Genomic DNA, 54,582 nt, shown 5'->3' with positions numbered 1-54,582 from the left:
CTGCTCCTCCTCACGCCCACGCCCGCCGAGACGGCGACCGCCGAACGCGCGCAGCAACGGGTCGACGACCTGGATGCGGCACGATCGGCCTTCCTCGCGTCCGCCCGGTTCCCGCTCGTGACCGACCTGCCGGGCTGGAGCACCGTCGAGGTGCGGGCCACCGGCTCGGACGCCGCGACGTGGATGCGCAGTGATAGCGGCGCCGTGGCACGCGTCATCGTGCAGTGGGACGTGCCCAATCCGGACCCGCACGCTCCGTGCAACCTGATCGGGGGTCCGGGACTCGACTGGGACCGCGGCTTCGAGGAGTTCCCCTCCTGGTGCGTACGCACGGGCGACCAGTGGGCCCGCGCGGACGGAACGGCCGTCTACGTCCTGGATGCCGGGACGGCGCTGTGGATCATCGGGCTCGATGGGTACGACGCGGAACGCGTCGGCGGGACGACCGCCGCAGACGCCGAGGACATCGCCCTGCTCATCCCCTCGCTCCATCCCATGGCCCGCACGGATGTGGAGACCCACATCCTGCCGACCTACGACGGCATCAACAGCCCGGAGGTCCGTCTGCCCGGCTTCTGAGACGGTCGGACGCGGCTGTCGCGCCGTCCTGCTGCACCGAGGTGACGTTCATTCCCGGTCGGCAGCGCCGAACTCACAGCGGTAGGGGCCGATCGTCGACGATCGTGCGCATGACGAGCGTGGTGTTGAGCCGCTGGACACCCGGGAGCGCACTGAGCTGCTCGTCATAGATCCGCTGGAAGTGATCGAGATCCGCTGCGACGACACGCAGGAGGTAGTCGGGCTCGCCGAACAGCCGCTGCGCATCGATGACATGGGGTATCGCCGCGGCCCCGGTCTCGAAGGCGGCGATCGCGTCTCGGGTCGCTTCCCTCATCGTCACGAACACGAGCGTCTGAAACCCGAACCCCGCGGCGGGGGGATCGATGACCGCCCGGTAGCCCGAGATGATGCCTGCGCGTTCCAGATCACGAAGTCGACGATGGCAGGGAGAAACGGTCAGCCGCACCCGAGCAGCGAGGTCGGTGAGCGACTGCCGGCCATCCCGTTGAAGCTCCGCAAGAATCTGTCGGTCTATGGCGTCCACAGCGTGGATCTTTCCACAGATCATCGCGAAGGAAACAGAAGTTGCAATCGCTTCGCTCGGAACTTTTCCTAACCTTGCGTCATGATCGATTGCCGAGCACCGCAGCGATGAGCGGCGCGGCGATCCTCGCCTTCTGGGGCGTGTCGATGCTGTTCGTGATCACACCGGGCGCGGACTGGGCCTTCTCCATCACCGCGGGGCTTCATCGTCGGGTGATCCCCGCCGTCGGGGGTCTGCTCGCCGGACACCTCGTCGCCACCGCCGTCGTCGCTGCTGGCGTCGGCACCCTGATAACGAGTACTCTGGGCGCGCTCACCGTGCTCACGGTCGCCGGCTCCGCCTACCTCGTGTGGCTGGGGATCGGAACGCTTCGCCGCCCGACGCGAGTCGACGCGAGCGCCGAAGCCGCCACGGGCTCGGCGTGCCGCTGGTGGTTCCGCGGACTCGGGGTGAGCGGGCTGAACCCGAAAGTGTTCCTGCTGTTCCTCGCGGTGCTGCCGCCCTTCACAGATCCTGACGCACCATGGCCGCTGACAGAACAGATCCTCCTGCTCGGGCTCGTCCACCTCGGCAGCTGCGCCGTCGTCTATCTCATCGTCGGGTTCGGCTCGCGGGCCCTGCTGGGTTCGCGGCCGGTGGCCGCGCGGGTCATCAGCCGATTCTCGGGCTCGGCGATGATTCTGATCGGTGCGTTCCTCCTCGGAGAACGGTTGCTGCACCCCTGACCGGGTTCAGGACGGCACCGCGGGATCATCCGAGTCGGCCGGTATGGGCGGCGGTGACCAGAACTGGCGTGGCGCCGACCGCACGGCCGTCGCCACGGTGTGGTGGAACCAGCGCAGCGCCGGACCTTCGTAGCTCGTGGCGCGCGCGTACAGCCGCACGTCGATGGGCGCCAGATCCACCGGCAGCCGCCGCGAGACCAGCGGCCAGAGCGGGATCCAGTTCTCCGCCAGGCTCGACGGCACGACCGTCACCCACGGCCCGCCGTGAAGAAGCCCCGGCAAGGCTGAGGTGTGCCCCACGGTCAGGTCCGGGGTGATCGTCAGCCCAGCACGCTCCAGGGCGGCCTCGACGCCCGGCGCGGCGGAGTCGCTGGTGGTCGTCAGGTGACGAGCGGCGGTGATGGCGCGGCGGGTGAGGGTCTTCCGCGCGGCGAGCGGGTGGCTCGACGACATGAGCAGGACGTAACGCTCGGTCTTCAGGATGACGCCGTCCTCGACACCGGGCGGCGGGGTCGAGGCGATCGCCAGATCGACCCGCCCCCGCGCGAGCCATTCCGGGAGCGCGCGGACGTCGAGCGGGACGACCTCGACCTCGACCTGCGGCGCGATCGAGGCGATCGAGCGCAGGATGGAGGGAAGGAAGCCCACCTCGCCGAGTTCGGACAACGCGAGACGGAATCGGTGTCGTGCCGTGGCGGGGTCGAAGTCCCGAAGCCCGGCGACGGCGGCGTCGACCCGGCTCAACGCTTCACGGAACTCCGAGTAGAGCGCATCTGCCGCCGGCGTGGCCCGGAGCGAGCGCCCGTCCCGCCCGAAGAGCTGGTCGCCGAGTTCACGCCTCATACGGGTCAGCGACTGACTCACGGCCGACTGCGTCACGAACAGGCGCTCGGCGGCCGCCGTCACCGTACCCGTCTCGTATACGGCGACGAAAACCTTCAGAAGGTTGAGGTCCATGCGGCACGCTCCCTCGCGAAGCCCGATCTGGATTCAGTCAGGCTAATGCACGGTATGACGAACTTTAAGTACGGATGTCGTGTCCAACGCGCAGACTGGCACGCATCACCCACAACGACGCGGGTGGTGACCACGTTCGATCACGGAGGCTCGAAATGGCGAATCGATCAGTTGTCGCGCGGTGGGCTGTCATCGCCGCCGCGGGAACCATGTGCACGGCGGCTCTCGCCGGCTGCTCACCGTCCGGCTCCGAGGCGGAATCTGCGGGATCCGACGAGACGCGCACCATCAACGTCGCCGTTCTCCCCACATCCAACATGGCTGCCGTCTACCTCGGCGTCCAAGAGGGCTTCTTCGCCGACGAGGGGCTCGAACTGAACATGACGACGGTCGGGGGCGGCGCCGAGATGATCGCCGGCCTGCAGGCGGAGTCCTTCGACTTCGTGGTCGCCGGCTACGTCCCGATCTTCGCCGCCGCGGCGAACGGTCTCCCGCTCGCCATCATCTCCGCCAACGACGTCGGTGGAGCGACTCCGGATGAGGAATGGCAAGCGCTCGTCGTCGGTGCCGACTCGTCCGCTCAGTCCGCCGAGGATCTCGAGGGCGCGAAGATCGGCGTCAACGCGCTGAAGGGCGTCGCCGAGGCGACGATCCGGGCGTCGCTGCAGGAGCAGGGGGTGGACGACACCACCGTGCAGTTCGTCGAGATCCCGTTCTCCGAAGTGCCGGCGGCGCTGTCGAACGGCACGGTGGACGCCGCCTTCGGCTCCGAACCCTTCATCACGACGACCCTCGGGGATGGAGGCCGGATCATCGACACCCCGTCTTTCAACCTGGGCGAGAACTTCCCGAACGGTGCCTGGGCGACCTCGGCGCAACTGGCCGAGCGCGACCCGGAGCTCGTCGACCGGTTCACGGCAGCGATCACCGAGTCGCTGGCCTACGCCGCCGACAACGACGACGCCGTGCGGGCGATCCTGCCGACCTACACCGCGCTCACCCCGGAACTCGCCGCCGAGATCCGCCTGCCCATCTTCCGGTCGGAGATCGATCGGGAGCAGCTGGACACCCTCACCGGGATCCTGACCGAGTTCGGTGTCGTGGACTCGGTACCGGACCTGGACGCTCTGATCCGGAACTGAGCATCATGACCGTCGCCACATCGGTCCGGTCGGGGCGCGACGTCCCGCCCGCCGACCGACCCTCCGGTATCGCCACGCGACTGTGGCGGCACCTGGGGTCGCTCGGCGGGGCGGTGACGATCATCGTGCTGCTCGAGATCGTCACCCGGTTCGAGATCCTGCCCTCGCGGTATCTGCCGCCGCCGAGCGTCGTCCTCGCGACCCTGGGCACTCTGCTGCTCGGGGCGGTCGCGTGGCAGGCCATCGGCCTCACCCTTCTGGGCTGGGGGCTGGGCCTCGGAATCGCCACGCTGGTCGCGGTGCCTCTCGGCGTGCTGCTGGGAACGAGCGAACTGGCCTATCGCGCCACCCGCCCGATCATCGAGTTCCTCCGCCCGGTTCCCTCGGTGGCTCTCATCCCGGTCGTCTTCCTGATCTTCCGGCCCGGATCGCTCGAGGGAACGGTCTTCCTCGCGGCGTTCGCCGCGACCTGGCCCCTGCTCGTCCAGGTCATCTACGGCGTGCGCGCCATCAACCCCATCCAGTTGGCCACCGCGCGCTCGTTCCAGATCGACCGGATCCGCACCTTCACACGCGTCGTGCTGCCCGGCGCCACGCCGTACCTGGCGACGGGTCTGCGCATCTCGTCCTCCGTGGCGCTGATCCTCGTCGTCACCGGTCAGATCATCATGGGAGCCCCGGGCATCGGTCTCGAGATCAATCGCGCGCGCGAGGGAGCGAACGTCGCCCAGATGTACGCCTACGTCATCCTCGCGGGCGTGCTCGGACTGCTCCTCAACCAGTTGTTCGCCGCGATCGAACGCCGGTCGCTCCATTGGCACGCCTCTCAGCGGGTGGGGACGCCATGACCGGCAAGAACCGCCTCTCCGTGGCAGCGGAGATCCTCACCCCGGTCCTCGTGGTGCTGGTCATCCTCTGGGCCACGAACGTGGGCACGAGCTTCTTCCTCCCGCCGCTCCAGGACGTCTTCGTCGCGTTCGCCCAGAACTGGGTCTTCGCCCTCGTTCCCACCGAACTCCTCCCGAGCCTCTTCCGCCTGTTCTCGGGCTACCTGATCGCCATCGTCCTGGGGGTGTCGCTGGGCATCCTCATCGGCAAGAGCCCCCGCGTTCGTCGCCAGGCGAGCCCGATCGTCGAGTTCCTCCGCGCCATTCCCCCGCCGGCACTGCTGCCGTTCACCCTGATCGCGTTCGGCACGGGCGATGAGGCGAAGATCATCCTGATCGTCCTGATCTGCGTGTGGCCGATCCTGCTCAACACCGTGGACGGCATCACGGGCGTGGACCTCACCCTGCGCGAGACCGGCGCGAGCTACCGCATCAACCGGTGGGACACCCTCATCCGTGTCGACCTGCGCGCGGCGAGCCCTCAGATCTTCGCCGGCATGCGTGCGGCACTCCCCCTGGCGCTGATCATCATGGTGATCAGCGAGATGGTAGGCGCGACCAATGGAGTCGGCTTCTTCATCGTCCAGGCGCAGCGCACGTTCGCCATCGCGGACATGTGGTCGGGCATCATCCTGCTCGGGCTGCTCGGCTACCTGCTCAATCTCATGTTCACGCTCATCGAGCGGCGGGTGCTGGCGTGGCACCGCGGCGCTCGGGCCGCGGCCCACTGATCGACGGAGGAATCCCATGCTCGTGTTGAACAACGTCGCCAAGCGCTACGGCGACTCCGAGACCGGCACTCTCGCCGTGCAGGATCTCACCTTCGAGATCGGGCGCAACGAGGTCGTCACGATCGTGGGTCCGTCCGGATGCGGGAAGACCACGGTGCTGAAGCTGATGGCCGGGCTCATCAGCCCGTCGAGCGGCACCATCGACGTCGACGGCACACCCGTGACGCGGCCGCCCCAGGAGATCGCCCTGGTGTTCCAGGACTACGTCAACTCGCTCTACCCCTGGATGACGGTGCAGCAGAACGTCGAGTTCCCCCTGGAACGCGCCGTCCGCGACCGGGCGCACCGCCGAGAACGCGTCATGTCGGCCATCGAGTCCGTGGGCCTGCGGGGATTCGAATCGCAGTATCCGTGGCAGCTGTCGGGCGGCATGCAGCAACGCGTCGCCATCGCCCGCGGGCTGGCCTACCAGCCGCAGATGCTGCTCATGGACGAGCCCTTCGGCGCGCTGGACGCGCAGACCCGTGCGGAGCTCGAGGATCTCGTGCTGCAGGTGCGTGCGCAGTTCGGCATCACGATCGTGTTCGTCACACACGACATCGACGAGAGCGTTTACCTGGCCGACCGCGTCCTGGTGATGGGGCCCCGGCCGACCTTCATCGAGGCCGATCTGGCGGTCGGGCTGCCCTCCCCGCGCGATCAGATCGAGACCAAGGAGCTGCCCGAGTTCGCCCGGGTGCGAAGCGACGTCTACCGGCGGATCCGGCGCTCCAGCGACATCATGCGTTCGCGGGCCGGCGCGGCGGTCACCTCATGACGATGACTTCTGCCGCCACCGCCGCGGAGACCGCCGCCGCCCGAGGAGAGGCCCCGATGCCAGAGACGATGACGGTCGGCGAGGCCATCGGACGAGCACTGGCGCACCGCGGCGTCGGGCACGTGTTCGGCGTGGTGGGCAGCGGCAACTTCATGGTCACGCACGGGATGGTCGCCGGCGGCGTCGCGTTCACCGCCGCGCGTCACGAGATGGGGGCGGCATCCATGGCGGATGCGTTCGCGCGCCTCACCGGCCGGGTCTCGGCCGTCAGCGTGCACCAGGGATGCGGTCTCACCAACGCCATGACGGGGATCGGCGAGGCGGCGAAATCGCACACGCCGATGCTGGTCGTCACGGGCGATACCGCCGTGGGACAGGAGGTCGGCAACTTCGTCATCGATCAGGACGCCCTCGTCGCCTCCGTCGGCGCAGTCCCGCGACGGATCCACTCCGCCGCGACCGCCGTCGCCGAGGCCGTCGCGGCGTACGACATCGCGGTGCGCGACCGCGCGACCGTCGTGCTCTCGCTGCCGGTCGACCTGCAGGCCGAACCCTGCCCGCATCCCGACCCGCCGGCCCCGCCGCTTCGCGTGCTGCCGTCCGGCGGCGCTGCGGCAGCCGTCCGAGAGCTCGCGGACCTGCTCGCGACCGCCCGGCGCCCCGTGATCGTCGGCGGCCGCGGTGCACGCGGCGCCTCGACCGAGCTCCGCGCGCTCGCCGCGCGCACCGGCGCGATCCTCGTGCCCTCCGCCGGCGCACGCGGTTTGTTCGCGGACGAGGAATGGGCGCTCGACGTCATGGGCGGCTTCGCCACTCCTGGCGCCCGGGAACTGATCCGAGAGGCGGATGTGCTCGTGGCCTTCGGCGCCGCACTCAACCCGTGGACGACGCACCACGGGACCCTCGCCGTGCAGCCCGTGGTGGTGCAGGTCGACGACCGCGCAGACGCGATCGGGAAGTACCGCGACGTGACGCTCGGGATCCTCGGCGACGTCGGCGCGGTGGCCGCGTCGGTCACAGAGCTCCTCGGGGCGCCGTCGTCGACCCCGGGCGGCTGGCGCACCGCCGCCACGGCGGAGCGGATCCGGCGCGCGCGCTACTGGACGCAGAACCTCCCGGACGAACCGTCGGCCGAGGGGCGCATCGGCGCGGCCGAGCTCACCGGAGCCCTCGACGCCATGATCCCGATCGAACGGGTCGTCGTGCCCGACGGCGGCAACGTCAACATGTACGCGGGAGCATTCTTGCGCGTGCCCGACGACCGCGGGTTCGTGATGCCCCTGTCGTTCCAGGCCATCGGCCTGGGGCTGGCCAACGGCATCGGCGCCGCGATCGCCCGCCCCGACCGGATGACGGTCGTCGGAACCGGCGACGGGTCGTTCATGATGGGCGCGAACGAACTCGACACCGCGGTGCGCGAAGGCCTGGGCATGCTGGTCGTCGTGTACAACGACGACGCGTACGGCGCCGAGGTGCACCTGTTCGCCGACCATCCGGACAAGCAGGACATCGTGCGGTTCCCCGAGACCGATCTGGCGGCCGTAGCTCGCGGGTTCGGTTGCGAGGGCGTCACCGTCCGCACCCTCGGCGATCTCGCTGCCGTCCAGGAATGGCTGGACGGACCGCGCAGGACACCGCTCGTGGTCGATGCGAAGGTCACCGGCAGCGCGTCGCCGCTCATGGCGGACTCCGCCGCGCACTGAGTCTTACTGCTCACCGCCGGCGCCGGAATGGCGCGGCGTGAGTAGCCTCGGGGACGGGGACGGCCGCTGTGGGAGCGCGCCGCCCTTTCACCGGGAGTGGGCAAGGGATGTTCGCACGTGTCACGGGGGCCGCGGCGTCCGTTCTGTCCGTTCGCGCCGCGCGGACCCGCCTGCTGGCGCTCGTCGCGGGCGGTGCGCTCATCGCCGGCTCCGGCCTCGTGTCCGGCATCTCGCCCTCAGCGCAGGCGGCGACTCCCCCGACCGACATCGTCACGCTCGAGCGCTCGCTCACGATCACCCCGTCGACACCGGCGAAGTCGTGGACGGTGCCAGCAGCGATCGCCGGCGCCATCGACGTCACCGTCGTGGGGGCACCCGGCACCGGTCTGCAGGGTGGGGGCGCCGCGGCAGCGTTCGACTTCAGCGCCACGCGCCCGGCCGGCGAGCAGTGGTCCTTCGTCTTCGGCGCGCAGAACGCCCAGTCCTTCGCGTCGCTCGCCGGCGGCGCGGGCATCGGGCTCCCGGCGCTGCGCCCCGGTGAGGCCGACATCTGGGCGTGGCCGTGGAAGGCGGCGCGACAGAGCGGGGCGAATGGCGGAGATGCCACCGCCATCATCGCGGGCGCCGGTGGAGCGCGCTGCGACAGCGATGCCGAGGTGCTGGCCGTCGCCGGCGGCGGAGGCGGCGGCAGCGGTGAATCCCGCGTGTGGAGCGTCGGCAGCGTCCTCGCGAACGCGGCCTACCGGGGCGGGGAACCGGGCCGCGATGCCCGCGCATGGGTGCGCGGCACGGCGCTCAGCGCGGGGGCGCTGTGCGCCACCGTCGGCACGAACAGCCGTGGCGCCGAGCCGCAAGGCGAAGACCTCTTCCGTCACGCCGGGGGCGGCGGAGGCGGCGGAGGCGTGACCGCGGGCGACGGCGGCGGCCCCGACCGCATCGACCACGGCTTCTTCCGCGACGACTTCACCTCGGCCGGCGGCGGGCAGGGCGGCAGCAACTACCTCTCCCCCAGCATCTGCGGCAACTGCGCCGACCGGGAGGCGCGCCCCTCGCGCAGCGGACAGTCGATCACGCTGCGGTGGCAGGAGAAGCACACCCCCGTGATCACGGCCGACCGCCCCAACAACCCGCTCATCGTGCGCGTCGTGAGCGCCGAGACCGGCCAGCCGCTGCCCGGCACGATCACGATCGGACGTGAGGACGGCACCCCCATCCTCACCACGCCGAACGGTGTCGGCCGATGGAGCATCGATGCGCTCGCGCACATCAGCGAGATCAACGTGATCGACCGCAGCGACGACGACGAGTACATGGGCTACGAGAACATCACGATCGCGTACACGCCCGACATCCCCACCGCCCGCGGCGGGCAGATCGTGCACCTGATCGAGAGCGTCGAGGCCACGACCACCGTGACGACGCAGGTGCGTCGTCAGGCGGACGGCACCTTCCTGCTCGTCGCTCGCTGGGATGCCCTCGTCGGGTCGAGCGCGGTCGACCTCGACGGGCACAGCATCGAGGTGCGCGCGAACCCGCCCCGTACCTTCGACGACACCGTCGCGACGCTTCCGCTGCTGCGCTCCGCCTCGCTTCCCGAGAACGCGCGGTGCGTCGCCATCCGCATGGATGCGCCGGACACCACAGACATCGGCCTCGTGTTCCACGAGACGAAGACCCTGTGGCGGTCGTCCTCCCAGACGCGTGTCGACGCGACGACGCCGCAGGGCGACATCGGCATCGACTGCGGCGCGCCCGTCGACCTCGTCGTCGATGCGCCCCCGCCGCCGCCGGAGACACCCGTCGACGAGGGGGAGTGGCCGACCGGGCCCGACTGGCACTGGACCGGCACCGAAGAGGTCGCCTACGACCGGCCCCCGAGCGGGTATGAGCCCGGCAAGGTCGTCATCCAGCGCACGTACTGGACGGGCGGCGGCGAAGAGAACCGCTACGTCGTCCACTACTACTACGACAACACGTACGCCGGCTACGCCACGTACGACCACTCCGGGTGGGGTCTCGCGCTGCCACCGCTCACCCCGGGCGAGCACACCGTGCAGGCCGTGTTCACCCCGATCGAGACCACCGGCGGCGAGGCTGTCGTCGACGGCGGCGTCGGCCCGGTGCACACGTTCACGGTGCCCGCGGACTCGACGTCCGTCACGCTCGCGGCGTCCGCCGACGACGCGGATGCGGCGGGGGTGCGGCGCGCGGCCGCGACGGATGACGAGGAGCTGACCGCGGGAGAGCCGTTGCAGCTGAAGGCCCAGGTACGCGGCGACGGGATCGAACGCGTCGACGGCGGGCTCGTCGCGTTCTACGACGATGAGCTTCTCATCGGGCACGCCCCGGTGGTCGAGGGCACCGCGACCCTCGGCGGTGTGCACCTCGACGGCATGAGCAACCGGGTGCGCGCCGCATATCTCGGCGTCGACGGCGTGACCCTGCCGAGCGAGTCCGACCGGCAGACCGTGGCCTACGGCGAGACCGGGGTCGAGCTCGATGTCCAGGGCGCCCTCGACACCCTGGTCGCCGACGCCGATGGCCAGATCGTCTTCACCGCCCGCGCGGTGAGCGGCGACCGCGCGCCGTCGGGCACGCTCTCGCTGCGGTCCGAGCAGGATCACGAACTCCTCCTCTTCTCCGACGCGGATGCGGTCCCCGGCGTCGACGGCCGCTCGCTGAGCTGGGCTCTCCCCCTGTCGGTCCTCAGCGCCGACGCGCACGTGCTGCAGGCGTCGTTCGAGGGAGACCCCGGCTTCGCCGACACCAGGTCGGCGACGTGGACGACCACGGTCGAGAAGCGACCTTCCACCGTCTCGGCCGTCCCATCGGCACCGCGGGGTGCCACGATCGGCCTCGACGTCGCCGCATCCATCGACGACGAGGGCAAGACGGCGCGGTTCGCCGGCGACCAGCCGAGCGGGGACGTCCGCGTCTGGGCGGGTGACGAGCTGATCGCACAGGGCTTCGTCCTCGACGGAACGGGCACGGTCGACGTCCCGGCGGATGCGGCAGGCCGAGCGGGCGGGCAGCTCCGTGTCGAGTTCCTTCCGGCGAGCTACGACACCGCGGCGTCCGAGACGTCCGTCCGCATCCAGGCGGCCGCCGCGGGCCTCGCGACCACCGGCGCCGAGGTTCCGGTTCCCGCCTCGCTCGGCATCGTCGGTGCGCTGCTCCTGTTGGGAGCCGGTCTCGTCTGGGCGGGAAGACGGCGAGCGCGGACGACGCTCGGCTGAGTCCGGGCGGGCACGCGTCCCAGGTTCCACGGTCGACGAGCCGTCGATTCGGCACCCTCGCTGGCTACCGCCCGCTGAGCGCACGAGCCGATAGCGTTGAGGGGCACCAGAGAGCGAAGGCCATTCGTCTGGTGCGCGTCATGGGAGGGGCAGCATGCGCAGATACCGCTTCTCGAGCCACGGACGGAACAGGGTGCTTGTCGCCGCCGTGTGCGTCGTCGCGCTCGGCCTGGCCGCCGGCAGTCTCACCTCCTGTGCGGCCGAGCAGGAGCCGCTGGAGTTCCCGGCGGTCTCGTGGGAGGACGGCACCCCAGCCGGTCCGCTGGAAGCCGACCCGTGGGTACAGGGCGTGCGTGCGGAGCTCGAGGCGGAGGCGGTAGCCCGCAATCGGCTCGACTTCAGCATCCCCGAGTTCGCACAGACGGCGACACAGACGTACATCAATCGCGTCGCTTCGGATGCCATCACCGACGTTTCCCAGCATGGGGCCACCGACCTGTACCCCGGGCCACTCCCCTTCGTTCCCGTCGAGGTCAGGGTCGGATACGACGGCAAGGACGACGACGCGGCAGAAGTACGAGGCTGTGTAGCGACCGACTGGACCACGGAATCCGGCAAACCCGCTGACGATCTCACCGCGAGGGGTATCGCATACAGACTGACACGGGATTCGGGGGGACTTGTGAAAGTCGATTCGACCCTCGCGCTTCATGACCTTGACTGCACGGCCCTCGATCCGCTGCCTGTCGCTCTGTTCACCCCCGCGCCCGAGCCATCCGGGATCACCGAGGTATACGACATCACCCGGCCCAGCGGCACCAAGGTCGGCGGCAGCAGCTAACCCGGGATCGAACTCGATCCGCTCACGTCAGCACGCTCCCCGCACGCCGCCGGGGCGCGCTCACTCGGTCCGGCTTCCGATGGGCCACGGTTCGTAGACCACGTCTGCGAAGGCCGCCACCTCGCGGCGCAGACGCGCGGCGATACCGGCGCCCTCGTCCCGCCACCGGTCCGCGTTGTCGGCGTTGTCCCACCCCTCGATCGGATCGAAGTGCGCCTCCCACAGCGCATTCCACGCGGCCATGTCTCGCGTCAGCTCGGCAGACAGCCCGTACATCTCAGGCGTCGTCGTGTAGCCGACGTCCCAGGTCGGAGTGGAGTTCTCCCACAACGGCCAGTCGCGTGAGTAGTCGGGGAACAGCCGGATGGTGCGGCGCTGCGGGACCTCCTGCGTCATATCCACACCCGCTCAGCTGGGCAGCGGTTCGGGGCGTGTGAGCCCCGCGTAGGGCTCGAGGCGGCGTTCGAACTCCGCGCGATCCGCCTCCGGGAGCAGCGCGTTGGCGCCGTAGAGGAACGAGATCGCGTTCGGCTGCCAGCCGTATTCCTCCGAGCCTTCGGCCTGCTCGGTGAACCGACCGTCCCGGTCGAGCGACAGATCGGTGATCGTGAACCACAGCCACTGGCCGCTCTCTCCGTCGAGTGAGCCCGCCACCGTCACCGACTCCGCCGGGATCGCGGACCCGAAGGCCTCGGCGAGCTCGGCATCCGTCATGTCGCCTCGGTCGTGATCGAGCGTCAGCTCGCCGTAGCCGTGGCGCGCGGCCACCTCAGCGATGATCGCCAGCACCCGCTCCTTCTCACCCCAGGTCGCCGGCACCGTCGTGGACTGTCGACTGTTGATGTTGAGCGTCGAGAGCATCGAGGTGCCGCCGTAGTAGTTCTGTGCGGGGAAGGCGATGTCGTCGCCGTTAGGCGTCGGCGGCGGCGCCCATTCCAGGCCGAACTCGGCCGAGAGCGCGTCCTCGATCTCCTGCATGAGCGCGCGCCCCGAGGCCTCGCCCTCTTCGAGCGACGGGCCCGCCAGAACCTCGGACGGCTCCAACTCGGGGACACCGGGATAGTCCCGCCAGAACACCTCGCGCGTGCCCTCGGTGGTCTCGACCGTCGTGACGACCCCTCGCGCGCTCTCGGTGATCATCACCGCGATCGCCGCCGCCGGCGCCCCCACGACGACCGCCCCGACGGCGATCGACGCGACGACGACGATGCGACGCGGTGACACCGCGCGCGCTCCTTCGGATGTGGCCGACACGAGCGCGCCCCATGCCACCTGGCGCCGGGAGATACCGAGCTCCTCCGCGCCGGCGAGGTCGGCGAGCCACTCCTCGCGGCGGGTCTGGCGCCGCGCTCGCGGCAGAAGACACACCGCGACGGCCACGAGGAACCGCGCGCCGTTCATCGCCCGAGTCCGAACGCCAGGCGCGGCGTCGCTGACGCGACCGCTCGGGGCTGGCGTGCCGCCACGACGGCGGCGGCTTCTACACGCCCCACGTCGGTCAGGCGGTAGTACCGCCGACGCGGACCCGTATGCGCCGAGTCGCCCTCCCACTCCCCCGTGATCCATCCCAGATCTTCCAGGCGCGACAGGATCGGATAGACGGTGCCCGGCGCCCGCTCGACAGCCTTCGCAAGGGCCAGCCCCCAGACCGGCTCTCGCGCATCCAGAAGCACGCGCACGACGTCGAGGGTGGGAACGGTGACCCGGGTGAGACCTGGCATGGCGCTTATTCTATATATCTAGAACAGTCTGCGCGCGCTTCTCCGGGGTGACGCTCAGCATCCGTCGCTCCACGGCCGCCGCGCGATACCCTCGTTCGCGAGCGATCTGCTCGGCGAGGGGATGAGGAACCATGACGCGCGTGTGGCTATCGACCTGGGAGTGGGCGTGCTGCGGCGAGCCGTTCGCGGTCGGCGACCACGTCGACTTCGGGATCTCATCCCGCGAGCTCGAGGACTGGTTCACGCAGACACTGGGCGCCGCTCTGTCGAGCACCGTCGACGCGGTCGAGTCGCATCACGAAGTCGAGTTCACCGATCGCGTCTCGGGCATCGTCACGGCCGTGCACGCGGTGTCGCAGGGGTTCGTCGAGCGGCGCGAGCTCCGTCGTCCCGGACACGGCGCACCGCGCGACGCCGTCGCGCCCGCGGCAGGCGAGGAATGGCCGATCGTCTCGACCGTCGGCAACGGCTTCATGGCCGTCAGCCGACCGAGCCGATACGTGACGGTGTCCGAACCCGTGCCCGACTCCGCTGAGCTTCACGAGATGCAGGGTGTGCGGCGAGCAGGAGAGAAGGCGGTCGACGAGTCGGATGACGCACCGCCGGCCGACGCGGAGCCACCGGCGGAAGCGCGAACACGGAGCATCGCGGGGTGGCTCGTCGACGTCGATGAGGGCGCTGCGGCGACCTAGTCGTGAACGCGGACCGTCCCTGACGCGGCGATCGACTGCGGGGCGATCGACTACGGGGCGTGCGGGCGGGTCAGCGCATCGACGATGACCCGGGGGTCGACGTCGATGTTGTCAGCGGCGATCGAGCGCCGGCGCCGACGGCCGCCGTCCTCCCGGATGAACTCCACGCGCGCCGCCTGCAGGCCCGATGCGGGGATGATCTCGGCGCTGGTTCCCTCCCGGCTCCACTCCTCGGCACGGATCCGGGGTGCCAGTGCCGACGGCCGGTCGAGAGCCGGGAAGAGCACGGCGTCGGGGGTGATCGTCACCGCGACCTCGGGCACGTGCGGCTGCCGCCGAAGCTGACGCACTCCCAGCGCTCCGAGCGCGGTGGGGACCAGGAGCAGCGCGACCGCGGCGAAGATGAGGGGCGCGTTGATGCCGTCGGCGGCGGTCGCCGCAGCGATGAGGGGCACGAGCACGAGGAGCCCGAACAGCATCCCGAGGATCACCAGCAGGATGCCCTGCCGGCGCACGAGGCGCCGAAGCGTCTGCTCGACGGCAGCTCGGCCGGACTCGTCGTAGCGCACCACCAGCGTCAGGTCAGAGGTCATCGATCCCCCGCGGCGGGTTCCCCGGTCCCGTCGCCGGTGTCGTGCACATATGTCCACCCGTTGAGCTCATCTTCGCGGATGGTTTCGTCGACCAGACGCGCACGGCGCATGACATCGGCAGCATCGGAGACCACTTGATCTTCCGTAGGGCGCACCATATGCCGACGCGCCTCGGCGACGGCGTCGTCGAGCGCTCGACGACGCTCCTCGTCGAGCGGCTCGGGCGGGTCCGCGAGAAGTTGCATCTGGGAACCGAAGGACGCACGCCACTGCGGGTCCGCCAGCAGGGTGCGCAGCGGTCGCTTCCCGCTCGCGACCAGACGCAGTCGGCTGGCGTACGCCGCGTCGTCCGTCGCGTCGGCGAGCTCGATGAGCCGCGCCTGGAGCTGCCGCGCAAAGTCGTCGCCTGTGTTGCGCAGTAGTGCAGGGGAAACGTCGGGTCGGTCCACGTCAGGCCTCCGGAAGCGGAACGAACTCAATGGCCGTGGTCGCGGAGCCGAGGGTCGCACCGGCCGCGATGGCCGTCGAGGTAGCGGTCATCATCACGCCCCACGCGGCGGAGAATGCCTCCACGGCCGCGATCACCGCCGAGACGATGGCGGCGGGAGCCATCCCACCGAGGGTGAAGAGTGCGGCGATGGCCTCGGCGACCGACGACACCCCCATAGCTGCGGCGATCACCGCATCGACGAGGGCGTCGATCGCCGAGAGCATGGCCTGGCACGCCCCGAACGCGGCCCACGCAGCGTTGGTGTACTTCGCCTCAAGATCGCCGTAGACCTCAGGCTGAGCTGCGAACGCCGCCACCAGCTCCGCGAAGTACTCTCCCGCACGGTCTGCGCCGTCGCCGCTCGTCCAGGCGGCGAAGACGTCGACGGCGAGGTTCTGAACAGCCGCGGAGAGCTCTGCGAAGAACTCACCCATATGGCCGAAGGCGCTACCTGCCAGCGCGACTTTGTCCCAGTCGCCGCTGATTTTCTGGGCGAGGAACTCGAAAACGTCCTGACCGCCGGTCCATCCCGGTTGGACCAGCTGGATCACGCCGTTGATGATCTGGCGAGCCCAGAAGGACAACGAAAGGTAGTCGGGCCAGTTGATGACGCCCCAGACAACCTGGAAGGCCGGATCTGCCAGTGAGGACTCCGGCGCCACGAGTGCACCGACGGGTGAGGTGAAGGCGAGGCTCTGACGGGACGAGCTGGCGTCCAGCGGAACGGTCGCCGCCGAGGGGTCGAGGTCGGCGAAGAGGTCGCGAACATCGACCTGGGCGTCGTGCTCGGTGTCATCGAAGCGCTGCGCGACATCATCCAACGCGCTCTGCGTTGCGACCATCAACGCCTTGGAGCGCAGGAGCCCGGACTCGACCTGCACCGCAAAAGAACTGTGCTCGGCAAGGAGCCAGTCCATCAACGCGCCGGCGACCCACGACTGCGACGTGTCGATGTTGGCATCGAAGTACTCCAGCGCCCGATTCCCATCGGCCGCAAGCTGCCCGGATGCCTCGCCCCCACCGCGAACGACGGATGTGTCGACCTCGATGGTCATGCGCGTCTCCCCCCGGTTTCGTGGTCAGCCTACACAGCGGCCTCCACGGCTTCGCAGACGTTTCCACAGGGCGCTCGGCACGCACGCACGTCGGGATCGTCGTGCGATCCTTCGGGGGTCTCGGCGGACGGGATCGTCGACGCCCGCGTAAATCCGGGGCGAAACGGCCCGGCAGCCCTGCTCAAGACCCTTTCATCACGCGGCGGACCAGCCACTCGGCGTTCGGCGAGTGGTACCATTTTCGGTACAACTCCGGGAGGACTCATGGCCATCACCGCAAGCGAGGCACGCCGCGACCTTTTCGGCCTCATCGAGCGCGTCAACCTCGACCACACGGAGATCGAGATCACCTCGAAGCGAGGCTCCGCCGTGCTCATGTCGAAAGACGAGTACGACTCCCTCGTCGAGACGAGCTATCTGCTCCGCTCCCCCGAGAACGCCCGTCGCCTCCTGAGCGCCCTGGCAAGCGCTCGCGACGGCGAGATCGAAGAACGCGACCTTCTCGAGCCGTGAGCGACCGCAAGCTGGCCTGGACAGCCGAGGGGTGGCAGGACTACCTCTATTGGCAGACGCAGGACCGCAAGACACTGCGCCGCATCAACCAGCTCATCGCCGACATACTCCGCGGCGATCCATTCGAGGGAATCGGCAAACCCGAAGCCCTCAAGCACGCCCTCGCCGGCGCCTGGTCACGTCGCATCGACGAGGCGAATCGCCTCGTCTACATCGCGAGTGACACCCACATCACGATCCTGCAGGCGCGCTACCACTACTGAATCGACTACTTGTTAGCCAACGCCCGCGTCGTTCCGGGGCAAAACAGCCCGTTCAGTTGTTGAAGCGGAACTCCACCACGTCGCCGTCCTGCATGACGTAGTCCTTGCCCTCGAGCCGGGCCTTGCCCTTGGCGCGGGCTTCGACGACCGAGCCGGTCGCGACGAGGTCGTCGAACGAGATGACCTCGGCCTTGATGAAGCCCTTCTCGAAGTCGGTGTGGATCACACCGGCCGCCTGCGGGGCTTTCGATCCCTTGGGGATCGTCCACGCGCGCGACTCCTTCGGCCCCGCGGTGAGGTAGGTCTGCAGACCCAGCGTGTCGAAGCCGATGCGCGCCAGCTGGTCGAGACCCGACTCGTCCTGTCCGGTCGAGGCCAGCAGCTCAGCGGCCTCCTCGGGGTCGAGATCGATCAGCTCCGACTCGATCTTCGCGTCGAGGAACACGGCCTGTGCCGGCGCGACGAGGGCCGACAGCTCCGCCTTGCGTGCGTCATCCGTCAGCACCGCCTCATCCACGTTGAAGACGTAGATGAACGGCTTGGCGGTCAGCAGACCGAGCTCGCGGATGGGGGTGAGGTCGATCGAGGAGCCCGACAGCAGGTTGCCGCGCTCGAGCGCGTCCTTCGCGGCGGTCGCGGCCTCGAGCACCGAGGGGTCGAGCTTCTTGCCGCGCACCTCCTTCTCGTAACGCGCGATCGCCTTCTCGAGCGTCTGCAGATCGGCGAGCGCGAGCTCGGCGTTGATCGTCTCGAGGTCGTTCTTGGGATTCACCGCGCCATCGACGTGCACCACGTCGTCGTCGGCGAAGCCGCGTACTACCTGGGCGATCGCGTCGGCCTCGCGGATGTTAGCGAGGAACTGGTTGCCCAAACCCTCACCCTCGCTCGCGCCGCGCACGATGCCCGCGATGTCGACGAACGACACCGTCGCCGGCAGGATGCGCTCGCTGCCGAAGACCTCGGCGAGCTTCACCAGCCGCGGGTCGGGCAGATTCACGACCCCGATATTCGGCTCGATCGTGGCGAACGGGTAGTTCGCCGCGAGAACCTGATTCTTGGTCAGTGCGTTGAAGAGCGTGGACTTGCCCACGTTAGGGAGACCGACGATTCCGATGGTAAGTGCCACGGGACCCCAGTCTACGTGGCGCCGGCCCCGCGCCCGTCGCCCTGCTCCCCTCCCCCGTTCCTCTAGGCGTCGCGCCCTCGCCAGCCCATCCACATCCCATCGCCCCGCCATTCGCGCCACATCACGTCGCCCCGCCACCCATCGCCCCGCCACCCACGGGAGGAGATCGAGCGAGCGGAGGACCGGATGCCGCACATCGATCCTCCGCTCAGCGAATCTCCTCCGCTCGGCGCCCCCGCGACGCACGCTGCCGCTCGGCGGACTCTTCGGCTCCCACCCACGCCTCCCGCCCACCGCCCGCTCCCCCGAACTCCTCGCGCTCCGCCATCCCCTCCACATCCGATCGCCCCGCTGTGCTCGCCACATCCGATCGCCCCGCCATCCGCGGGAGGAGATCGAGCGAGCGGAGGACGGGATGCGGCAGATCGATCCTCCGCTCGGTGGATCTCCTCCGCTCAGCGCGCACGAAAGCCGCGAAAGCCGCAACGCCCCACAACCACAACCACCCGCGCCGCCCACGCGACACGCCCACACCCCGGCGCGCCTCGCCCGACCCGTGGATGCGGCGGGTCAGGCTGGCAGCGTGGCCCTGGACTTCACCGCGATCGACTTCGAAACGGCGAACTCCTCGAATGCGTCCGCGTGCGCGGTGGGTCTGGCCCGGGTGCGCGACGGCCGGGTCGTCGCGACCGCGGGCTGGTTGATCCAGCCGCCCGCCGGGCACGACCGGTTCTTCGAGCTGAACATCGGCATCCACGGCATCCGTCCCGAGGATGTTCTGACGGCCAAGACCTGGAGCGAGCAGCTCGACGACATCGCCGCCTTCGCGGGCGCCGACACCCTGCTCGCCCACAACGCGGGCTTCGACATGGCTGTGCTCCGCCGCGCCTGCGAGGCCACCGGCGACATCTGCCCGCCGTATCGCTATGCCTGCAGCCTGCAACTCGCCCGCCGCACCTACGACCTGCCCTCGTACCGCCTCCCCGCCGTCGCCGCCGAGGCGGGCTTCGTCGGCTTCGCCCACCACGACGCGACCGCCGACGCCCTGGCCTGCGCCCACATCGTCATCGACGCCGCCACCCGCTGGCAGTGCGATGACCTCGACGCCCTCGCGGATGCGGCCGGGATCCGCGTCGGAGCGATCGAATCCGCGGTGGCTGCGGCCGCGTGAGCCGTCGATGTCGGGGGCTCCCGGCATCCTGAGGTCATGGACTTCGTGACCGTCATCGTCGCCGTGCTGTGCCTGGCCGCCGGCGTGGCCCTGGGGTGGTTCGCCGCGCAGTCCCGGACGGCCGCCGTCTCGGCCCGCGCGGCGGCGGCCGAGGCCAACGCCGCGAGTGCGCGCGCCGAGCTCGACCGCCAGGGTGCCGTCTACCGGGAGATCGTGGAGCGCACCCGCTCCGATCAGCGTGAACGCGATGACCGTGACCGCCGCGACCAGTCCGTCGTCGCGGCGCTCGCGCCCGTGCGCGACACGCTCGTGCAGGTGCGACAGAAGGTCGACGACCTCGAACGCGAGCGGCACGCCCAGTACGGGGCGCTCACCGAACAACTGCGCCGCGCGCACGAGTCCGACGAACTGCTGCGCGAGACGACCGCATCGCTCTCGAGCGCCCTGCGCTCCACCAGCACGCGCGGCGTCTGGGGCGAGACCCAGTTGCGGCGCGTCGTCGAAGCGGCGGGGCTGACGCGGCACGTCGACTTCGACATCCAGTCGTCGATCTCGACGGATGCGGGTGCCGGCCGCCCCGACATGGTCATCCGACTTCCCGGTGGCAAGGCGATCGCGGTCGACGCCAAGGTGCCGCTGGACGCCTACCTCGAAGCGAATGCGATCCCCGACACGGCCTCGGGCGACGACGCCGTCCGACGCCGCGCGCTGCGCGACCGTCATGTCAAGGCGCTGCGCGCGCACATCGACGCGCTCGCCAAGAAGCAGTACTGGGCCGGCCTCGATGCGAGCCCCGAGTTCGTCGTGTGCTTCGTGCCGAACGAGTCGCTACTGTCGACGGCCCTCGAGGACGACCCGGCGCTGCTCGACTACGCGTTCCGCCAGCGGGTGGCACTCGCCTCCCCCGTGAACCTCTGGGCTGTGCTCAAGACCGTCGCCTACACGTGGACCCAGCAGGCGGTCTCCGACGACGCGCGCGAGTTGTTCACGCTCGGCACCCAGCTCTACGAGCGCCTCGGCGCCATGACCGGCCACGTCGAGGACCTGCGACGCGGCCTAGAGCGCACCGTCGACAGCTACAACCGCTTCGTCGGATCGCTCGAGACGCGCGTGCTGGTCAGCGCCCGACGCTTCCCCGGCATCGACGAGACGAAGCTCGACGCGGTCACTCCCCCGGCGGTCGTCGAGACCGTGCCGCGGCGTCTGAGCGCCCCGGAGTTCACGGCCGCGCTCGACGCCGTGCGCGAGGCCACCGGCGCGGGCGCCGAGGTGACCGACGAGGAACCGGAATCACGCGGACACGACGCCCCGCAGCCTTCCGCCGCCGACGGGCGACGCGAGGCCTGACGCGGTCCTCGGGCGTCGCCCGTGGCCCTCAGTCGATGCGGGCGTCCTCGGCCGTCTGCTCGGCCGCGGCGCCCTCTTCGGGAGATTCCGATCCGGTCGAGGCATCGTCCTTCGTCGGCTGATCGCCCTGTTGCTTGCCGCCCGCCGTCTTGGGCGGGCCGGGGACGGGTCGGTCGTCGCTCATGCTCTGGCCACCTTCTTCTCGATCTTGCGCCGCAGCTTCTTCACCTTGGGGTCACGCCACACCGTGCGGGCGACGACGACCGCCGCACCCGCGCGGCGCAGCCAGGTACGCGATGCCCAGTAGATGACGAGCCCTGCGCCGCCGATCAGCAGTACGCGCTTCAGTTGCGCCATGTGGTGTCCCTCCGTCGTTCGTGAGCCCCAGTCCACGCCCGCAGCGGCCCGTTCGTACAGGGCTTGCACGCGACGCCGAGGTGTGCGGGCTCCGTTCGCCCGTCGCGGAACACCCTCGCCAAGGCGCGTCCCCGCACCCACGATGGGGGCATGAGACTCCTCGTCCTCGGTGGCACGGCCTGGCTCGGTCGCACCACAGCGCAGGCAGCCCTCGACGCCGGACACGCGGTCGCCTGCGCGACACGCGGCGACGGGATCCCCGCCGGCGCGCAGCGCATCCGCATCGACCGCGACGATCCGGACGGCCTCGCGCCGCTGCACGGTCAGACCTGGGATGCGGTGATCGACGTCGCCCGGGAACCCGGGCACGTCCGACGGGCCACGCGTGCGCTCGCTGATGCCGCCGGGCGCTACGTGTTCGTCTCCACCTGCAACGTCTACGCCGACCAGTCGACGATCGGCGCCGACGAGACGGCGCCACTGCTTCCACCGCTGGATGCGGATGAGATGGCGTCCCTCGAGGACTACGGCTCGGCGAAGGTCGCCGGCGAGCAGGCCGTCGTCGCGGCATTCGGTGCGGACCGGTCGGCCCTCGTCCGGCCCGGTCTCATCGGCGGGCCCGGCGATCCCACCGGACGGTCGACCTACTGGCCACGGCGCTTCGCACGGCCCTCGTCATCCGACGGCGCCGTCCTGTCGCCGGACGCGCCGCAGCTTCCCACAGCCCTGCTCGATGTCCGCGACCTCGCCGCCTGGCTCGTGCACCTGGCGAGCGGCCACGGCGCCGGTGCCTACGACGCCGCCGGTGCGTCCCTGCTGCTTCCCGCCCACCTCGCGACGGCGCAACGCGCCGCCGGTCACCGAGGGTCGATCGTCGCCGCCGGTGAGGACCGGCTGATCGCCGAGGGTGTCGCGCAATGGGCGGGCCCCCGGTCACTGCCGCTGTGGCTCGCCGACCGCGATTGGTACGGGATGAACGCGCGTTCCGTAGAACGGGCCGTTGCCGACGGCCTCGTCCGGCGACCGCTCGAGGAGACGCTCCGCGACACCATCGACGGCGGGCCGGTGGTGACGGGCGCCGGCCTCACCGACGAGGAGGAACGCGCCCTGCTCCGCGATCTGGCCTGAGCGAGGAGGGGCGGCGAGCGCTCAGGCGCCGCCGGGAACGAAGCTGAACAGCACGAGCACGATCCCCGAGACCACGACGAAGGCGCCGATGCTCCACCAGGCGCTGGGCTGGTGCCCCTCTTCGCGACGCACGCGGAACAGCACGTCCGGGCGGCGTGCGGGGTCGGTGTGCGTCACGGCGGCGTTCGCGGCGACCGCGTTGGCGACCACGGCCAATGCCCCGGTGGGCGGATGCGGATTCTCAGCGGGTGTGGACATCGTTCGTCCCTTCGACTCAGTGCAGAGATCGATATCGACGGTGATACGACCCGTCTAGTCTGCCAGAGCCCCCGCGATTCGCCCGGGGCGCGCGCCCCCTTGACACCAAACCGAGATCGAGTGCGCGCTCAGAGCCACTTCGAGGTGAGGTGCTCCGACGTGATCCGGCGAAGCGTCCCCGACGCCCCCCGCAGCACGACGCTCTCGGTGTAGACGAAGCCGCCCTCGCGCCGCACCCCGGCCACCAGCTGACCGTCGGTCACGCCGGTGGCCACGAAGATCGTGTTGTCGCCCTTCACGAGCTCGTCGGCCTCGTACACGTGGTCGTCGAGCTTCAAGCCGGCATCGATGCCGCGCTGCTTCTCGTCGTCGTCGCGCGCCCAGAGCCGCCCCTGGATGTGGCCGCCCAGCGCCTTGATGGCGCACGCCGTGACGATGCCCTCGGGGCTGCCGCCGATACCGACGCACATGTCGGTGCGCGCGTTGTGCCGGGCGGCGTTGATGCCGCCGGCGACGTCGCCGTCGCTCATGAGTCGAGTGCCGGCTCCGGCCTCGCGGATCTCTTCGATCAGCCGCTCGTGGCGTTCACGGTGCAGCACCGAGACCACCAGCTCGTCGACGGGCTTGCCGAGCGCCTTCGCGAGCAGCCGGATGTTCTCGCCGATCGGCAGGCGGATGTCGACCACTCCGACGCCGGCGGGACCGGTGACGATCTTGTCCATGTAGAAGACGCTCGACGCGTCGAGCATCGTGCCACGGTCGGAGACGGCGATGACGGACAGCGCGTTGTTGCGGCCGGCCGCCGTGAGCGACGTGCCGTCGATCGGGTCCACCGCGATGTCGCACTGCGGCCCCTTGCCCGTGCCGACGTGCTCGCCGTTGAAGAGCATGGGCGCGTTGTCCTTCTCGCCCTCGCCGATCACGATGCGGCCATCGAACGCGACGGTCGACAAGAACGCGCGCATGGCGTCGACGGCGGCCCCATCCGCGTCCTCCTTGCGTCCGCGCCCGATGAAGGGCACCGAGCGGATGGCCGCGGCCTCGGTCGCGCGCACGAGTTCGAGCGCGAGGTTTCGGTCGGGATGCAGCGGACTCATGTCGGCGGAGATGCTCACCATGTCGCCAGCGTAGCCAGCATCCGTGATGGTCCCGGGAAATTTCAGGTGAAAAGCGTGGAAGGAATGCGGGTTCTTTCGCGGAGCGCATTTCCGCCGCCGCGGCGGGGTTTCTCACGCCGCCCGCCCGGGGCTCGACGGCCCTCGTCGCTAGACTGGGGAGGAAGCATTGCCCACAGCTTAGGAGCTCACATGCCCGTCGCCACTCCCGATCAGTACGCCGACATGCTGGACCGCGCGAAGGCCGGTGGTTTCGCGTACCCGGCCATCAACGCGGCGAGCTCGCAGTCGGTCAACGCGATCCTGCAGGGACTGACCGAGGCCGGTTCGGACGGCATCATCCAGGTCACCACCGGTGGTGCCGACTACTTCGCCGGCCACACCGTCAAGGGCCGCGCCACCGGCGCCCTGGCGTTCGCCAAGTTCGTCACCGAGGTCGCCAAGAACTACCCGATCACGGTCGCCCTCCACACCGACCACTGCCCCAAGCCCGCGCTGGCCGACTTCGTGCTGCCACTGCTCGAGGCATCCGAGGAGCAGGTGAAGGCCGGCGGCGAGCCGATCTTCCAGTCGCACATGTGGGACGGATCCGCCGTTCCGCTGGATGAGAACATCGAGATCGCGGCGGAGCTGCTCCCCCGCCTCAAGAACATCAACGCCATCCTCGAGGTCGAGATCGGCGTCGTCGGCGGCGAAGAGGACGGCGTCCAGCACGAGGGCTCGAACGACGCCCTGTACACGACCGTCGCCGACGTCACGAAGGCCGTCGAGTCGCTGGGTCTGGGCGAGAAGGGCCGCTACATCTCGGCCCTCACGTTCGGCAACGTGCACGGCGTCTACAAGCCCGGCAACGTCAAGCTCCGCCCCGAGCTGCTCGGCGAGATCCAGGAAGGCATCGCCGCGAAGTTCGGCACCGGCCCGAAGCCGCTCGACCTCGTGTTCCACGGCGGCTCCGGCTCGACCTCCGAGGAGATCGCCCTCGCGGTCGCCAACGGCGTCATCAAGATGAACATCGACACCGACACCCAGTACGCGTTCACGCGCTCGGTGGCCGGCTTCATGTTCGCCAACTACGACGGCGTGCTCAAGGTCGACGGCGAGGTGGGCAACAAGAAGGCCTACGACCCGCGCGCCTGGGGCAAGATCGCCGAGACCGCGATGGCGGCTCGCGTCGTCGAGGCCACGCAGCAGCTCGGCTCGGCCGGCAAGTCGCTCGGCGTCTGACCGTCGCTCCACGCACGAATGCCCCGGCCTCGGCCGGGGCATTCGTCGTTTCGCGCCGGCGAACCGCGCCGCGCGCGGAGGGCCGACGCGACAGGATTCAGGCGGGCGACGCGTAGGCGTCGAGCAGTCCCGGCGCGCGCTCGGGGCGGAATGAGAGGGTCAGCTCATCTCCGGCCTGCACGTCGCCGGCGCGGACGACGCGCAGGTACGGACCCAGCCGACGTTCGGCGCCGAAGCGCTTGACCCAGCCGCGCTCGTGGGGCGCACCGATCCAGCGCGCGAAGGTGGCGCACGGCGTGCGCGGCATCGTGACCTCGAGCTCCAGCCGCTCGCCGATCCGCCACCGGTCGCCGATGCGTGCCGCGTTCACGTCGATGCCCTCGGTGCGCAGGTTCTCGCCGAACCAGCCCGGGGGCAGGTCCCGACCGAGCTCCTGCTGCCAGAAGTCCGCATCCTCCTGGGCGTAGGCGTAGACGGCCTTGTCGAGTCCGCCGTGGTGCTTGCGGCTCGCCTGGACGTCGGAGCGCACACCGTAGGGACCGATCCGCACGGCCCCGTCCAGCGGCGCCTTGTCGATCGCGGTCACACCGACCGTGCCGGCGTCCGGCCGGAGGGCGCGCACGGCGCAGACCGCCAAGACGCGAGCCATGGTCAGAACGTGCCCCAGAACGCCATGGATGCGTCCGCGAAGGCGGCGAAGACGGCGGGATCCGAGACGATCGGGATCCACACCAGGACGACGGAGAGCGTGATCCCGATGACGCCGATCGTCAACGGAACCCAGAAGGTCACCCGCCCCTTCCGCAGTCGTCGCCAGGACAGCACGGCGGCGGCCAGCCAGCCGACACCGGCCACCAGCGCCGCGGCGATGCCCCATCCCATCCCGAAGCCGGCGGGGATGACACTCGCGTCGCCGTCGAGGGTGGTGAGCATGTCGGCGGCGAAGACCGGGAAGTTGGCGACGCCGCTGATGAAGCCGATGACCTGGAAGAGCCCGTACCCGAGCAGCACGAACGTCACGAGGCGATCGATCGCCACCGACTGCGGCGAGCGCGTCGTCGTGGCGGCGGATGCGGCGGGCGCGGCGCCCGTGGGGGCGACGGCGGGGCCGGGGGGCGGTCCGGCGGGCGGCTGCGCGGGCTGCCCTGCGATAGGTCGCACGGGCGGTTCGGGCGCCACGGCACCGGGCGTCTGACCCGTGTCGAGGGCCAGCGTCGCGTCGGGCTGGCGGATGCGGGCCTGCTGCTCCTCGGGCGTCGCGTACTCGCCGTACTGGGGGCGGGGCCGTTCGTCGGGCGCGGTCACGAGCGCGTCCGTCCGCCGAGCGCGCGGCCGTCGGCGCGGCCGTCGCGCCCCTGACGCAGTTCCTTGGGCAGGGAGAAGATGAGGTCCTCCTCGGCGGTCTTCACTTCCTCGACGTCGCGGTAGCCCGCGCCGGCCAGGTCTTCGAGCACCTGCTGCACGAGCACCTCGGGCACCGAGGCGCCGCTGGTCACACCCACGGTCTCGACGCCGTCGAGCCACTCCTGGCGCACCTCGTCGGCGTAGTCCACGCGATAGGCGGCCTTGGCTCCGTATTCGAGGGCGACGTCGACCAGTCGCACGCTGTTCGACGAGTTCGCCGAGCCGACGACGATGACGAGGTCGGCCTTCTCGGCGACCTTCTTGATGGCCACCTGACGGTTCTGGGTGGCGTAGCAGATGTCGTCCGAGGGCGGGTCCTGCAGCTGCGGGAAGCGGACCCGCAGGCGCCGGACGGTCTCCATCGTCTCGTCGACCGAGAGCGTGGTCTGCGAGAGCCACACGACTTTCTCGGGGTCGCGCACGACGACCGTGTCGGCGTCGTCGGGAGAGTTGACGACCGTGACGTGGTCGGGGGCCTCACCGGCGGTGCCTTCGACCTCTTCGTGACCGTCGTGCCCGATGAGCAGGATCTCGAAATCGTCACGGGCGAAGCGGACGGCCTCGCGGTGCACCTTGGTCACGAGCGGACAGGTGGCATCGATCGCCTGCAGCTCGCGGTCGGCGGCCGCCGCGACCACGGCGGGCGAGACGCCGTGCGCACTGAAGACGACGTGGGCGCCGGTGGGGACGGCGTCGACCTCGTCGACGAAGACGGCGCCCTTCTCCTCGAGCTCCCGCACGACGTGCACGTTGTGCACGATCTGCTTGCGCACGTAGACGGGCGCGCCGTAGCGCTCCAGCGCCTTCTCGACGGCGATGACCGCGCGGTCGACGCCGGCGCAGTAGCCGCGGGGCGCCGCGAGCAGCACCCGCTTGTGTCCGACCACCGGGATATCCTGAAGACGACCGCGGCGACCGGGAATCCGGGGCACGGGCAGTTGCACGGTGGCTGAGGTCACCCGCCGATTCTACCGGCGGCCCCTGAACAGCGGCCCAGCCGGCGCCGAGGCCACGACGATCGCCGATGCGGCGGCCACCCCTGGAGGACGCATGACGCGATTCGAGCCCGACCCGCAGGCCGTCGGCGCCCCCGCGCCCGACGAGGTGCACCCGCGCGATGCGACGAAGGACGCCCCGACATCGGTCGCCCGCTACAACGAGACCATCCGCAGTTTCGTCTCGTCGTGGGGCTCGGTGTGGGTCGAGGGCGAGGTCACGTCGTGGAACGTCCGCGGCGGCAACGTCTACGGTCGCCTCAAAGACGCCAGCGCCGAAGCGAGCGTCGGATTCCGCATCTGGTCGTCGACCCTGCAGCGCCTCCCCGACGACCTGAAGGTGGGCGATCGGGTCATCGCCAACGTCAAGGCCGACTACTTCGTGCGCACCGGCGATTTCAGCGTGCTGGTGTCGACCATGCGCCACACCGGCCTCGGCGACCAGTTGGAGCGCATCGAGAAGCTGCGCGCCGCCCTGCGCGCGGAGGGACTCTTCGACCCGGCGCGCAAGCGACCGCTGCCGTTCCTGCCGCACACCATCGGCCTCATCACCGGTGAGCGATCCGATGCCGAGAAGGACGTCCACCGCAACGCCGAGCTGCGCTGGCCGCAGGTGAGCTTCCGTACCGCCTACGCCGCCGTCCAGGGCGACCGGTGCGTGCCCGAGACGATCGCGGCCCTGCGCACCCTCGACGCGGATCCCGACGTCGACGTCATCATCATCGCCCGCGGCGGCGGCGACCCGCAGCACCTGCTCGGCTTCAGCGACGAGCGCCTGCTCCGCGCCGTCGCCGAGGCGACGACGCCGGTCGTCTCCGCGATCGGGCACGAGAACGACCACCCGCTCCTCGACGACGTCGCAGACCTCCGCGCCTCGACTCCCACCGACGCCGCCAAGCGCGTCGTGCCGGATGTGAGCGAGCAACGTGCGCTCGTGCGGCAGCTCCGGGCACGACTCGGCTCGCGCCTGAGCCTGCGGGTCTCGCACGACATCGCACAGCTGGAGCAGCTGCGGTCCCGTCCGGCGTTGCGCACCCCCGACGCGATGCTCGAACGCCGCGCCCACGAGGTCGAGCTCGCGACGGCGCGCGGTCGCGACACGATCGATCGGATGCTGTCGCGCGCCGGACGCCAGACGGCAGAGCTGCGCGCGTCGCTGCGCGCCCTCTCCCCCGGCGCGACGCTCGAGCGCGGCTACGCGATCGCCCACGTGCCCGGCGGCGTCATCGTCCGCGACGCCACGCAGGTGCCTTCGGGCACCGACGTGGTCGTCACGGTCGGCCGCGGGTCGTTCGGAGCACGCTCGACGGGCGAGGTGGCCGAGACGGCGGGCGCCGCGGCATCCGCGTCCGACGCCTAGAATGGGAGCCATGCCCGTGCCGGAAGAAGCCGTCGTCGACGTGGCCTCCCTGTCTTTCGAGCAGGCCCGCGACGAACTCGTGACGGTCGTCGCAGAGCTCGAGCAGGGCTCGCCCACGCTGGAGCACTCGCTCGCCCTGTGGGAACGCGGCGAAGCGCTCGCGGCCCGCTGCGAGGAGTGGCTGCTGGGCGCCAAGCGCCGCCTCGAGGCCGCCCGGTCGGTCGCCGAGGGCGACGCCTGATGGCACGCGGGTCGCGGGTCGTCGCCGAGTTGGGTCGCCCCGAGACCGCCGACGAGACGGCGGCGCGCAAGGCCGAGTCGTCGCGGATCTACCGGTCCAGCCAGACGTTCCGCAACCTCATCGCCGCCCTGCTCGCGACCCTCGCCGTCGTCGCGGTCATCATCTTCGCCGTCCCCCGTGGGCAGCTCGCCGAAGCCCCGCCGATCGACGTCGCCGAGACGGCCGCCGGATTCTCCGAGGTCTACGGCCGCACCGTGATCTCTCCCGACGTCCCCGAGGACTGGCGCGTCAACTCCGCAAAGATCGACGGCGACGACATCGGGGCGTTCACGATCGTCTATGTGCCGGATTCCACGAGCTACGTGAACATCGCACAGGGCTTCGAGCCCGACCCGGCCTGGGTCTCGCGGATGCTGTCGGGCGCGAGCCCCAGCGGCAGCGTCACCATCGACGGCATCGCGTGGGATCGCTACGAGATCTCGGATCCCTCGCGCGCGGGCAACATCTCGTACGCCCTCGCCACCGACGCCGGCGTAGACCAGGTCCTCATCTTCGGCACGGCCGATGCCGACACCGCGGCGTCGCTCGCCAGCGCCGTGACCGATCAGATCATGCAGCTTCGCGAGGAGAACCCGTGACCGAGAATCAGCCGACCCCCCGTCAGGTGTGGACAGAGATGCTGGAGGGCAATGCCCGCTTCGTCTCGGGCGCCCCGCGTCATCCGCGTCAGGACGTCGAACGCCGGCACGAGCTCGCAGGGGGCCAGCGTCCCCGTGCGGCCCTGTTCGGCTGCTCCGACTCGCGGCTGGCCGCCGAGATCATCTTCGACGAGGGGCTCGGCGACCTTTTCGTCGTGCGCAACGCCGGCCAGGTCATCTCGGACTCGGTCATCGGCAGCCTGGAGTACGCCGTCGAGGTGCTCGGCGTCCCCCTGATCGTCGTGCTGGGTCACGATGCCTGCGGCGCCGTGCGCGCAGCGATCGACAGCACCGCCGTCGACGCCCCCGCCCTGCCCCCGCGCATCTGGCGCCAGGTCGCGCCGATCGTCCCCGCGGTGCGCCGTGTGCAGAGCGTCGACGGCACCAACGCCGCCACCGTCGATCCCGAGCACGTCGGCCGCGAGCACCTGCGCGACACCGTCACCGAGCTCCTGCAGTCGTCCGAGCTCATCAGCGCCGCGGTCGCCGCGGGCACGCTCGCCATCGTCGGCGTCAACTACCGCCTCGGTGAGGGCACCGCCATCCCCGATTTCATCGTGGGCGACGCGTCCGACGCGGCCGCCTGAATCAGAACCCCGCATCGTCAGAGGAGACAGCAGTGACTGAGATCGAATACCGCATCGAGCACGACACCATGGGCGAGGTCCGCGTGCCGGCCTCCGCTCTCTACAGCGCGCAGACGCAGCGCGCCGTCGAGAACTTCCCCATCTCGGGTGCCTCGCTGCCCGCCTCGCAGATCGTCGCGCTGGCCCGCATCAAGAAGGCCGCCGCACAGGCCAACAAGCAGCTGGGCACGCTCGACGGCGACATCGCGGATGCGATCGCCCGCGCGGCCGACCTCATCATCGCCGGAGAGTACGCCGATCAGTTCCCGATCGACGTCTACCAGACCGGCAGCGGCACCTCGTCGAACATGAACATCAACGAGGTGCTCGCGACGCTCGCCACGCGCGACCTCGGCGCCACGGTGCACCCCAACGACCACGTCAACGCCTCGCAGTCCTCCAACGACGTCTTCCCCACCTCCGTGCACATCGCCGTGACGCAGGAGCTCATCGACGACCTCATCCCGGCGCTCGACCACCTGGCCGTCGCGCTCGAGGAGAAGGCCGAGCTGTGGAAGGACGCAGTCAAGTCCGGGCGCACCCACCTGATGGACGCAACGCCCGTCACCCTCGGCCAGGAGTTCGGCGGCTACGCCCGCCAGATGCGCCTCGGCATCGAGCGCGTGCAGGCGGTCCTTCCCCGCGTCGCCGAGGTACCGCTGGGCGGCACGGCCGTGGGCACCGGCATCAACACCCCCCTCGGCTTCCCGCAGAAGGTGCTCGAGCTCATCGTCGCCGACACCGAGCTGCCGATCACCGAGGCGAAGGACCACTTCGAGGCGCAGGCCAACCGCGACGGCCTCGTCGAGGCGTCGGGAGCGCTGCGCACGATCGCCGTCTCGCTGACGAAGATCAACAACGACCTGCGGTGGATGGGGTCGGGCCCGAACACGGGACTCGGCGAGCTCCACATCCCCGACCTGCAGCCCGGTTCGTCGATCATGCCCGGCAAGGTCAACCCGGTGGTCCCCGAGGCGACCCTCATGGTGTGCGCGCGGGTCATCGGCAACGACGCCACCATTGCGTGGGCCGGCGCGTCGGGCTCGTTCGAGCTCAACGTGGCCATCCCCGTCATGGGCAGCGCCCTGCTCGAGTCGATCCGGCTTCTCGCCAACACGGTGCGGGTGCTCGCCGACAAGACCATCTCGGGCCTGGAGGCGAACCTCGATCGCGCCGCCGCGTACGCCGGCATGTCGCCGTCGATCGTCACGCCGCTCAACAAGCTGATCGGCTACGAGGCGGCCGCCAAGATCGCCAAGCACTCGGTCGCCAAGGGCATCACCGTGCGCGAGGCCGTCATCGATCTGGGCTACGTCGAGCGCGGCGAGATCACCGAGCAGCAGCTCGACGAGAAGCTCGATCTGCTCTCCATGACCCACGCCGGCTAGCAGGAATACGCAATCCCGCCTCCGGGCGAGATAATCGGAGCGTGAAGCAGACGCCGAGAATGCTCTCGGCGCGCGTCAAGACACTGGGGGCGATCCTCGTTGTGGCGTGCGCCGGGCTGCTGGTCGCGGGCAGCGTGACCTTCTGGCTGCAGCGGGAGCGCATCATCGACGACGTCGATCAGCGTCTGCAGGAGAAAGTGGCCGCCCTCCGCGCGGTCGACGGATCCGCCAACGCGACCGAGTACTTCGGCGAGGTCGTCACCGGCTATCTGTCCGCGCTCAACGAGGGTGTCGTCGGCGTCGTCGACGGCGTCCCCACCGTCGTGCCCGACGCCCGCAACGCCTTCGACATCGTGGAGTCGCCCGAGGTCGTCGCCGCCGCGCTGCGCGCCACCCGCAACGACAGGATGGCGATCGGGACCGTGGAGACCGAGCAGGGCGACGTGCGCTTCATCGCCCTGCCCATCCACATCCCGGGCGACGACACCGACGGTCTGTACCTGCGCGGCGTGGGACTCGATGTCGAGATGGCGCCGCTCGGCTCCTCGATCGCGACGTTCGCCGTCGCGGGCACCCTCGTCATGCTCGCGCTGGGCCTGGTCAGCTGGTTCCTCACCGGCCGCCTCCTCTCGCCGCTGCGTCAGCTGCGCGAAGCCGCCGACGCGGTGACCTTCGACGATCTCGGCACGCGCGTCCCCGAGGCAGGCGACCACGAGATCGCCGATCTGTCACGCACGATGAACTCCATGCTCGACCGCCTCGAGTCGTCGGTCAGCAGCCAGCGGCAGCTGCTCGACGACATCCGTCACGAGCTCAAGACGCCCATCACGATCGTGCGCGGTCACCTCGAGATGATGGATGTGAACGATCCCGACGATGTCTGCAGCACCCGCGACATGGGGATCTCCGAGCTCGACCGCCTCGCACGGCTGGTCGACGACATCGACCTGCTGTCGTCCGCACAGGGCGACCAGTTCGAGATGCGCCCCATCGACATCGGCATGCTCACCGAGCGCATCGGCGAGCTCGTGTCGGCGATCTCCGGGCACCCGTTCACGGTGTCGAAGCGCGCACGCGGCGTGATGGTGGGCGATATCGACCGGCTCACCCAGGCGTGGCTGCAGCTGGCCGACAACGCCGCCAAGTACACGCCGGAGGGCTCGCCCATCGAGGTCGGCAGCGAGCTGGTGGACGGCGAGGCGCGCCTGTGGGTGCGCGACCACGGCGCCGGGATCCCGCCGGCCGCACGCCGGCGCATCTTCCAGCGGTTCGCCCGCGTCGACGCCAATCGCGACATCGGGGGCTCCGGCCTGGGCCTGGCCATCGTCGAGGCGATCGCGCAGGCGCACGTCGGCTCGGTCGACGTGACCGACACCCCCGGTGGCGGCGCCACCTTCACCATTCGAATCCCCACCGGGCAGAACCCGGCTTCCGTCGTTCCCACGCCGGTGAGTGCCGGCGACGTCGTGCTCCAGCGAGAGGCCTCCACATGACCCTGATCCTGATCGCCGAAGACGAACCGCGGATCTCCGCGTTCGTCAAGCGGGGACTCGAGTCGGCGGGCTTCGCCACCGAGGTGGTCGAGAGCGGCGACGAGGCGCTCGACCGCGCGCTCTCGGGTGAGATCGACCTGCTGCTGCTGGATGTGGGCCTGCCGGGCCTGGACGGCTTCGAGGTGCTGCGTCACCTCCGTGGGCAGGGCTCGCACCTGCCCGTCATCATGCTGACCGCACGCAGCAGCACCCGCGACACGGTCGACGGGCTGAACGCGGGCGCCAACGACTACGTGCCCAAGCCCTTCAAGTTCGACGAGCTGCTCGCCCGGGTTCGCTCGCGCCTGCGCGAGAACGTCGCGACCGGAACGATCGCGATCGTGCACGGCGGCGTCACGCTCGACGTGCTGTCGCGTCGAGCGAGCGTCGAGGGTCGGGAGATCGATCTGTCGGCGCGCGAGTTCGCCCTGGCCGAGCAGTTCCTGCGTCATCCGGGCCAGGTGCTCAGCCGCGAGCAGCTGCTGAGCCGCGTGTGGGGGCTCGATTTCGACCCGGGCTCGAACGTCGTCGACGTCTACGTGCGCTACCTGCGCGCCAAGTTCGGTCACGACCGCATCGCCACGATCCGCGGCGCCGGTTACCGCTGGGAATGAGCTCTGCCGGCCGCTGAGCGCCGTCGTGGCCGCGGGAGCGGTCGGCGTTCCACGAGGAAGGCCCCCGGCGCTGGGGGACGCCGGGGGCCGAAGAGATTTTGCGAGACCCGAACTCGCGTGTCGCCGCCTCACCGGGGGGAATCGGCGCCGACGCTCTCTTTGTGTCTTCATCCGTCAGGTCTGGGGGAACCCTCGGGACGGTGAATGACTTGTCGCGTCATCCGTGATTACATCCTCTGCGCGCCAGGTGAGAGTGCAAGGAACCGGCGGTGAGAAAGCTCTCATACGGGGTCAGCTGAGCTCCCCCGCCTCGAGCAGGTCGGTGACAAGGGCCGCGATCGCCGAACGCTCCGAGCGCGTGAGCGTCACGTGCCCGAAGAGCCCGTGACCCTTCAGCGTCTCGATGACCGAGGCCACGCCGTCATGACGTCCCACGCGCAGGTTGTCGCGCTGCGCCACGTCATGGGTGAGGACCACGCGCGAGTGCTGCCCGATGCGGCTGAGCACCGTGAGCAGCACGTTGCGCTCGAGCGACTGCGCCTCATCCACGATCACGAACGCATCGTGCAGCGAGCGTCCGCGGATGTGGGTGAGCGGCAGGACCTCGAGCAGCCCCCGCGCCACGATCTCCTCGAGCACGTTGCCGCTGACCACCGAGCCGAGGGTGTCGAAGACCGCCTGCCCCCACGGCCCCATCTTCTCCTGCGCGTCGCCGGGCAGGTATCCGAGTTCCTGGCCTCCGACGGCGAACAACGGCCGGAAGACGATGATCTTGCGTTGCTGCTGGCGCTCGAGAACGGCCTCGAGTCCGGCGCACAGCGCCAGTGCGGACTTGCCGGTGCCGGCCCGCCCGCCGAGCGACACGATCCCGACCTCGGGGTCGAGCAGCAGGTCGATCGCGATGCGCTGCTCGGCGGAGCGCCCGTGCAGGCCGAAGACCTCCCGGTCACCGCGCACCAGACGCATCTCGCCGTCGCCCGTGACGCGCCCCAGCGCCGATCCGCGTTCGGAGTGGATGATCAGGCCGGTGTTGACCGGCAGGCCGCGCAGATCGTCGCTGACGGCGACCTCCGACTCGTACAGGTCGCTCATCTCGTCGCCCGAGAGGTCGATGTCGGCGATGCCGGTCCACCCCGACTCGGCGGCCTGCTCGGCGAGGTACTCCTCGGCGGCGAGCCCGAGGGAGGCGGCCTTCACGCGCATCGGGAGATCCTTCGACACGACCGTGACGTCGTGCCCCTCCTGCTGCAGGTGCATCGCGACCGAGAGGATGCGGGTGTCGTTGTCGCCCAGCCGCATGCCGGCGGGAAGGATGCTCGGGTCGGTGTTGGTGAGCTCCACCCGCAGCGATCCGCCGCGTCCGACCGTCACCGGGTAGTCGAGGCGGCCGTGCTCGATCCGGAGTTCGTCGAGGTGGCGCAGCGCCTGACGGGCGAAGTATCCGAGCTCCGGATCGTGACGCTTTCCTTCCAGTTCAGTGATGACGACGACGGGGATGACCACCGAGTGCTCCGCAAAACGGAAGAACGCTCGGGGATCGCTCAGCAGGACGGACGTGTCCAAAACATAAGAGCGCAGATCAGTGGACTGATCTGCGCTCTGGTGGACGGATTCCCGTTGCCGCTGCTGTGGTGCTCGTGTGCTCACAACCCGCTCCCCTTCCGGGCGAGGACGCCCGGGGTTTCGCGTCGACCGTGGGTCACGAATCGCATCCTGAGGCCGACTCGATCGGGCACGGTGCCCGATGTGATGAACGTACGACCTGCCGGCGCGCGGCGCCAGATCGGATCGGGCGTGTCGCGTTACGGGTTGATGAACAACCCCGCGGGTGTCAGCGGCCGTACCGGCGGTCGCGGCGCGCGTAGTCGCGCATCGCCCGCAGCAGGTCGACTTCGCGCAGGTCCGGGCCGAGCGCCTCGACGAAGTAGAACTCGCTGTGGGCCGACTGCCAGAGCAGGAAGTCGCTCAGCCGCTGCTCCCCCGACGTGCGGATGACGAGATCGGGATCGGGCAGACCGCCGGTGTAGAGGTGCTCGCCGATCTGCTCGGGTGTCAGGCTCTCCGCCAGTTCCTCGAGAGACCCGCCGCGCTCGTCGTGCTGCGTGATGATGCTGCGCACCGCATCCACGATCTCCCCTCGTCCGCCGTAGCCGACGGCGAGGTTGACGTGCATCCCGGTGTGCCCGGCGGTGCGCTGCTGCGCGTCGGCCAGCACCCGCGCGAGGTCCGGCGGTAGCGGAGCGCTGCGGCCCACGTGCTGCACGCGCCAGTCTCGCTCGTGCGAGAGCTCGTCGGCGAGTTCGGCGATGATCTGGATGAGGTCGGCGAGCTCCTCGGAGTCGCGCTTGGTCAGATTGTCGATCGAGAGCAGATACAGCGACACGACCTTCACGCCCAGGTCGTCGCACCACCGCAGGAACTCGCGCATCTTGGCGGCGCCGGCACGGTGCCCGTGGGCAGCCGAGGTGTACCCGAGCTGCCGCGCCCAGCGGCGGTTGCCGTCGATCATCATGGCGACGTGGTGCGGCACGGCGGCGCCGTCGATCTGTCGGCGGAGTCGGTTGCTGTAGAGCCGGTAGAGAGGGCCCCGCCCGTCTCGCTGTCCACCACCCGTCACGCGCTCCAGGCTACTCCTCTCCGCCGTGCAGCCTCGGGCACGGCGGTCGGGTCGACACCGAGACTATGTACGGCTTGCGTTATACCGGGAGGCCTACCCTGGGGGCATGTCCCCCGCCGGCACTCCCGATGTGCCCTCCCTGCCTCTGGTCGAAGCCGCAGAAGTCGATGCCGGGAAGGAGATCCGTCCCACCTGGCGCGGCTGGATCCACGCCGGCACCTTCCCGGTGGCGATCGCCGCCGGCATCGTGCTGATCGTGCTCGCCGAGGGCACGGCGGCGAAGTGGTCGGCGGCGATCTTCATGACCACGTCCCTGCTGCTGTTCGGCAACTCCGCGCTCTACCACCGGTTCGACTGGAAGCCGCGGACCAAGGCGGTGCTCAAGCGCATCGACCACGCCAACATCCTGCTGCTGATCGCGGGCACCTACACGCCCCTCGCCGTGCTCGCGCTGCCGACATCCAAGTCGGTGCTGCTGCTCTGCCTCGTCTGGGGCGGGGCGCTCGCCGGCATCCTCTTCCGGGTCTTCTGGATCAACGCACCGCGCTGGCTGTACGTGGCGCTGTACATCGTGCTCGGCTGGGCGGCGGTCATGTACCTCGGCGACCTGCTCGCCGCGAGCGTCGCGATGATGGTGCTCGTGGTCGTGGGCGGGTTGCTCTACACGGCGGGCGCCGTCGTGTACGCCCTCAAGGGGCCGAACCCGTGGCCGGGCGTCTTCGGCTTCCACGAGATCTTCCACGTGTGCACCGTCCTGGCATTCCTCTGCCACTGGACGGCGTGCCTGCTCATCTGCATCGCCCCCGCCTACCACGGCTGAGCGCGGCAGCGCGCGCTCAGGCGCGGCGGTCCTGCGCCGGGTCGATGTCCTCGTCGTCGACCTCGGATGCGGCCTCTGCCGCGGCGGCCTGCTCCTGCGCCAGCTGCTCCGCATCCAGCTCTTCGCGCACTTCGGAGCGGTACCGGCCGCGCCGGATCCGGCGCAGCATGTCCCAGACCAGCAGGATGACGGCGACGCCGACGATCGCGATCACGCCGAACCCCCAGGGACCGGGGGTGACGAGGGCCGGGTCGACCATGTCGCCGACGCTGGGTGTGGGCGTCGGGGTGGTCGTGAGAGCCCACAGTCCGTCACGCATCCGTGTCTCCCGTTCCGCGCCGGAGCGCATAGCCTGGAGTCCAGCCTAATTGCCGATCCGGAGACCCATGACGACGCAGCAGATGCTCGACGAGCGCTACGGACGCACGCGGAAGACGCGGTCCACGCGCTTCTGGACGATCGCCGGACTCGGCGCGGTCGCTCTGGCGGTCGTCGGTACCGGCTGGTTCGCGTTCTCGGCGACCTCGAGCGCGGTGGATGCCGCCACGACAGGCTTCGAGCTGGTCGACGACCACACCGTAACCGTGTCGATGCTCGTCACCGTGCCGGCCGGAACCCCGGTCGCCTGCGTGCTCGAAGCGCAGGACGAAGAGCACGGCGTGGTGGGGTGGAAGGTCGTCGAATACCCAGCGGCGGACACCCATTCGCGCGCCTTCACCGAGACGATTCCGGTGACGGCGGCGGCCACGACGGGTTTGGTCAACGGTTGCTGGGTACCGTAGTCTGCTGGCACTGAACGACGACGCCCTGGCGATGTGCCGGGGCGTCTTGGCTTTGGCGGGCGGCAGCACCGCTCGCCCCCGACGAAGGAGAGACCGTGTCAGCTGACGCCCCGGTGACCTTCCTCACGCAGGATGCCTACGACCGCCTCGTGGCCGAGCTCGAGCACCTGTCCACGACGGGTCGCGAGGAGATCGCGAAGCGCATCGAGATCGCCCGCGAAGAGGGCGATCTCAAGGAGAACGGCGGCTACCACGCCGCGAAGGACGAGCAGGGCAAGCAGGAGGCGCGCATCCGCACCCTGCAGTCCTTCCTCAAGGATGCCAAGGTCGGCGAGGCGCCGACCTCGAAGGGCATCGTCGAATCCGGCACCGTCGTCACCGCGATCGTGGCGGGCGGCGAAGAGGTGTTCCTGCTCGGCAACCGCGAGATCGCGGCCAACAGCGAACTCGACGTCTACAGCGAGGCCTCGCCGCTCGGCGCCGCCATCCTCGGCCTCAAGGAGGGCGAGAAGACGACGTACACCGCCCCCAACGGCCGCGACATCTCGGTCGAGGTCGTGAAGGTCGAGACCTACGCCGGACAGTGAGTGGATGGGGCGGGTCAGTCCTCGACGATCGTCGCGACGAACCCCGCCCCCTCCAACGCGGCCATGACCTGGGCGCGATGCTCGACACCGCGCGTCTCGACGCTCAGCTGGAGGATCACCTCGCTGATCTGCAGTCCCTGGCCGTGCCGGGTGTGCAGCACCTCGTTGACGTTCGCGCCGACCTCGGCGAGCAGGTTCGACACCCGTGCCAGCTGACCCGGGCGGTCCGGCAGCGGGATGCGCAGCGTCATGTAGCGGCCCGATGCCGACAGACCGTGCGCGACGACGCGCTGCAACAGCAGCGGGTCGATGTTGCCGCCCGACAGCACGGTGACGACCGGGCCCGACGCCGTGATCTTGCCCGTGAGCATGGCGGCGACACCGACGGCCCCGGCGGGCTCGACCACGAGCTTCGCGCGCTCGAGGAGCATGAGGATGGCGCGGGCGATGTCGTCGTCGTCGACCGTCACGACCTCGTCCACCAGCTGCGAGATGATCTCGAACGGCAACGCGCCCGGGCGGGCGACCGCGATGCCGTCGGCGATCGTCGGGGTGGTGACGACATCCAACGGCTCACCCGCGGCCAGTGACGGCGGGTAGGCGGCGGAGTTGGCGGCCTGGACGCCGATGATGCGCACGGTGCGCCCCTCGGCCGCGGCTCGTGCTTTGACGGCGGCGGCGACGCCGGCGATGAGTCCCCCGCCGCCGATGCCGACGATGATCGTCTCGACCTCGGGGAAGTCGTCGTACACCTCGAGCCCGAGCGTGCCCTGGCCGACGATGATGTCGCGGTGGTCGAAGGGATGGATGAGCACGGCGCCGGTGCGCTCCGCGAACTCGGCGGCCAGCCGCAGCGGCGTCTCGACCGTTGCGCCCTCGAGCACGACCTCCGCGCCGTAACCGCGCGTCGCGAGGAGCTTGGGGACCGGCACGCCGAGCGGCATGAAGATGGTGGCAGGGATGCCGAGGCGCTGGGCCGCCAGGGCGACGCCCTGCGCGTGGTTGCCGGCGGACGCGGCGACCACCCCGCGTGCGCGCTCCTCGGCCGACAGACGCGAGAGGCGGTACGCGGCGCCGCGGATCTTGAACGATCCGGTGCGCTGCAGGTTCTCCATCTTGAGCATCACCGGCACGCCCAGCACCTCGCTGAGCGCGTGCGACTCGTCCAGAGGCGTGCGTGTGATGAGGCCGGTCAACATCGCCGCAGCGTCGTCGAACTCGGCCAGGGTGGGCAGAGTCATGCGCTTCTCCTCCGTTGTCGGGGAACGGTGCTCCAGATGAGATCGTCGGGTTCGGGTCTCTCCCCCGTCTCCCAGGAGCGCCGCGACAGATAGACGACCACCACGTTCACGAAGGCTGCGAGGGGCACCGCGAACAGAGCACCGGGGATGCCGGCGATCATCGCGCCGCCGGCCACCACGAGCACGACCGCGAGCGGGTGGACCTTGACCGCCGATCCCATGAGGATCGGCTGCAGGATGTGCCCCTCGATCTGCTGCACGCCGAGCACGACGATGAGCATCCAGAGGGCGATCCACGGGCCGTTGTAGACCAGGGCCAGGAAGACGGCCAGAGCACCGGTCAGCACCGCACCCACGAACGGGATGAAGGCACCGAGGAACACGAGGACGCCGACGGGGATCGCCAAGGGCACACCGAGCAGGAACGCGCCGAGCCCGATGCCGATCGCGTCGATCGTGGCGACGAGGAGCTGCGTGCGCGCATAGGTGACCACGGTGAGCCATCCCGTGCGGCCCGCGCCGTCGATGGCGGGGCGGGCGGCCTTCGGGAAGAGGCGCGTGACCCACTTCCAGATGCCGCCGCCGTCGGCGAGCACGCACAGGAGGATGAAGATCGTGAGGAGGAGCCCGGTGGCCACGTGACCCAGGGTGGAGCCGATCGCGAGGGCGCCCGACCACAGCAGCTCGGCCTGCTGCTGCAGGAGCGTCAGCCCCTGCTGCAGCATGTCGTCGATCTGCTGCGAGGTCAGGTGGAGGGGGCCGTCGATCAGGTACGCGCGGAACTGCTGGGTGGCTTCGACGGTGCGGTCGCGCACGGATCCCCACTGCAGGGTGATCTGCCAGATCGCGAGCCAGAACAGGCCCGAGATGATGGCCAGGGTTCCGAGCACCGACAGGACGATCGCCAGCCACCGCGGGAAGCGTCGCCGCAGCATCCAGGTGAACGCCGGCCAGACGAGCGCCGCGACGAGGATCGCCACCAGCAGCGGGATGACCAGCATCTTCAGCTGGATGACGAGCCAGATCGCCACGCCGATGCCCGCCGCGATGACGAGGAAACGCCAGGCGTAGGCGGCGGCCACGCGGACGCCGCGGGGCACGGTGCCGCCGATCTCGGAATGGATGGTGCGCTGGCGCAGGGCGTCGAAGAACGACCCGCGAGGCTTCTCCTCGGATTCGCTCATCCAGCCAGTCTAAGAGCCTCGCGGGGATGTCGCGGGCACCCGATACGCTGACGCCGATGCGAGAGACATTGAGCCGCGCCGAAGCGCGACGGGTGGCGCTTCGCGCGCAGGGATTCGGGGCCCCGCGCCCCGCCCGGGTCACGGCCGTGCACCTGCGGCGCGAGATCGATCGGATGGCGACGCTCCAGATCGATTCGGTCAACGTGTTCGCCCGTTCGCACTACATGCCGCTGTTCTCGCGACTGGGCCCGTACGACACGACGCGGCTCGACCGGCTCGTGTTCGCGGCGAGGGCGCCCTACGTCGAGTACTGGGCGCATCAGGCGGCGTTCATCGCGGCGTCGGACCGACCGCTGTTCGCGTTCCGCATGCAGCAGTATCGCGATCGCCGGAGCCGGCCGGGGTGGACCGGCCCCTCCGCCGAGACGCTCGATGCGGTGCGCGGTGAGCTCGCCGCGCGCGGCCCGCTGCGACCGGCGCAGATCGAGCAGGGCGACGCGCGCGCACGGGGCCCGTGGTGGGACTGGAGCGACGCCAAGAGCGCGCTGGAGCACCTGTGGTTCGCGGGCGAGGTCGTGATCGCGGGGCGGCGCGGCTTCGAGCGGGTCTATGCGCTGGCCGAACACGTCATGGCGCCCGAGCACCTGGCATCCGTCGACACCGATGCGGCCGTGCGCGAGCTCGTGCGGCGCGCGGCGCGCGCGTACGGCGTGGCCACCCTGTCCGACCTCGACGACTACTGGCGCATCCGCGATCAGCGCGCCGTCGCGCACGCCGTGCACGAGCTCGTCGACGCGGGAGAGCTCGTGCCGGTGCAGGTCGAGGGCTGGCAGCGCGGCGGACGCCCCCTCCGCGCCTGGCTGCATCGCGACGCCGTCGTTCCCCGCGCGGTCGACGGGGCGGCGCTGCTCACCCCGTTCGATCCGCTCGTGTGGTTCCGCGACCGCGCGGAGCGGCTCTTCGACTTCACGTACCGCATCGAGATCTACACGCCGGCCGAGAAGCGCCGCTTCGGGTACTACTCGCTGCCCGTGCTCCGCGGCGACCGGATCGTGGGGCGCATCGACCTGAAGGCCGATCGTGCCGCCTCGACCCTGCGTGTGCAGTCGGCCTGGTCCGAGTCCGGTGTCGCCGCCGACGTCGCGGAACCCGCCCGCACGCTGCTCCGCGACGCGGCTCTCTGGCAGGGTCTGGAGGACATCACCGTCGCCCGGTGGGGCGATGCAGCCGATGCCGTGGCGACCGCGCTTGCCGCCCCGCGGCACGAGGGGCGTGCCGAACCGGCTCAGACACCCGCGCCGGTCACCGCCGACCCGGACCTCACGCAGGCGACGGAGGGCTGAGCTCCTTGCGCATCTGAATCGCCGTCGGTTGGTACCCGAGCGACTCGTACAGCGCACGTGCGGTGGCGTTGAACCCGAACACGTTGAGAGCGATGGCACGGGCGCCGCGCTCACGGGCCCGCTCCTCCGCGGCGGTCATCGCCGCACGCCCGAATCCACGCCCGCGCTCCGCGTCGTCGATCTCGATGTCCCACACGTACAGCACGTCGCCGAGGGCATCGGGATGGGGTCCCAGCCAGAGGTGGCCGACGGGGCGATCACCCTCGGCGAGGACGCGGAAGACCTCGTGTCCGGCGACCGGGCGTCCGTCGGGGAACAGCCGCTCGTACGAGCGCTGTGCGTTCGCTTCGGCCGTTGCCGCGTCGTCGCCCGCGAGCCGTCGGTGCGCGACGTAGGCGGCGCGCTGCGTCCTGATCCACTCGGGCACATCAGCGGAATCGAAGAGCTGCAAGGTCACATCCATTCCTCCATCCTCCTCCCCCGGCGCTACCGGTCCGCAGCCCGGCCGACACGGCGCACACGACCGAGCCGATCCGTCGGCCGCCTCCTCCCCCACTCACCGGCGCCGGCGTGTCGTCCACAGCGAGCGATAGTGCTCTGGACCGGGACTTTCGATGTCGGTGGCCCCTCGTAGGCTCGACGTATGTCACCGAGCACGACGGTCGAGTTCACGGCTTCGGATGCCGCGGTTCTCACCGATCTGCTGCGCACGATCGAGCACGAACAGGCCACGGTCAGCGCCGCGCAGGCCCGGCTGACCCGCGCACTGGCCCGGGCCGACGCCCTCGCCGAGCGTCAGGCCGCGGGCGCGCCCGCGGCGGTGCGCGAGCGCGACATGGCTCGACGGTCGATCGCCGCCGAGATCGCGGTGCCGCTCCATCTGTCGGACCGAGCCGTGCAGCGCCAGATGAGCGACGCGAGCGCGCTCGTCGACGACTACCCCGCCACCCTCGACGCATGGGAGGCAGGACGCATCACACGCGGGCACGTGTTCGCGGTCGTCGATGCGGGCGGTGCGCTCCCGCCCGACCGCCGGCACGCCTTCGATGAGCGCGCCGTGCCCGCGTGCGAGGCCGAGACCGTCGGCCGGGTGCGGGTGGGTCTGCAGATCCTCGCCGCTCGGATGCACCCGCGCACGCTCACCGAGCGCCACGTCGACGCCAGAGAGGGCCGCCGGGTGACCCTGTCGCCCCTGGGCGACGGGATGGCGCGGATCGTCGCCGACGTGCCGCTCGTCCTCGGCGAGGGCATCCACGACAGACTCACCCGCCAGGCGATCGCACTCGTCGACGAACGGGAGCGAGCCCGCACGCGCATCCGAGAGGCGCGGGCGGCGGGACTGCCCGACGAGGACCTCGATGAGGGCGATGTCGCACTCGCGTCCGACACCCGCACCCGGGAGCACCTGCGGGCCGACATCCTGACCGACATGCTGCTCACCTCGCAGGTGAGCGCCGACCCCACCCGGGCCGAGCGCGCGGATGGGAACGGGGATCTCGGCGCGATCCGCGCGCACGTGCAGGTGGTGGTCCCCGCAGCGACGCTCCTCGGCGACGACGAGAACCCGGCGGAGCTGGTCGGGGCCGCTCCCGTCGACGCGGTCACCGCCCGCTCCCTCGCGGGCAACTGCCCCGGCGTCGATCGGATCCTCACCCATCCCGTCAGCGGCCAGGTCCTCGCGACCGACCGGTACACGCCGACCAACGATCTCCGCCGGAGGCTCCGTGCTCGCGACCGGCACTGCCGGTTCCCCGGCTGCCGCATCCCCGCACTCCGCTGCGAACACGACCACACCGTCGACCACTCGCGCGGCGGACCCACCCGGCTCGAGAATCTGGCAGGACTCTGCCAGCGACATCACTCGATGAAGCAGTTCGCGCCGTGGCGGGTCCGGCAACTCGGCGGCGGCGTACTCGAATGGACCTCCCCGCTCGGGCGCGTCTACAGCGACCGGCCACCACCGGCCGTCGTCTTCCGCGACGATGCGTCGGCGGAGCATCCCCCACCGCGTGATGCGGAAACCGCGCCACCGTTCTGAACATCGCCGCGCTCGTCGGCCGCTGTCGCGCCGGGCCCTGCCGAGAAACGACACCGCGCCGGCCCGGAGGGCACGGCGCGGTGGATGTCGCGAGGACGCGGATCAGAACTGGACGCGGGGCGGTTCGGCGATGGCCGCACCGTCGACGACCTCGAAGAACTCGCGTTCCGTGAAGCCGAGATTGCGGGCGAACAGGTTGTTCGGGAACACCTTGATCTTGGTGTTGAGCTCGCGCACACCGCCGTTGTAGAACCGGCGCGACGCCTGGATCTTGTCCTCGGTGTCGACGACCGACTGCTGGAGCTGGAGGAAGTTCTGGCTCGCCTGCAGCTGGGGGTAGGCCTCGGCCACGGCGAACAGCGACTTCAGCGCCTGCTGCAGGTGCCCCTCGGCGATCCCTGCCTCAGCCGGCCCGCGCGCGGTGATCGTCTCGGCGCGCGCCTGGGTCACGTTCTCGAAGACGGCTTTCTCATGGGCCGCGTAGCCCTTGACCGTCTCGATCAGGTTCGGGAGCAGATCGGCTCTTCGCTTCAGCTGCACCGTGATGTCGCTCCACGCCTCGTCGACGCGGACATTCAGCTGCACGAGCGAGTTGTACGTCGCCCACAGATAGATACCGACGACCACGACCAGCGCGACGACGATCAGAACAGGGATCAACCATTCCCACATGTGCCCAGTGCTCCGTTCTCCTCGCGCCTCATCCTAGTGCGCGGTTCGGGTCCACCCCCGACGAGGTGCCCGACTCTCAGCGACTGCCCACGTGGCAGGGCTCAGGCGGGCACCGGAAGCGAGAAGTAGAAGGAGGCGCCGTGGGCCGGGATCCCCTCGGCGCGCACCACCCCGCCGTGCAGCTGGACGATGCGGGCGACGGAGGCGAGTCCCAGGCCCGTGCCGGGGAAGTCCTCCTCCGCGTGCAGTCGCACGAGCGGGCGGAAGAGCGATGCGGCCCCCGCCGGGTCGAAGCCGGCACCGTTGTCGCTCACGGCGAAGGTCGACAACGGAGCCGCCCGGTCGACGCGGCGCAGGGAGATCCGCGCCTCCCGCTTCTTCGACGTGTACTTCACCGCGTTGTCCAGCAGGTTCTCCACCATCAGTCCGGCCAGCACGGGGTCGGCGACGACGTTCAGGCCGTCGTCGACGTCGATGTGCACGTGACGCTCGCCCACACGGCTCATCAGGTCGTCGGCGATCTCGCGGCCGAGCTCCGAGAGGTCGACGGGCTGCGGCACGAGCGGGTGGTGCGTGATGCGGTAGATCGACAGCATCCGGTCGATCTGGGCGGCCATGCGCTCACCGGCCCGCACGATCGTCTGAGCGTGGCGGGCCACATCCGGTGCGTCCGTCTCGTCGACGATCAGGTCGGCGTATCCGACCATGGCGCCGAGCGGGCTGCGCAGGTCGTGGACGAGCGAGTGGATGGCCGCCTCGAGCTCGTCGGCGCGCTCCGCGTGCTGATCGCGTTCGGCGGCACGGCGCGACAGCGACCCGCGCAGCTCGAGGTTCTCGAGCGCGATGGCGGTCGAGTCGGCCAGCATCTCGAGCTGCCGTACGGTGACCGCATCGATCGTGTGCTCGGTCGACCAGTACGTGCCGATCGCGGCGATGGGATCGCCCGGACGCACCGGCGTCATGCACATGCTCTTCACGAACGTGCGCCGGTAGGCGTCGTGCGGCACACGGGCGTCGGCGAAGACGTCGGGGATGACCACGCTCATGCCGTGCGTCATCGCCCATCCGCTCACGCAGCTGGATGCGGCGAACCGCTGCCCCTTCCAGAGCGGACCGATGGCCTGTTCATCGGCGTAGAAGCAGTCGTCGTCCTCTCGCAGGACGAAGGTCGCGCCGTCGGCACCGGTCAGCGAACGCGCGGCGTCCGCGACGACCGACATCACCCTCTCCAGGGTGCGGGCACTCGAGAGCGCCTCGACGGTGCGCGTGAGTATCGCGCCGGAATCGGCAGAGGTTGCGGACATTCGGGTCGTCCATTCTCGGGGGCCGTGACCGGGTCAGCATACCGGCGGCGCGTGACGGCGGGGGGCGGGATCAGACGAGCGCGAACGCGACGCCCACCGTGACCAGCAGCCCCAGCATCCCGATGTAGATCACGCGCTCGGCGAGACCGAAGATCGCGGAGAGCGGGCGGACGACGGCCGCGAGCAGGGTCACCGCGCTGGCGATGGTCGCGATCCACCCGAATACGGTCGCCGTGGGAGCGAAAGCGGCGAAGGCCGTCGTCGCGCCGAAGGCGATGCCGACCATGAAGCCCGAGACGGATGCGGCGGCGAACGCGGCGAAGGCCAGGAGGTTGTGCGCGCGCCCGGTCCCGCTGCGCGTCTCGCCCGGCGCGTCCATCGGCACCCAGCTGATCACGCCACGGGCGAGCGCCAGCACGGCCAGGCTGATCACCGCGGGCGTCGCCGCGGCGCCGATGAGCAGCGCCAGTGCGATCGCGCCAGCCGCCGCCGCGACGGCGGTGGCGAGCGTCTGCGCGCGGTACAGCCCCGCATACCGCGATATCCCGTAGGCGCTGACCGGGTCGCGCAGCGGCGAGAGGCCGGAGGGCACCAGGTGCGCCGTCAGCAGCGCGGCGAACGCGGCGATCGTCGCCGCCAGGATGATGACAGCCCACAAGACGTTCACGAGTCTTCTCCCCCTCCGGTGCGACACCGAGCCGTGCGCGGCCCTGGTTGCCCCTCCGGTGCACCCACGTTACCGAGTCGACGGGGTCACCGACGGTCCCGACGCATAACTGGTGCCCCCACTGGGACTCGAACCCAGACTGAAGCGATTTTAAGTCGCCTGCCTCTGCCATTGGGCTATGGGGGCCCACCACCACGCTAGCGCGGGAACACGGGCGGTCGCGCGAACGACGATGCCCCCGTCGCCGAAGCGACGGGGGCATCGATCACGCGGATCGGGTCAGGACTTCGCGCCGACCTTGTTGTCCTTCTCGGCCGGGGCGACGGCAGCCGCGCCCTCGTCCTTGGCGACGCTCTTCGGGTCGATCGCCGGCGCCGTCTCGGGAGCGGCCGGACGCGGGCGCGCGGCGAACTCCTCGAAGACGTAGCGCGGGTTCTGCACAGCCTGCAGCGACACATTGTCGCGACCCAGCCAGAAGTTGTGCCACCAGTCGCCGATGACGCGCCACTTGCGCTCCCACGACGGCATCGCCAGGCCGTGGTAGCCGCGGTGCGCGACCCAGGCGAAGAAGCCCTTCAGCGCGAAGTCGCCCGACTGGAAGACACCGTGGTAGAGCCCGAGACCCGCGACGGCACCCAGGTTCTTGTGCAGGTACTCGCGGGGCACCTCGCCGCGGATGACGGCGACGAGGTTCTTCGCGAGGAGCTTCGCCTGACGCACGGCGTGCTGCGCGTTCGGCACGCAGTAGCCGCCGACGCCGCCGCCCGACAGGTCGGGAACGGCCGAGACGTCACCGGCCGCCCAGGCGCCCTCGACGACTTCCTCGGCGGTGCCGACGCGCAGGTCGGCGCGGGTGCGGATGCGGCCCCGCTCCTCGACGGGCAGGTCGCCGCCGCGGACGACCGTGGGGTTCGCCATGACACCGGCGGTCCAGACGATGAGGTCGGTGGGGATGGTCTCGCCGGTCGAGAGCTCGACGTTGCCGTCCACCGCGCTCTGCAGCTGCGTGTCGAGGTGCACGTTCGCGCCGCGCTGGGCGAGGTTCTTGAGCACCCACTCGCTCGTCTTCAGCGACACCTCGGGCATGATGCGTCCCATGGCCTCGATGAGGTGGAAGTGCGTGTCCTCGAAGCTGATCGTCGGGTAGTCCTTGACCAGCGACGACGCCAGGGCGCGCAGCTCGGCGAAGACCTCGATGCCGGCGAAGCCACCACCCACGACGACGACGGTGAGCAGACGATCGCGCTCGGGCCCGGCCGGCAGGTTCGCGGCGCGGTCGAAGTTCGTCAGCAGGCGGTCGCGGATCGCGACGGCCTCCTCGATCGTCTTCAGCCCGATGGCGTTGTCGGCGATGCCTGGGATGGGGAACGTGCGCGACACGGCGCCGGCGGTGACGACGATGTGGTCGTACTCCTGCTGCCACGGCTCGCCGTCGGCGGGCGTGATGGTCGCGACCTTGTGGGCGTGGTCGATGCCGGTCACCTTGGCCGCGATGATGCGCGTGCGCTTGAGGTGACGACGGTGGCTCACCACGACGTGGCGGGCCTCGATCTCGCCGGCGGCGACCTCGGGGAGGAAGGGCTGGTACGTCATGTAGGGAAGCGGGTCGACCATGGTGACCTCCGCTTCGCCCTTACGCAGATGCTTCTCGAGCTTCCAGGCGGTGTAGAAGCCGGCGTAACCTCCGCCGACAACGAGGATCCTGGGCACGGTGCTGGTCACGGTGGAAGAACTCCTAGACGATTCAACGGCTGCGCGCGCGTTCGGCACGCGCCATTCGGATGCGTCGGACAGCAGCAGTGACGCCGAGCGACATCAGTATAGCGGCCGCCGTCACCCCCAAGAGCGGCAGCGAACCGTACATAAGCGTATCGACGGTGGGCAGCAGCGGAGAAACGGGCCGCGTCACGGTGTCGGCCGGCGGGAGCGCGGGAAGGCTGACCTCGCCCGCGGTCGGCACGGGAGCGGGCACGTCCTGCGCCCGCCGGTGCACCCGGATCCACTCGGCGAGATCCCCCATCGGGTTCGCCGAGACGGCCGTGACGTTGCCCGACACCGCGGCGGCCGCATCCACGAGCCCGTAGCCGTACAGGGCGTCGGGTGCGGTGCGCACGCCCGCGGGCAGACGTGCGGTCGAGATGACGCGGTTGATGACGTTGGCGGCGTCGAGCTCCGGATGCGCGGCGCGGACGAGCGCGACGATGCCCGACACGATCGGGGCGGCGCCGCTCGTCCCGTTCCACGTGACGACCTGACCGTCGGCGGAGACACCGAGGAGCTTCTCGCTCGGCGCGGCGACGCCGATCGTGATGCCCTGCGTCGACGCCTCGACACTGGCGGTGCCGGTGGGGTCGACGCCCGCCACCGAGAGCACGCCGGGGATCGTCGCCGGCGCTCCGACCCGGGCGGTGCCGGCGCCGCGGTTGCCCGCCGCCACCACCACGACCACGTCGTGGTCGAAGGCGTACTGGAAGGCCTCGTCCCAGCTGGTGTCCCAGTCGAGCGTGTTCGTCGTGAACGACAGGTTGATGACGTCGGCGCCGTTGTCGACCGACCAGCGGATACCCTCGGCCACCTGCGTCGCGAAGGGCACGGCCGAGGTCGTGCCGAAGCCCACCGACACCGCCAGCAGGTCGGCCTCCGGCGCGACGCCGATCATGCCGGTCTCGTTCGCAAGCCCGCGGGACGCCGCCAGCGACGCCACCCAGCTGCCGTGGTTGCCGTCGACCGCGCCGACCGGGGTGCGGCCGTCCGGCGAGCCCACCCCCGACACATCCGTGCCACCGACGACGGCGCCGTCGAACTCGGGCGCGCGGCCGATGCCGGTGTCGATGACGGCGATCCGCACGCCCTTGCCGCGCGTCGACTGCCAGGCCTGGCGAACGCCGTAGGCGTCGAGCCAGTACTCCTGCGCACGCATCGGGTCGACCCCGGGCGCGGTCATCGGGACGGATGCCGCCGCGCCCGCATCCACAGGCCCGGTGCGATCCAGCGCCATGGCCGGCGTCGCCCCTGCCCCCACCACGATGAGGACGAGGAGCGCGCTCCACCGCGACGCCGCGCGCCTCACCCCGGTGCGCCCTCCGCGAGGGCGGCGCCCGGAGCGGCGCACACGCAGCGCTCCGGCGACCACACGCTGCGCGCGAGAGCCGCGTCCCCGATCGGGTTGACGCCGGGACCGGCGGCCAGGGCGTGGCCGGCCAGGGCGTGCAGGCACTTCACACGCGTGGGCATACCGCCGGCCGAGATACCCGCGATCTCGGGCACGTCGCCGTGGCGCGCGCGATCGGCGAGGTACGCGACGTGCGCGGCGCGATAGGCGTCCGCCACCTCGTCGTCGTCGAGCGCCTCGGCCAGCTCGGGCATGACATGGTCGGCCTCGAGCATCGACATCGCCGCCGTCGCGGCAGGATGCGTGAGGTAGTAGAACGTGGGGAACGGCGTGCCGTCGCTCAGGCGCGGCGCCGTGGCGACGACGGTCGGGTTGCCGCACGCGCAGCGCGCGGCGATCCCCACGACGTCGCGAGCGGGCCGACCCAGCTGGTCGCCCAGGACCGCCAGCTCGGCAGCGGTCACAGGGGCGTAGGGCGCAGCACTCACCCTCCCAGGCTACCGTCCGCGTGGCCCGGGACACCCCCGCGGGTCAGGGCGCGGGCGCTCCGGTCTCGGGAGTCGTCGCGACCTCGGCCGCTCCCGCCGACGTCACCGAGCGCACGAACTGCGCCATCCAGTCGGTGCGGGTGACCTCGACGTCATCGCTGACCTCGCCCTGCTCCTGGGGCTGATCCGCGAGCGAGAGGTCGTTGTCGACGAGGTACAGCACCTCGCCGGGCTTGCCGTAGTACAGACGCTCCCGCGCCTGCGTCGTGATGTAGGCGGGGTCGTCCCAGCGATCGGCCTGCGCCTGCAGGTCGTCGATCTGGTCCTGCGTGAGCTCGACCGCATTCTGCAGCGCCGTGATCCGGTTCTGCTGGTCGACGTACGTGCCGATCGTGGGCACGAGCACCAGCACGCCGAGCACGACGAGTCCCAGCATGATGACCATGAAGCCCGAGAGCCGGATGCCGCCGAGCCATCCGCGCACATCCACCGGCCGCCGGGGCGGACCCTCGCCCGCGCCCTGCGTGCGGGAACGAGAAGAGGGAGCCGTTCTCGTTGCCACGGCTCCCCCTCTCGTCAGTACTGTCGTGCGCTGCGTTCAGCCCTTGAAGCGGGGGAACGCGGAGCGACCGGCGAAGACGGCGGCCTCGGCCAGCTCCTCTTCGATGCGCAGAAGCTGATTGTACTTCGCGACCCGCTCGCTGCGAGCCGGCGCACCGGTCTTGATCTGGCCCGAGTTCGTGGCGACCACCAGGTCGGCGATCGTCGTGTCCTCGGTCTCACCCGAACGGTGCGACCACATCGAGCGGTAGCCGTTCGAGGTGGCGAGCGCGACGGCGTCGAGCGTCTCGGACAGGCTGCCGATCTGGTTGAACTTCACCAGCAGCGCGTTCGCGACACCCAGGTCGATGCCCTGCTGCAGACGCTTCGGGTTGGTGACGAACAGGTCGTCGCCGACCAGCTGCACCTTGGATCCGAGCGCCTCGGTGAGGGCCTTCCAGCCGTCCCAGTCGTCCTCGGCGAGGGCGTCCTCGATCGTGACGATCGGGTACGAGTTCACCAGGTCGATGTAGTAGTCGGTCAGCTCGGCGGCGTTCCAGGACTTCTTGTCGAGCGTGTACACACCCTCGTCGAAGAACTCGGTGGCGGCGACGTCGAGGCCCAGGGCGATGTCCTTGCCGGGCGTGAAGCCGGCCTTCTCGATCGCCTTGACGAGGAAGTCGAGGCCCTCGCGGTTGCTGGGCAGATCGGGGGCGAAGCCGCCCTCGTCACCCAGCGCCGTCGAGAAGCCGGCGGCCTTCAGCTCGCTCTTGAGCACGTGGTAGGTCTCGGTGCCCCAGCGCAGCGCCTCGGAGTAGGTCTCGGCGCCGATGGGCGCGAGGAAGAACTCCTGCATGTCGATGCCGTTGTCCGCGTGCTCGCCGCCGTTGATGACGTTGAAGAGCGGAACGGGCAGCACGTGCGCGTTGGGTCCGCCGAGGTAGCGGAACAGCGGCAGGTCGGCCGAGTCCGCCGCGGCCTTGGCGACGGCCAGGCTCACGCCGAGGATGGCGTTGGCGCCGACGCGCGACTTGTTCTCGGTGCCGTCGGTGGCGATGAGGATCTCGTCGATGACGCGCTGCTCGCTCGCCTCGACGCCCTCGATCGCCGGGCCGAGCTCGTCGATGACAGCGGTGACGGCCTTGAGCACGCCCTTGCCGCTGTAACGGCTCTTGTCGCCGTCACGCAGTTCGTACGCCTCGAACGCACCGGTGGATGCGCCGGAGGGAACGGCCGCACGCTGGACGACACCGTCGTCGAGGAGCACCTCCACTTCGACGGTCGGGTTACCGCGCGAGTCGAGAATCTCGCGCGCGCCTACAGCCTCGATCAGTGCCACAGAGGACTCCTTGAGTTGGTTTGGCCCCTCCGCGACGAGCGGGAGGGATGGTTCTCGGAACGCCATCGTCCGCATCCGAGTCTAGTGAGCGCGAGAGGGATCCCCCGCGGCCGGACCGGCAGAATCCCCGACGATCGCGATCGCCACGCCGTCCCACCCCTTCGCGTCGAGCGTCTGGATGGCCGTCGCGTCGAATCGCGGGTCGTCCGCGAGCATCGCCAGCCCCCGCCGCATCCCGTCGACCTGCGCGTCCACGACGGCGTCGTCGGCCACCCGGCCGGCGCGCACCGCGTTGTCGACCACGACGACCGCGCCCGGACGGGCCAGACGCGCGGCGTGCTCGAGATACTGCGTGGTCGACTCCTTGTCGGCGTCGATGAAGACGAAGTCGAACGGACCGGCGAGCGTGGGCAGCACCTCGGCGGCGAGACCCACCTCGATCCGGACGCGGGCGGACACACCCGCCCGCTCGAGGTTCCGCCGCGCGACGGCGGCGTGACGCGGCTCCGCCTCGAGCGAGACGACACTCCCCCGCTCGCCCACGGCGCGGGCCAGCACGATGGTCGAGTAGCCGCCGAGCGTGCCGATCTCAAGCACCCGGCGCGCGCCCGACATCCGCACGAGCAGGCTCAGCAGCTTGGCGTGGACGGCCGCCACCTCGATGGGCGGGAGGCCGGCCGCATCCTGGTCGGCGCGCGCCGCGTCGAGCGCGTCGTCGGCGCCCACGAAGAGGCCGGACAGGTAGGCGTCGACGGCCTGCCATCGTTCCGGCGTCGGTGCGGGAAGCGGATCGCTCACGTCCCCCAGCCAACTGGTCGCACCCCGCACCGTCAACCCCCGCTCGCCGGAGGAGTGTGCCCGGCCGGCAGGCGCACGTCGGCGCCGAGCGCCGCCAGCACCGAGGGCAGCAGCGCCTCGGCGGTGCGGCGGTATCCGGCGGAACTCGGATGGAACCGGTCGAGGCTGAACATCTCGTCCGGGTTCGACACGAAGAACGGCCCCACGGCGTGGCGCAGCGACACCGCCCATGCCCCCTCGGCCACGGCTGCCTGCGTCTGCGCCCGGGCGAGCTGGCGCGACATCCGCGACCCGAGCGATCGCAGCGGCTGCGGGACCGGGCGGAGGGCGCCGAGATCCGGGCACGTGCCGACCACGACCGGCATGCCGAGGCCGCGGAGCCGCACGATCGCCGCCCGGAGCCCCGCGGCCGACGCCGAGACGGGCACGCGGTGCGTGATGTCGTTGCCGCCTACGACGATGACCGCGACATCCGCGCGGTAGGCGCTCGGCAGCGCGTCGAGCTGCGGACCCAGCGCGGAGGTCTCGGACCCCACGACGGCCGCGGTCCGCAGACGCACCGGGCGGCGCATCCCCGCCGCGATCCCCTTCGCCAGCCGGGCGCCCAGCGTGTCCTTGCGCCGGTCCGCCCCGAGGCCCGCGGCGATCGAATCGCCCAGCACCAGCAGCTCGATGACGGCCCCCTCGTGCCGACGCCGCCACACGCGGTCGGCGTCGAAGGCGTCCTCCCCCAGCGGTTTGCCGATGCGCCGCCGCGCGTGCGCGGCCTGGCGCCGCAGCAGAGCGACGCCGCCCGCCACGGCCAGCGCGGTGGTTCCGAGGGTGGCGGCGAGCGCCACCGGCAGACGTGCCATGGCCCCATCCGAACCCGCCGGGATGAACGTCACGTGACCGTGCGGTGACGCCGCGGCGCACGCCGCCCGCTCCGCCCCGTTCATACCGGCCCGGTAGGGTGCGGCGCGTGTCCGGTCCCTCCCTCGCGCGCCGCCTCGGGC

At 70.4% G+C, this 54,582-nt stretch carries 60 protein-coding genes, 1 tRNA gene and 1 pseudogene (2 of these 62 running past the window's edge); 29 read left to right on the top strand and 33 right to left on the bottom strand.

What is annotated here, in order from left to right; genetic code table 11:
- On the top strand, window positions 1–579 hold the 3' portion of the coding sequence (locus AB0N73_RS05325) for a hypothetical protein (protein ID WP_363561113.1). The gene continues 480 nt to the left of window position 1, outside the view; only the last 579 of its 1,059 coding nucleotides appear in the window; the start codon falls outside the window, past its left edge; it ends in the stop codon at window positions 577–579.
- Window positions 580–652: 73 nt separating this feature from the next.
- Here the strand turns inward: AB0N73_RS05325 and AB0N73_RS05320 are convergent, their stop codons facing one another.
- Window positions 653–1,129: an Lrp/AsnC family transcriptional regulator gene (locus AB0N73_RS05320; protein ID WP_363561111.1), complete on the bottom strand. Its 477-nt coding sequence runs from the start codon at window positions 1,127–1,129 to the stop codon at window positions 653–655.
- 83 nt (window positions 1,130–1,212) lie between these two features.
- Between AB0N73_RS05320 and AB0N73_RS05315 the strand changes: the two genes are divergently transcribed.
- Window positions 1,213–1,830 (top strand): LysE family translocator, encoded by a 618-nt coding sequence (locus tag AB0N73_RS05315; RefSeq protein ID WP_363561109.1) that lies wholly within the window; start codon window positions 1,213–1,215, stop codon window positions 1,828–1,830.
- A 6-nt stretch (window positions 1,831–1,836) separates the two neighbouring features.
- Here the strand turns inward: AB0N73_RS05315 and AB0N73_RS05310 are convergent, their stop codons facing one another.
- Complete coding sequence (locus AB0N73_RS05310) at window positions 1,837–2,787, bottom strand: LysR family transcriptional regulator (protein WP_363561107.1); 951 nt, start codon at window positions 2,785–2,787, stop codon at window positions 1,837–1,839.
- Window positions 2,788–2,942: 155 nt separating this feature from the next.
- Between AB0N73_RS05310 and AB0N73_RS05305 the strand changes: the two genes are divergently transcribed.
- From AB0N73_RS05305 to AB0N73_RS05275, 7 genes are all read left to right on the top strand, one after another.
- Window positions 2,943–3,929 carry an ABC transporter substrate-binding protein gene (locus AB0N73_RS05305; protein WP_363561105.1) on the top strand — a complete coding sequence of 329 codons (987 nt, stop codon included), beginning with the start codon at window positions 2,943–2,945 and terminating at the stop codon, window positions 3,927–3,929.
- Between the two features lie 5 nt (window positions 3,930–3,934).
- Complete coding sequence (locus AB0N73_RS05300) at window positions 3,935–4,777, top strand: ABC transporter permease (RefSeq protein ID WP_363561103.1); 843 nt, start codon at window positions 3,935–3,937, stop codon at window positions 4,775–4,777.
- Complete coding sequence (locus AB0N73_RS05295) at window positions 4,774–5,547, top strand: ABC transporter permease (protein ID WP_363561101.1); 774 nt, start codon at window positions 4,774–4,776, stop codon at window positions 5,545–5,547. Before AB0N73_RS05300 ends, AB0N73_RS05295 begins: the two co-directional genes overlap by 4 nt.
- Window positions 5,548–5,563: 16 nt before the next feature.
- Window positions 5,564–6,364, top strand: coding sequence for an ABC transporter ATP-binding protein (locus tag AB0N73_RS05290; protein ID WP_363561099.1), 801 nt, complete (start codon window positions 5,564–5,566; stop codon window positions 6,362–6,364).
- A 56-nt stretch (window positions 6,365–6,420) separates the two neighbouring features.
- Entirely contained in the window at window positions 6,421–8,067 is a 1,647-nt protein-coding gene (locus AB0N73_RS05285; protein WP_363561097.1) for a thiamine pyrophosphate-binding protein, read from the top strand.
- Window positions 8,068–8,174: 107 nt separating this feature from the next.
- Window positions 8,175–11,303 (top strand): hypothetical protein, encoded by a 3,129-nt coding sequence (locus AB0N73_RS05280; protein WP_363561095.1) that lies wholly within the window; start codon window positions 8,175–8,177, stop codon window positions 11,301–11,303.
- A gap of 193 nt (window positions 11,304–11,496) precedes the next feature.
- A complete protein-coding gene (locus AB0N73_RS05275) occupies window positions 11,497–12,144 on the top strand; it encodes a hypothetical protein (RefSeq protein ID WP_363561093.1) in 648 nt (215 codons plus the stop codon).
- Between the two features lie 60 nt (window positions 12,145–12,204).
- Here the strand turns inward: AB0N73_RS05275 and AB0N73_RS05270 are convergent, their stop codons facing one another.
- The 3 genes from AB0N73_RS05270 to AB0N73_RS05260 are packed head-to-tail and all read right to left on the bottom strand — an operon-like array spanning window position 12,205 to window position 13,865.
- Window positions 12,205–12,540: a hypothetical protein gene (locus tag AB0N73_RS05270; RefSeq protein ID WP_363561091.1), complete on the bottom strand. Its 336-nt coding sequence runs from the start codon at window positions 12,538–12,540 to the stop codon at window positions 12,205–12,207.
- 12 nt (window positions 12,541–12,552) lie between these two features.
- Window positions 12,553–13,545: a hypothetical protein gene (locus AB0N73_RS05265; protein ID WP_363561089.1), complete on the bottom strand. Its 993-nt coding sequence runs from the start codon at window positions 13,543–13,545 to the stop codon at window positions 12,553–12,555.
- Complete coding sequence (locus tag AB0N73_RS05260) at window positions 13,542–13,865, bottom strand: PadR family transcriptional regulator (protein WP_363561087.1); 324 nt, start codon at window positions 13,863–13,865, stop codon at window positions 13,542–13,544. The genes AB0N73_RS05265 and AB0N73_RS05260 overlap by 4 nt, the downstream gene beginning before the upstream one ends.
- A 131-nt stretch (window positions 13,866–13,996) precedes the next feature.
- On the opposite strand from AB0N73_RS05260, the gene AB0N73_RS05255 reads away from it, so the two are divergent.
- Entirely contained in the window at window positions 13,997–14,557 is a 561-nt protein-coding gene (locus AB0N73_RS05255; RefSeq protein WP_363561085.1) for a DUF6578 domain-containing protein, read from the top strand.
- Between the two features lie 50 nt (window positions 14,558–14,607).
- Here the strand turns inward: AB0N73_RS05255 and AB0N73_RS05250 are convergent, their stop codons facing one another.
- From AB0N73_RS05250 to AB0N73_RS05240, 3 genes are read right to left on the bottom strand one after another with little or no spacing between them, the layout of a single operon-like run.
- Window positions 14,608–15,150: a hypothetical protein gene (locus tag AB0N73_RS05250; RefSeq protein WP_363561083.1), complete on the bottom strand. Its 543-nt coding sequence runs from the start codon at window positions 15,148–15,150 to the stop codon at window positions 14,608–14,610.
- Window positions 15,147–15,599, bottom strand: a complete 453-nt coding sequence (locus AB0N73_RS05245; protein WP_363561081.1) for a hypothetical protein — start codon at window positions 15,597–15,599, stop codon at window positions 15,147–15,149. Before AB0N73_RS05245 ends, AB0N73_RS05250 begins: the two co-directional genes overlap by 4 nt.
- 1 nt (window position 15,600) lies before the next feature.
- A complete protein-coding gene (locus tag AB0N73_RS05240) occupies window positions 15,601–16,695 on the bottom strand; it encodes a hypothetical protein (RefSeq protein ID WP_363561079.1) in 1,095 nt (364 codons plus the stop codon).
- 264 nt (window positions 16,696–16,959) lie between these two features.
- On the opposite strand from AB0N73_RS05240, the gene AB0N73_RS05235 reads away from it, so the two are divergent.
- Together AB0N73_RS05235 and AB0N73_RS05230 are read left to right on the top strand one after the other, a co-directional pair.
- Window positions 16,960–17,208: a type II toxin-antitoxin system prevent-host-death family antitoxin gene (locus tag AB0N73_RS05235; protein WP_363561077.1), complete on the top strand. Its 249-nt coding sequence runs from the start codon at window positions 16,960–16,962 to the stop codon at window positions 17,206–17,208.
- Window positions 17,205–17,471, top strand: a complete 267-nt coding sequence (locus AB0N73_RS05230; RefSeq protein WP_363561075.1) for a Txe/YoeB family addiction module toxin — start codon at window positions 17,205–17,207, stop codon at window positions 17,469–17,471. The genes AB0N73_RS05235 and AB0N73_RS05230 overlap by 4 nt, the downstream gene beginning before the upstream one ends.
- Before the next feature lie 52 nt (window positions 17,472–17,523).
- Here AB0N73_RS05230 and ychF read toward each other — a convergent pair whose 3' ends face one another.
- The gene (gene ychF / locus AB0N73_RS05225) at window positions 17,524–18,597 is read right to left on the bottom strand and encodes a redox-regulated ATPase YchF (RefSeq protein WP_363561073.1); all 1,074 of its coding nucleotides are present in this window, start codon (window positions 18,595–18,597) and stop codon (window positions 17,524–17,526) included.
- A 583-nt stretch (window positions 18,598–19,180) separates the two neighbouring features.
- Between ychF and AB0N73_RS05220 the strand changes: the two genes are divergently transcribed.
- Together AB0N73_RS05220 and AB0N73_RS05215 are read left to right on the top strand one after the other, a co-directional pair.
- Window positions 19,181–19,768 (top strand): 3'-5' exonuclease, encoded by a 588-nt coding sequence (locus tag AB0N73_RS05220; protein WP_363561071.1) that lies wholly within the window; start codon window positions 19,181–19,183, stop codon window positions 19,766–19,768.
- A 36-nt stretch (window positions 19,769–19,804) separates the two neighbouring features.
- Window positions 19,805–21,115 carry a DNA recombination protein RmuC gene (locus AB0N73_RS05215; protein WP_363561069.1) on the top strand — a complete coding sequence of 437 codons (1,311 nt, stop codon included), beginning with the start codon at window positions 19,805–19,807 and terminating at the stop codon, window positions 21,113–21,115.
- Between the two features lie 28 nt (window positions 21,116–21,143).
- Here AB0N73_RS05215 and AB0N73_RS05210 read toward each other — a convergent pair whose 3' ends face one another.
- Both AB0N73_RS05210 and AB0N73_RS05205 read right to left on the bottom strand, forming a co-directional pair.
- Window positions 21,144–21,299 (bottom strand): hypothetical protein, encoded by a 156-nt coding sequence (locus tag AB0N73_RS05210; protein WP_363561067.1) that lies wholly within the window; start codon window positions 21,297–21,299, stop codon window positions 21,144–21,146.
- Window positions 21,296–21,472 carry a hypothetical protein gene (locus tag AB0N73_RS05205; RefSeq protein WP_363561065.1) on the bottom strand — a complete coding sequence of 59 codons (177 nt, stop codon included), beginning with the start codon at window positions 21,470–21,472 and terminating at the stop codon, window positions 21,296–21,298. Before AB0N73_RS05205 ends, AB0N73_RS05210 begins: the two co-directional genes overlap by 4 nt.
- A gap of 150 nt (window positions 21,473–21,622) precedes the next feature.
- Here AB0N73_RS05205 and AB0N73_RS05200 point away from each other — a divergent pair, with 150 nt between their 5' ends.
- Window positions 21,623–22,600: an NAD-dependent epimerase/dehydratase family protein gene (locus AB0N73_RS05200; protein WP_363561063.1), complete on the top strand. Its 978-nt coding sequence runs from the start codon at window positions 21,623–21,625 to the stop codon at window positions 22,598–22,600.
- A 21-nt stretch (window positions 22,601–22,621) separates the two neighbouring features.
- Here AB0N73_RS05200 and AB0N73_RS05195 read toward each other — a convergent pair whose 3' ends face one another.
- Window positions 22,622–22,858: a UDP-N-acetylmuramyl pentapeptide phosphotransferase gene (locus AB0N73_RS05195; RefSeq protein ID WP_363561061.1), complete on the bottom strand. Its 237-nt coding sequence runs from the start codon at window positions 22,856–22,858 to the stop codon at window positions 22,622–22,624.
- A 128-nt stretch (window positions 22,859–22,986) separates the two neighbouring features.
- Window positions 22,987–23,976 (bottom strand): class II fructose-bisphosphatase, encoded by a 990-nt coding sequence (gene glpX / locus AB0N73_RS05190; RefSeq protein ID WP_363561059.1) that lies wholly within the window; start codon window positions 23,974–23,976, stop codon window positions 22,987–22,989.
- A gap of 189 nt (window positions 23,977–24,165) precedes the next feature.
- Between glpX and fbaA the strand changes: the two genes are divergently transcribed.
- Window positions 24,166–25,197, top strand: a complete 1,032-nt coding sequence (gene fbaA / locus AB0N73_RS05185) for a class II fructose-bisphosphate aldolase (protein ID WP_363561057.1) — start codon at window positions 24,166–24,168, stop codon at window positions 25,195–25,197.
- Between the two features lie 97 nt (window positions 25,198–25,294).
- On the opposite strand, the gene AB0N73_RS05180 is transcribed toward fbaA, so the two are convergent.
- Genes AB0N73_RS05180 through AB0N73_RS05170 form a run of 3 tightly spaced genes read right to left on the bottom strand, consistent with a single transcriptional unit; the run spans window position 25,295 to window position 27,533 of the window.
- Entirely contained in the window at window positions 25,295–25,846 is a 552-nt protein-coding gene (locus AB0N73_RS05180; RefSeq protein ID WP_363561055.1) for an MOSC domain-containing protein, read from the bottom strand.
- Window positions 25,847–25,848: 2 nt separating this feature from the next.
- Window positions 25,849–26,502, bottom strand: coding sequence for a DUF6264 family protein (locus AB0N73_RS05175; protein WP_363561053.1), 654 nt, complete (start codon window positions 26,500–26,502; stop codon window positions 25,849–25,851).
- A complete protein-coding gene (locus AB0N73_RS05170) occupies window positions 26,499–27,533 on the bottom strand; it encodes a 4-hydroxy-3-methylbut-2-enyl diphosphate reductase (protein ID WP_363561189.1) in 1,035 nt (344 codons plus the stop codon). The genes AB0N73_RS05175 and AB0N73_RS05170 overlap by 4 nt, the downstream gene beginning before the upstream one ends.
- 118 nt (window positions 27,534–27,651) lie before the next feature.
- Between AB0N73_RS05170 and xseA the strand changes: the two genes are divergently transcribed.
- Genes xseA through AB0N73_RS05135 form a run of 7 tightly spaced genes read left to right on the top strand, consistent with a single transcriptional unit; the run spans window position 27,652 to window position 34,055 of the window.
- Window positions 27,652–28,956, top strand: coding sequence for an exodeoxyribonuclease VII large subunit (xseA, locus tag AB0N73_RS05165; RefSeq protein WP_363561051.1), 1,305 nt, complete (start codon window positions 27,652–27,654; stop codon window positions 28,954–28,956).
- A 10-nt stretch (window positions 28,957–28,966) separates the two neighbouring features.
- Window positions 28,967–29,197 carry an exodeoxyribonuclease VII small subunit gene (locus AB0N73_RS05160; protein ID WP_363561049.1) on the top strand — a complete coding sequence of 77 codons (231 nt, stop codon included), beginning with the start codon at window positions 28,967–28,969 and terminating at the stop codon, window positions 29,195–29,197.
- Window positions 29,197–29,835: a DUF4245 family protein gene (locus tag AB0N73_RS05155; protein ID WP_363561047.1), complete on the top strand. Its 639-nt coding sequence runs from the start codon at window positions 29,197–29,199 to the stop codon at window positions 29,833–29,835. The genes AB0N73_RS05160 and AB0N73_RS05155 overlap by 1 nt, the downstream gene beginning before the upstream one ends.
- A 38-nt stretch (window positions 29,836–29,873) precedes the next feature.
- Window positions 29,874–30,482, top strand: a complete 609-nt coding sequence (locus AB0N73_RS05150; protein ID WP_363561187.1) for a carbonic anhydrase — start codon at window positions 29,874–29,876, stop codon at window positions 30,480–30,482.
- A 32-nt stretch (window positions 30,483–30,514) separates the two neighbouring features.
- On the top strand, window positions 30,515–31,909 hold the full coding sequence (locus AB0N73_RS05145; RefSeq protein WP_363561045.1) for a class II fumarate hydratase: 1,395 nt from the start codon (window positions 30,515–30,517) through the stop codon (window positions 31,907–31,909).
- Window positions 31,910–31,950: 41 nt separating this feature from the next.
- Window positions 31,951–33,402 (top strand): HAMP domain-containing sensor histidine kinase, encoded by a 1,452-nt coding sequence (locus AB0N73_RS05140; protein ID WP_363561043.1) that lies wholly within the window; start codon window positions 31,951–31,953, stop codon window positions 33,400–33,402.
- Window positions 33,399–34,055: a response regulator transcription factor gene (locus AB0N73_RS05135; RefSeq protein WP_363561041.1), complete on the top strand. Its 657-nt coding sequence runs from the start codon at window positions 33,399–33,401 to the stop codon at window positions 34,053–34,055. Before AB0N73_RS05140 ends, AB0N73_RS05135 begins: the two co-directional genes overlap by 4 nt.
- 291 nt (window positions 34,056–34,346) lie before the next feature.
- Here the strand turns inward: AB0N73_RS05135 and AB0N73_RS05130 are convergent, their stop codons facing one another.
- Together AB0N73_RS05130 and AB0N73_RS05125 are read right to left on the bottom strand one after the other, a co-directional pair.
- Window positions 34,347–35,702, bottom strand: coding sequence for a PhoH family protein (locus AB0N73_RS05130; RefSeq protein WP_363561039.1), 1,356 nt, complete (start codon window positions 35,700–35,702; stop codon window positions 34,347–34,349).
- 184 nt (window positions 35,703–35,886) lie between these two features.
- The gene (locus AB0N73_RS05125; protein ID WP_363561037.1) at window positions 35,887–36,672 is read right to left on the bottom strand and encodes an isoprenyl transferase; all 786 of its coding nucleotides are present in this window, start codon (window positions 36,670–36,672) and stop codon (window positions 35,887–35,889) included.
- 106 nt (window positions 36,673–36,778) lie between these two features.
- Between AB0N73_RS05125 and AB0N73_RS05120 the strand changes: the two genes are divergently transcribed.
- Window positions 36,779–37,492: a hemolysin III family protein gene (locus AB0N73_RS05120; RefSeq protein WP_363561035.1), complete on the top strand. Its 714-nt coding sequence runs from the start codon at window positions 36,779–36,781 to the stop codon at window positions 37,490–37,492.
- 16 nt (window positions 37,493–37,508) lie between these two features.
- Here the strand turns inward: AB0N73_RS05120 and AB0N73_RS05115 are convergent, their stop codons facing one another.
- Window positions 37,509–37,811: a hypothetical protein gene (locus AB0N73_RS05115; RefSeq protein ID WP_363561033.1), complete on the bottom strand. Its 303-nt coding sequence runs from the start codon at window positions 37,809–37,811 to the stop codon at window positions 37,509–37,511.
- 67 nt (window positions 37,812–37,878) lie between these two features.
- On the opposite strand from AB0N73_RS05115, the gene AB0N73_RS05110 reads away from it, so the two are divergent.
- Both AB0N73_RS05110 and greA read left to right on the top strand, forming a co-directional pair.
- Window positions 37,879–38,274 (top strand): DUF4307 domain-containing protein, encoded by a 396-nt coding sequence (locus tag AB0N73_RS05110; protein ID WP_363561031.1) that lies wholly within the window; start codon window positions 37,879–37,881, stop codon window positions 38,272–38,274.
- Between the two features lie 95 nt (window positions 38,275–38,369).
- Complete coding sequence (gene greA / locus AB0N73_RS05105; RefSeq protein WP_363561029.1) at window positions 38,370–38,861, top strand: transcription elongation factor GreA; 492 nt, start codon at window positions 38,370–38,372, stop codon at window positions 38,859–38,861.
- A gap of 14 nt (window positions 38,862–38,875) precedes the next feature.
- Here the strand turns inward: greA and ilvA are convergent, their stop codons facing one another.
- The gene (gene ilvA / locus AB0N73_RS05100; RefSeq protein ID WP_363561027.1) at window positions 38,876–40,102 is read right to left on the bottom strand and encodes a threonine ammonia-lyase; all 1,227 of its coding nucleotides are present in this window, start codon (window positions 40,100–40,102) and stop codon (window positions 38,876–38,878) included.
- On the bottom strand, window positions 40,099–41,286 hold the full coding sequence (locus tag AB0N73_RS05095; protein WP_363561025.1) for an AI-2E family transporter: 1,188 nt from the start codon (window positions 41,284–41,286) through the stop codon (window positions 40,099–40,101). Before AB0N73_RS05095 ends, ilvA begins: the two co-directional genes overlap by 4 nt.
- A gap of 56 nt (window positions 41,287–41,342) precedes the next feature.
- Here AB0N73_RS05095 and AB0N73_RS05090 point away from each other — a divergent pair, with 56 nt between their 5' ends.
- On the top strand, window positions 41,343–42,629 hold the full coding sequence (locus AB0N73_RS05090) for a crosslink repair DNA glycosylase YcaQ family protein (protein WP_363561023.1): 1,287 nt from the start codon (window positions 41,343–41,345) through the stop codon (window positions 42,627–42,629).
- Here the strand turns inward: AB0N73_RS05090 and AB0N73_RS05085 are convergent.
- Window positions 42,607–43,092, bottom strand: a complete 486-nt coding sequence (locus tag AB0N73_RS05085; protein WP_363561021.1) for a GNAT family N-acetyltransferase — start codon at window positions 43,090–43,092, stop codon at window positions 42,607–42,609. The two genes, AB0N73_RS05090 and AB0N73_RS05085, sit on opposite strands and share 23 nt — an antisense overlap.
- Before the next feature lie 180 nt (window positions 43,093–43,272).
- On the opposite strand from AB0N73_RS05085, the gene AB0N73_RS05080 reads away from it, so the two are divergent.
- A complete protein-coding gene (locus tag AB0N73_RS05080) occupies window positions 43,273–44,667 on the top strand; it encodes a DUF222 domain-containing protein (protein ID WP_363561019.1) in 1,395 nt (464 codons plus the stop codon).
- A gap of 102 nt (window positions 44,668–44,769) precedes the next feature.
- Here the strand turns inward: AB0N73_RS05080 and AB0N73_RS05075 are convergent, their stop codons facing one another.
- From AB0N73_RS05075 to AB0N73_RS05025, 11 genes are all read right to left on the bottom strand, one after another.
- Entirely contained in the window at window positions 44,770–45,339 is a 570-nt protein-coding gene (locus tag AB0N73_RS05075) for a LemA family protein (RefSeq protein ID WP_363561017.1), read from the bottom strand.
- A 101-nt stretch (window positions 45,340–45,440) separates the two neighbouring features.
- Complete coding sequence (locus AB0N73_RS05070) at window positions 45,441–46,643, bottom strand: ATP-binding protein (protein ID WP_363561015.1); 1,203 nt, start codon at window positions 46,641–46,643, stop codon at window positions 45,441–45,443.
- 70 nt (window positions 46,644–46,713) lie between these two features.
- A complete protein-coding gene (locus AB0N73_RS05065; protein ID WP_363561013.1) occupies window positions 46,714–47,310 on the bottom strand; it encodes a DUF998 domain-containing protein in 597 nt (198 codons plus the stop codon).
- A 110-nt stretch (window positions 47,311–47,420) separates the two neighbouring features.
- Window positions 47,421–47,496: transfer RNA gene (locus tag AB0N73_RS05060), tRNA-Leu, on the bottom strand.
- A 93-nt stretch (window positions 47,497–47,589) separates the two neighbouring features.
- On the bottom strand, window positions 47,590–49,020 hold the full coding sequence (locus AB0N73_RS05055) for an FAD-dependent oxidoreductase (protein WP_363561185.1): 1,431 nt from the start codon (window positions 49,018–49,020) through the stop codon (window positions 47,590–47,592).
- Window positions 49,021–49,054: 34 nt separating this feature from the next.
- Window positions 49,055–50,308, bottom strand: coding sequence for a S8 family serine peptidase (locus tag AB0N73_RS05050; protein WP_363561183.1), 1,254 nt, complete (start codon window positions 50,306–50,308; stop codon window positions 49,055–49,057).
- Window positions 50,309–50,376: 68 nt separating this feature from the next.
- Window positions 50,377–50,910, bottom strand: coding sequence for a DUF501 domain-containing protein (locus tag AB0N73_RS05045; RefSeq protein WP_363561011.1), 534 nt, complete (start codon window positions 50,908–50,910; stop codon window positions 50,377–50,379).
- A 43-nt stretch (window positions 50,911–50,953) separates the two neighbouring features.
- Complete coding sequence (locus AB0N73_RS05040; protein WP_363561009.1) at window positions 50,954–51,472, bottom strand: septum formation initiator family protein; 519 nt, start codon at window positions 51,470–51,472, stop codon at window positions 50,954–50,956.
- 36 nt (window positions 51,473–51,508) lie between these two features.
- Window positions 51,509–52,789: a phosphopyruvate hydratase gene (gene eno / locus AB0N73_RS05035; RefSeq protein ID WP_363561007.1), complete on the bottom strand. Its 1,281-nt coding sequence runs from the start codon at window positions 52,787–52,789 to the stop codon at window positions 51,509–51,511.
- A gap of 81 nt (window positions 52,790–52,870) precedes the next feature.
- Complete coding sequence (locus tag AB0N73_RS05030; protein ID WP_363561005.1) at window positions 52,871–53,587, bottom strand: O-methyltransferase; 717 nt, start codon at window positions 53,585–53,587, stop codon at window positions 52,871–52,873.
- Window positions 53,588–53,619: 32 nt separating this feature from the next.
- Window positions 53,620–54,441 carry an SGNH/GDSL hydrolase family protein gene (locus tag AB0N73_RS05025; RefSeq protein ID WP_363561003.1) on the bottom strand — a complete coding sequence of 274 codons (822 nt, stop codon included), beginning with the start codon at window positions 54,439–54,441 and terminating at the stop codon, window positions 53,620–53,622.
- Window positions 54,442–54,548: 107 nt separating this feature from the next.
- Between AB0N73_RS05025 and AB0N73_RS05020 the strand changes: the two are divergent.
- Window positions 54,549–54,582: pseudogene (locus AB0N73_RS05020) on the top strand (APC family permease); it runs 1,089 nt beyond the window's last position.

This window comes from Microbacterium sp. NPDC089189, assembly GCF_040685095.1.
In the GTDB taxonomy this organism is placed as follows: domain Bacteria; phylum Actinomycetota; class Actinomycetes; order Actinomycetales; family Microbacteriaceae; genus Microbacterium.
Note: the sequence above shows the minus strand (reverse complement) of the source record. Positions and strands in the feature narration are given on the sequence as shown.

What these genes read in the sequence shown, in the direction of transcription:
- AB0N73_RS05115 (WP_363561033.1), bottom strand. Translation starts at nt 37,811, where the DNA reads ATGCGTGACGGACTGTGGGCTCTCACGACCACCCCGACGCCCACACCC.
- AB0N73_RS05305 (WP_363561105.1), top strand. Translation starts at nt 2,943, where the DNA reads ATGGCGAATCGATCAGTTGTCGCGCGGTGGGCTGTCATCGCCGCCGCG.
- AB0N73_RS05180 (WP_363561055.1), bottom strand. Translation starts at nt 25,846, where the DNA reads ATGGCTCGCGTCTTGGCGGTCTGCGCCGTGCGCGCCCTCCGGCCGGAC.
- AB0N73_RS05240 (WP_363561079.1), bottom strand. Translation starts at nt 16,695, where the DNA reads ATGACCATCGAGGTCGACACATCCGTCGTTCGCGGTGGGGGCGAGGCA.
- AB0N73_RS05070 (WP_363561015.1), bottom strand. Translation starts at nt 46,643, where the DNA reads ATGTCCGCAACCTCTGCCGATTCCGGCGCGATACTCACGCGCACCGTC.
- AB0N73_RS05255 (WP_363561085.1), top strand. Translation starts at nt 13,997, where the DNA reads ATGACGCGCGTGTGGCTATCGACCTGGGAGTGGGCGTGCTGCGGCGAG.
- AB0N73_RS05205 (WP_363561065.1), bottom strand. Translation starts at nt 21,472, where the DNA reads ATGGCGCAACTGAAGCGCGTACTGCTGATCGGCGGCGCAGGGCTCGTC.
- AB0N73_RS05155 (WP_363561047.1), top strand. Translation starts at nt 29,197, where the DNA reads ATGGCACGCGGGTCGCGGGTCGTCGCCGAGTTGGGTCGCCCCGAGACC.
- AB0N73_RS05095 (WP_363561025.1), bottom strand. Translation starts at nt 41,286, where the DNA reads ATGAGCGAATCCGAGGAGAAGCCTCGCGGGTCGTTCTTCGACGCCCTG.
- AB0N73_RS05160 (WP_363561049.1), top strand. Translation starts at nt 28,967, where the DNA reads ATGCCCGTGCCGGAAGAAGCCGTCGTCGACGTGGCCTCCCTGTCTTTC.
- AB0N73_RS05215 (WP_363561069.1), top strand. Translation starts at nt 19,805, where the DNA reads ATGGACTTCGTGACCGTCATCGTCGCCGTGCTGTGCCTGGCCGCCGGC.
- AB0N73_RS05025 (WP_363561003.1), bottom strand. Translation starts at nt 54,441, where the DNA reads ATGGCACGTCTGCCGGTGGCGCTCGCCGCCACCCTCGGAACCACCGCG.
- AB0N73_RS05050 (WP_363561183.1), bottom strand. Translation starts at nt 50,308, where the DNA reads ATGGCGCTGGATCGCACCGGGCCTGTGGATGCGGGCGCGGCGGCATCC.
- AB0N73_RS05310 (WP_363561107.1), bottom strand. Translation starts at nt 2,787, where the DNA reads ATGGACCTCAACCTTCTGAAGGTTTTCGTCGCCGTATACGAGACGGGT.
- AB0N73_RS05210 (WP_363561067.1), bottom strand. Translation starts at nt 21,299, where the DNA reads ATGAGCGACGACCGACCCGTCCCCGGCCCGCCCAAGACGGCGGGCGGC.
- AB0N73_RS05320 (WP_363561111.1), bottom strand. Translation starts at nt 1,129, where the DNA reads ATGATCTGTGGAAAGATCCACGCTGTGGACGCCATAGACCGACAGATT.
- AB0N73_RS05110 (WP_363561031.1), top strand. Translation starts at nt 37,879, where the DNA reads ATGACGACGCAGCAGATGCTCGACGAGCGCTACGGACGCACGCGGAAG.
- AB0N73_RS05120 (WP_363561035.1), top strand. Translation starts at nt 36,779, where the DNA reads ATGTCCCCCGCCGGCACTCCCGATGTGCCCTCCCTGCCTCTGGTCGAA.
- fbaA (WP_363561057.1), top strand. Translation starts at nt 24,166, where the DNA reads ATGCCCGTCGCCACTCCCGATCAGTACGCCGACATGCTGGACCGCGCG.
- AB0N73_RS05150 (WP_363561187.1), top strand. Translation starts at nt 29,874, where the DNA reads ATGCTGGAGGGCAATGCCCGCTTCGTCTCGGGCGCCCCGCGTCATCCG.
- ilvA (WP_363561027.1), bottom strand. Translation starts at nt 40,102, where the DNA reads ATGACTCTGCCCACCCTGGCCGAGTTCGACGACGCTGCGGCGATGTTG.
- AB0N73_RS05135 (WP_363561041.1), top strand. Translation starts at nt 33,399, where the DNA reads ATGACCCTGATCCTGATCGCCGAAGACGAACCGCGGATCTCCGCGTTC.
- AB0N73_RS05290 (WP_363561099.1), top strand. Translation starts at nt 5,564, where the DNA reads ATGCTCGTGTTGAACAACGTCGCCAAGCGCTACGGCGACTCCGAGACC.
- AB0N73_RS05280 (WP_363561095.1), top strand. Translation starts at nt 8,175, where the DNA reads ATGTTCGCACGTGTCACGGGGGCCGCGGCGTCCGTTCTGTCCGTTCGC.
- xseA (WP_363561051.1), top strand. Translation starts at nt 27,652, where the DNA reads ATGACGCGATTCGAGCCCGACCCGCAGGCCGTCGGCGCCCCCGCGCCC.
- AB0N73_RS05075 (WP_363561017.1), bottom strand. Translation starts at nt 45,339, where the DNA reads ATGTGGGAATGGTTGATCCCTGTTCTGATCGTCGTCGCGCTGGTCGTG.
- AB0N73_RS05090 (WP_363561023.1), top strand. Translation starts at nt 41,343, where the DNA reads ATGCGAGAGACATTGAGCCGCGCCGAAGCGCGACGGGTGGCGCTTCGC.
- AB0N73_RS05200 (WP_363561063.1), top strand. Translation starts at nt 21,623, where the DNA reads ATGAGACTCCTCGTCCTCGGTGGCACGGCCTGGCTCGGTCGCACCACA.
- AB0N73_RS05195 (WP_363561061.1), bottom strand. Translation starts at nt 22,858, where the DNA reads ATGTCCACACCCGCTGAGAATCCGCATCCGCCCACCGGGGCATTGGCC.
- AB0N73_RS05315 (WP_363561109.1), top strand. Translation starts at nt 1,213, where the DNA reads ATGAGCGGCGCGGCGATCCTCGCCTTCTGGGGCGTGTCGATGCTGTTC.
- AB0N73_RS05265 (WP_363561089.1), bottom strand. Translation starts at nt 13,545, where the DNA reads ATGAACGGCGCGCGGTTCCTCGTGGCCGTCGCGGTGTGTCTTCTGCCG.
- AB0N73_RS05295 (WP_363561101.1), top strand. Translation starts at nt 4,774, where the DNA reads ATGACCGGCAAGAACCGCCTCTCCGTGGCAGCGGAGATCCTCACCCCG.
- AB0N73_RS05235 (WP_363561077.1), top strand. Translation starts at nt 16,960, where the DNA reads ATGGCCATCACCGCAAGCGAGGCACGCCGCGACCTTTTCGGCCTCATC.
- AB0N73_RS05260 (WP_363561087.1), bottom strand. Translation starts at nt 13,865, where the DNA reads ATGCCAGGTCTCACCCGGGTCACCGTTCCCACCCTCGACGTCGTGCGC.
- AB0N73_RS05300 (WP_363561103.1), top strand. Translation starts at nt 3,935, where the DNA reads ATGACCGTCGCCACATCGGTCCGGTCGGGGCGCGACGTCCCGCCCGCC.
- glpX (WP_363561059.1), bottom strand. Translation starts at nt 23,976, where the DNA reads ATGGTGAGCATCTCCGCCGACATGAGTCCGCTGCATCCCGACCGAAAC.
- AB0N73_RS05285 (WP_363561097.1), top strand. Translation starts at nt 6,421, where the DNA reads ATGCCAGAGACGATGACGGTCGGCGAGGCCATCGGACGAGCACTGGCG.
- AB0N73_RS05270 (WP_363561091.1), bottom strand. Translation starts at nt 12,540, where the DNA reads ATGACGCAGGAGGTCCCGCAGCGCCGCACCATCCGGCTGTTCCCCGAC.
- AB0N73_RS05250 (WP_363561083.1), bottom strand. Translation starts at nt 15,150, where the DNA reads ATGACCTCTGACCTGACGCTGGTGGTGCGCTACGACGAGTCCGGCCGA.
- AB0N73_RS05085 (WP_363561021.1), bottom strand. Translation starts at nt 43,092, where the DNA reads ATGGATGTGACCTTGCAGCTCTTCGATTCCGCTGATGTGCCCGAGTGG.
- AB0N73_RS05080 (WP_363561019.1), top strand. Translation starts at nt 43,273, where the DNA reads ATGTCACCGAGCACGACGGTCGAGTTCACGGCTTCGGATGCCGCGGTT.